This window comes from Acinetobacter sp. SW-226 (genome assembly GCF_055632855.1).
In genome coordinates, this window is the sequence record NZ_CM145752.1 from 2817353 (window position 1) to 2875023 (window position 57671).

Sequence of the window (57671 nt, forward strand, 5' to 3'; positions counted from 1 at the left end):
ACCTGAGCCTGCGCTTGTGCCAAGGCAACTTCAGCCTCAATCATGTATGACACCAACGCGCGATCACTGAAAATTTCAGTCACCTCGTTTTGGTAAAATAAGCTGGCATATAACTGGCTCATGATCGCTATCCTTAAATCTGCTTTAAACGCGCTGAATAATCATTGCAATGCCTTGACCGACACCAATACACATCGAACACAAGGCATAGGTTCCACCCGTTTGTTCTAACTGGTTTAAAGCTGTGGTGACTAAACGTGCACCCGATGCACCGAGTGGATGGCCGATGGCAATTGCACCACCGTTTGGATTCACTTGAGTGGTGTCATCCTCTAAACCAAGATCACGCGTGACCGCCAGTGCTTGTGCTGCAAAGGCTTCATTTAGTTCAATCACATCCATCTGTTCTAATGTCAGATTGGCTTGTTTGAGTAATTTTTTGATGGCAGGCGCAGGTGCAAAGCCCATGATGCGTGGTTCTACCCCCACAGCCGTAGATGCAATAATCTTGGCACGTGGTTTAAGTTGGTACTGCTCAACCGCTTGTTCCGAAGCAATCAGTACAGCAGCCGCACCGTCATTGATGCCTGAAGCATTCCCCGCAGTGACGGTGCCTTCTGCTGTGACGACTGGCTTGAGTTTAGCCAAACCTTCGAGTGTGGTCGAGGCACGTGGATGTTCATCCGTGTCGACCACAATTGGATCACCCTTACGCTGTGCAATATTTACAGGGATGATCTCATGTTTAAAAAAGCCTTGAGCTTGCGCGGTTGCGGTGCGCTGTTGACTCGTCAAGGCAAACTGGTCTTGATCTGCACGATCAATATTAAATTGTTGTGCCACGTTCTCCGCGGTCTGCGGCATGGTGTCTACACCATACATCGCTTTCAGCTTAGGATTGATAAAACGCCAGCCCATAGTAGTGTCTTCAATCTTCTGGCTACGACCATACGCGGTTTCTGATTTACCCATGACAAAGGGTGCACGAGACATACTTTCCACACCACCTGCAATGATCAGGTTGGCTTCGCCTGCTTTAATCGCACGGGCTGCCATCGCAATGGCATCGAGTGATGAACCACATAAGCGATTCACAGTCGTAGCAGGAACTTCAACCGGTAAGCCTGCAAGTAATGCTGACATACGACCCACATTACGGTTGTCTTCACCCGCTTGGTTGGCGCAGCCGTAGATCACGTCATCGACTTGGGTCCAATCTACACTTGGATTGCGTTGTATTAAGGCTTGAATTGGCACTGCACCCAAGTCATCAGCACGGATTGGAGCGAGTCCACCTGCATAACGTCCGAATGGGATACGGATGGCATCAATGATGTAAGCGTTTTTCATTTTTAATCTTGTCCTTTGAAAATCTCCCCTAGCCCCTCTTTATAAAAGAGGGGGAACTTCCCCAAATTAGAAAGATGGAAGTCCCCCTTTATCAAAGGGGGGATTTAGGGGGATTCAAATCATTAATTCTGTTGAGTCGCATCCACTAAAGTTGCACCCGTCATGGCCTGCAATTCTGCAAAGCTTAAACCGTCGACTTTCTCAATCACTTTTAAACCCTCTGCGGTGACATCAATCACACACAGGTCGGTGTAAATACGGTCTACACACTTCAAACCTGTCGCTGGATAGCTCAGTTCAGCCACGATCTTCGGTTCACCTTGTTTGGTCACATGGTCGGTGGTGATAAAGACTTTCTTGGCACCGACAGCTAAGTCCATTGCACCGCCAACCGCAGGAATCGCATCAGGTGCACCGGTATGCCAATTGGCCAAGTCACCATTGGCTGCCACTTGAAAGGCACCGAGGACTGCAATATCTAAGTGACCACCACGCATCATGGCAAAAGAATCCCCATGATGGAAAAAGGCACCGCCTTGCAGCATGGTCACATATTCTTTACCCGCGTTGATCAGTTCAGGGTCTTCTTCACCTTTTTCAGGTGGCGGGCCAAAAGCCAACAGTCCATTTTCAGAATGTAAGAACACGTCTTTGTCTGACGGTAGATAACTGGCAATCTTGGTCGGTAAGCCAATCCCAAGATTCACATAAGCCCCATCGGGAATGTCTTGTGCCACACGTTCTGCAATTTGGTTACGGCTGAGTTTTTGATAGCTCATGATGTTCTCCCGATTACACAGCAACAGGTTCAGGTTGAACCTGCACCACGTGTTGAACAAAAATACCTGCGGTGATGATGTGTTCAGGATCTAAAGCCCCTAAGTCCACCACTTCAGAGACTTGGGCAATGGTCACGCCTGCGGCCATGGCCATAATCGGGCCGAAGTTACGTGCCGATTTGCGGTAAACCAAATTGCCCCAACGGTCGCCTTGTTGGGCTTTAATCAGAGCAAAATCGGCTTTGATTGGATATTCCAGTACATAATCTTTACCGTCGATGTGACGGGTTTCTTTGCCTTCGGCCAATAAGGTACCGTAACCAGTTGGGGTAAACACTGCACCAAGTCCCATGCCTGCGGCTTGGATACGACAGGCCAAGTTACCTTGAGGCACCAGTTCCAATTCGATTTTGCCTGCACGATAGAGTTCATCAAAGACCCAAGAGTCGGACTGACGCGGGAACGAACAAATGACTTTTTTCACAGCACCCGCTTTCAGCAGCTTGGCTAACCCATAGTCGCCATTGCCAGCATTGTTACTGACGATGGTGAGGTCTTTAATGCCGAGTTGAATCAAGCCATCAATCAGTTCAGCAGGTTGTCCTGCTGTGCCAAAACCACCAATCATGATGGTTGAGCCGTCGGTGATTTGGGAGAGCACTTCCGCGAGGGATGCCGCACTTTTATCTATCATTAGATAACTCCATTGTGCATCATGCAAATTTGAAAAGGCGCGGAAAACTAACCTATACTCATGGGCTGCTTTATTTTCGACAAGATTCCCTAGTCTTTTAGTTAGATTTCCTTATCTGCTCATTTTTTATAATTTAGTGATTTTCGACTAGATAGTGAGCACAGGTTTTGTTCGATCATCGAACAATTTATATGTATATCGAACAAAACCTGATTATTTCACTCTGATTTCACGCTATAGTAAAAATAGACAAAGGATAAAAATGGATAGGGATACCGAAATGCATGAAGAAAAAGAACGAATAGAAAAGCGAATACATAATCACAATAATAAGAAAACCATTCGACATGAAGACTTTGTTGCAGGGATCAGTAAAGGTATGGCTATTCTCGACAGCTTTGGTACTGACCGACATCGTTTAAATATCACTATGGCAGCGGAACGTACAGGCATGACCCGTGCCGCAGCACGACGCCATTTACTCACTCTTGAATATTTAGGCTATTTAGAATCTGATGGTCATTATTTTTATTTAACCCCTAAAATTCTCAAATTTTCAGGCGCTTATTTAGGTGGAGCACAACTTCCCAAAATTTCTCAACCTCTACTGAACCTGCTGACCAATCAAACCTCACTCATTTTTTCCGTAATGGTTTTAGACGGCTATGAAGCGATTACTATTGCACGTAGCGCCGCACATCAACAAACAGATCGTGTCAATCCTTATGGCCTACATTTGGGCAATCGTCTACCTGCACATGCCACATCAGCAGGTAAAATTTTATTGGCCTATCTCGACGATCAGGAACAGTGTGAATGGCTGAATCAATATCCGCTACAACGCCTTACCAAATACACCCATACCAATAATGAAACGTTTCTGGCCTTATTGCATGAAATTCGAGAGCAAGGTTGGTGTTATTCATGTGAAGAACATGAATTGGGCGTACATGCACTTGCCGTTCCTATTTATGGGCAACAGTTAAAAGTCGTTGCAGCCTTAAATATTGTTTCCCCTACCATGCGAACAACCAAAGAATATTTGATTCAACACATACTGCCTTTGCTACAAGAAACTGCGCGCGAACTACGTAATATTCTTTGATGCTCAAAAAAATAGCGGCACTTGTCACTCACAGACCTGTGATTCAGTTGAGATGAACTCGAACAGATTTCAGTAAATGACCTCTTTAGCCTTAGCTTACATTTAAGGATTTACGTATAAACTCAAAATCGTTCTATAGGTCTGAGCATTCGGTCGAAACTTTTCAGACTGTTCAGGTGAGGTCATAGTCACAAGGTATTGCCCGACCGCTGGAAAAAGCAAAGTAACCTCACCTGAACCATTGGTCTGCAACTGAGTCACTTTTTCAGCCTCTCCCAATGTGGTGATTTGCTTTTCTAGTGTTACCTGAAAACCTGACGCAGGTTTATTTTCCAAGTTTAATTTTATTGTGAATGGTGTTTTTAATGAAATCTGATTTGGATGACTTGAAAATACCAAACTTAAACCTTGTTGGGTATACTCTTGCTTCAGCTCACTCTGCTGTTGCTTAGAAAAATAACTCAGCAACTGATCAAAACGTTGCACAGTAAACTGCTGGCTTTTCGCTTGTACTTCACTTGGGGTAACAAAATGACGTTCAGTCAGTGGTGATAAACCTTCAGTTTTTGCATCTAATACCCGCAACCAACGTTGGCCAACTTTTGCATATTTAAGCTCACCTGTTCGGAGCCCTGTAACTGTATAAGTTCCTGCTTGATCCGTTTTCACATCAGCCAAACTTAAAACTTTACTATGACTCAATGTTAATTCTTGAGTTTCACCCTTTGGTGTAAGCACTTTAAAATTAAAGCCTTTAATGGCTACTTCCGAGTCAAAAGCTTGCTCTGCAAATCCTGCCAAAACTGCAGTGTTGCCACCTTCTACCACATAACTGCTTGGCGCAACAAAAGGTGCATGTGCCCAACTATTTACGACCAAGATACTCAGTAAGCAAGTCAAACCTATTTTTTTCATCGTTGAATATTCCATTGATGTATCTTTGTCCATCGTCAACCTAATTAGTTTTACCTTTAAGCCACCCATAAATGACTTAAAGGTATGGCTGGTTTATTGGGCTGAGGCTTGCCCTACTTTTTTCGCATACTGTTTAATATCGTTTGCTTGAATGGTGGTTTTACCTTTTGCAATCGCTTTGAATTGCTGTCCAGCAATCTCCTGCATTTGAGTCGTACCCGTCGCTAAATTACGGTCAAAACGCTGCATAAACTCATCGACATATTCTTGTTCAGTCACGATCAAATCTTGATTGCTGTCTGTCTCAAAAAATTGTTTATCGCGTGCGGTTAGATAGTCGCCTAAAGTTACATAATTTTTACCCTGTCCATATTGCGCGATAAACTCAGCCACATTGCTTGGCATCGGCATCGAAATAGGTAACTTGGCACGAAAACCATCATGTGTTCCTATACTTCCTCCTGCCAACTGAGCATCTTCTGCATTAATCAAACCGTCTTGATTCAGATCAAAGCCATCAAAAGTCTTTTCACCAGAGGCTTGGAACTCTTTTAACGTTAACTTTTGATCTTTGCTTTTATCTAAAATACCGTAACGAACATGTGCCTGTTTTAAAGACATTTCACGGCGTTGCTTGAGTACGGGGTCTAAACGTGTCTGTTCAAATTGGGCAAACTGTTCAGCTGTCACCTTTTTATTATTGCTAAAAAGTGCAGCATAATCTTGTATATATTGTTGTGTCACTACGGAAGCATTGGGTTGCTTATTTTCTGGATGATAGAGCGCATGAATAGCATAAGCTTGTTGATATACATCTGTTTGCGCTGTTTTATCTGCTGCTAAAATACTCACTGAAGCGCTGAGCATCGTGATACCCATTACCCATGTAGACATGATTTTCATGATGATTTCATTTCCTGAAAGTTAAGTTTGCTGGATGGAATACCTGTTCTATCTAGCTTTGAAATTTAGTATTTAAATTCAACACTTGCGACAATATTTCGACCTGATTCGGCTGCGCGATCTATTAAACTGGCTTGATTCGTTCCTGTGATGGTGCCAACTGCGGAGTAATCCCAATAGGTCTTATCAAAGATGTTGTTAAAAGCTACATTCACTTTGGTGAACTTATTGATATTCCAGTAAGCAGATAAATCAAAAATGGTGTAGCCAGCAACACGTTGGTACGCAACATCATCTTGATAAGTCGTGACATCTTTGGACGCAATTTTGTCCCCGACTGCTGTTGCAGTTAGACCTAAACCAAAGACTTTATTGGGGTTATCATAAGCAAAAGTTAAACTTCCCTTTTCAGGTTGAACCGAGTTCACACCAGTTTTCAAACCATCTTTATTTTTCGCAGTTCCCTTCGTTTTTCCGGCTACTAATGCCAAACTAAATCCATCTGAGTTTGAAATAAATTGGCCTAGATCTATGCGCGTAGACAGCTCACCACCCCAAATTGAGGCATTGGCTAAGTTTTCTGCACGGTAATAACCATTAGTATACTGTGCTGTATAGCCATAATTATAATAATCAATAAAGTCGCTATACTTCGTATAAAAGCCTGTGATATCAAACTTTATACCGTCAATTGAAGTATTTCTCAGTCCAATTTCAAACGCATCACTGGTTTCTTTATCTAAGTTTGAATTACCAATCACGATATAGCTTGGATTAGCTGCCGTGGTTTGATAAATCCCGCCCATCTCTGTTGGCGAAGGAATACGTGTACCGCGGGTGTATTTAAAATAGCTATAGTTTTCTGGATTAAACTGATAACCTGCTGAAAAACCAGGTGAAACATAACTAAAATCACGATCTTGCACATCACTATATGCAGAAGAGTCCGGGCGATACTCTTGTCGTTCAAGGCGAACTGATGGTGTTAAAGTTAAATCACGCCCTAAGAGGTCTAAACGGATCTCATCAGAGAGGTAAGCAGAATAACGTTTGAGCTCAGAATCAAGTAAATAACCGTTTTGATAGAGTGTTGACAATTTCGCCCCATTACGTAAGTCCACTTTAGTACTCGAATAATCTTTCTGGTCTGCCGCCAATCCATATTTTAGAGTTTGATTGCTCAAACGCTTCAGTGCATCAAACTTAATCCCTGTATTTTTTTCTTTATATGTCGTTGAAAAGTCACGTGCGACTGTCGCACTGTTCATGAATGATGTATCAGTTTCATTATTTGACTCTTAATACCACATTTTACTTTTCAACTGATCAAACAAAGCAAAGTTTGCAGGTTTGTAAATGTGTTCTAAGCTAAATTGGGTACGGTCAATATCTTGCTGTTGGGTGGCATCACTTTTATAGTTGCTAAATAAACTTGCACTAATACCTGTAGTATCGGCAGTTTTGCGGTAAAAGTCCCCAGTCAAATTAAATTGATGCTGATCGGATAACGTCCACAGTACTCGTCCCAATACAGCATCAGACTTCCAATCGGTCGGAAATGCTTTGGTTTTAGAGTTAGGTTTTGTTTCATGCCCATCACGATGTGCATAAGCCACTAAGGCTTTAAGCTCGTCATTACCTACCGCGCCCGTCACAGAGCTTAACCACGCTTCATCCGCAGAGCTATACCCTACTTTGGCAGTCCCCGCGATAGTTTTACCATCCACCAAATAATCTTCTGGAGACTTATTTTTAAATGAGACTCGCCCACCAATACCGTCGGTTGATGCATCTGTTGTTCCTGAAACGATATCTACTGATGTAAACATTTCAGGTTCAATATAGTCACGACCAGCGCCACGTTGACTCATACTATTAGGTGGAATATAAGAGCTAACCGTTGCTTCAGCTATATCTACACCATCAATATCTAAACCAATACGATTGGCATCAATACCACGAATGTTATAACTACTTGTACCAGACCCATCAAAAAAAGTTCCACTGCCTGCAACCGAAAATGGAGAGTGAACGAGAGGCAAGTATTTCACGATACTTGCCATATCGGTTACCCCCGTCTTGTCGAGGTTGTCTCTATTGATTGAGGTTTTTGAAACAGGCGCCTGATCTTCATGTTCAGCATATACTGTGATCTTAGGGAGAGAGGTTGAAACAGAGACATTCTCTTGTGCAAAGCTGTTTGAGCTGAAGCCTGTAGTCATTAAAACAGCTAAACATAGTGATAAATAGCAAGGTCGTAAGTTCAAAATTTTAGCTTCGTCGCCCGAAAATTGCGACTGGTATTGATTCATACTCATGCGGTTAAACCCACTTATTAAATGATATTAATAATCATTACTCTTAATTCAATTTATTTTTCCAGAGCCTCAATGCCTGAGACCTATAAAGATAATTGAGATAGGAAGACTATGTGGATGCGAATAATAATCAATTAGATTATTATTTACAAATAGTATTTGCTTTTATTTTAGGAATGGAGAAGGTTGTTCAAAAAATCGGTTTTTGCTTTTTGTCGTTCAGTGCAGATTTCATCACTACATTCGTGTTGTAAATGTAAAATAAACAACGTTCAGACGATCTAAAGCATTTAAAATCAGAAGGATCACACTATTTTAAAATTGATTGAGAGCAGGCCAACATCCCTCAAGGCTTCAGCTTCTCTAACCCAAAATCATCAAATACAGCCATGAAAAAAGACAGCACATCATTCAATATGTACTGCCTTCAATTGACTCATTCACTCTGTATAAACAACCAGACACCCCTTTAAAAAGGCGATGAATAGTTGCTCAACTCAAACTATCGGTACTTTTAAGTTATCTCCAAGCATACCGAATACTGGTCGTTTATTAATCGTGCCGTACCAGAACCTTAGGGTTAGAATTACCCCACATGGTATAAACATCTGCTAGTAAGGCACCATTGTATTCTTCTAAATCGCTTTGCTTGACACTTTCAACGCCTTGCTGACCAAAGAGCACCACTTCATCATTGGCACGAATATCAGGAAAGTCCGTGACATCTACCATAGTGGTATTCATGGAAGTTCGTCCAACTACAGGCACTTTATGGCCTCGAATCAGTACATAGGCTTTATTACTAAAGGCACGTCGATAACCATCTGAGTAGCCAAGTGGTAAGTTCGCCAACAGCGAATCACGCTTCAAGGTATAGGTTTGGTCATAGCCGACTGTTGTGCCTTTCAAATAGGCATTAACTGTTGCCACTTGGGTTTTAAAGGCCATCAGCTTTTTATATTCGACCCGATCTGGAAGGCTGTCGCCATAAATCACGCCACCCGCACGAACCATATCTAAATGTGACTCTGGAACAGTTAAGGTCGCAAAAGAATTTGCGGTATGTAAAGTCAGCGCTTCACGTTTTAATTTGGCTTTTTTAATCAACCAGTCCGTTTGCTGGTTAAACACCGCCAGATGGTCACGCACATATTGCTCATCCTCTACTGCATAGTGGGTCATAATCCCCACCAGTTTTAGATTGGCTAATTTAGTCATACGTAGCGCTTGCTGTTTGCCCATTTCACTATTCAGCTCTAAACCATTTCGGTCCATACCACCTGCATTTAAACCTAAATGGTATTTAATGGTTAGACCCTGTTGTTTTGCCCACTGCGACATACGTTGTGCTTGCTCATAATTGCCCAACAACTCTTCCATATTTAAAGAAGCCGCATTTTGAATCTCTTGGTCTGTGGCTGCACGTAGTCTTAATAGGCGTCCCTGATAACCAGACTGACGTACCATCGCCGCTTCGGCATTACTGGTAATCCCCACACAAGGTACATTCAGCTTCATAATACTCGGCATCAACAGTTCAATCCCGTGACCATACGCATCAGCTTTCATGACTGCACAAATTTGACTTTTGTCTTGTAATTGCTGCTGCAAAGTCTGAATATTTTGCTCAAAGGCCTGCACATTAATTTCAACCCAAGCATTGGCCTGAGGCGCGGCTGATTGGCTGGCTGAAATATGCGTGGTTAATAAAGGCGCTGCAAAACTGCTATTGATGTTCAACAGCCCTGCACCTAACATACAAGCAAATAATGTCGACTTTTTCAAAATAAAACCCTCTTCATCGTTATAACAAAAGAGAGGGTAAATACCCTCTCTCACTTTTCACTAATTATTTTCTTGCATGTCATCATGCTCAATGCGGCGACCATGGGTCAAAATCCAACTGCGCTCTGCATATTTTTTCGTTTTATAGTAATAAGCAATATCTAAGCCAATAAACCAAAGTGGGGAGAATGCCAATGAAATCATGGTGTCATGATCTAGTGCTAAAATCGCCACCACAAAGATCAAGAATAACAAGGTAAACCATGCCATGAATCGACCACCTGGCATTTTATACGCCGACTGCTCATGTAATTCAGGGTCTTTTTTACGATAAGCCAGATACGACAAAATAATCATGGCAAAAGTAAAAATACATAGAATAGAAGTAAAGGCTGAAATGATAATGAATGCTGTCATGACATTCGGCACAATAAACAGAATCGACGTTCCTACCACTACACAGAACATTGAAAATATAAGGCTCAGCACAGGCACTTTACTTTTCGACAGTTTGGCAAAACTTTTCGGTGCATCTTTTTCTACAGCCAAACCAAACAACATACGGCTGGTCGCAAACACACCACTATTCGCAGAAGACATGGCAGAGGTTGCCACCACAAAGTTGACAATACTGGCTGCCGCAGGCAAACCAATTAAGGTAAACATTTCAACAAATGGACTTTTATCTGGAGAAATTTGTGACCAAGAAGTGACTGCAATAATACAAACCAAAGCACCGATGTAGAACAATAAAATACGTAATGGAATCGAGTTAATCGCACGTGGTAAAGCATAATGCGGATCTTTGGTTTCTGCCGCAGTAGTACCCACCAACTCAATGCCGACAAAGGCAAATACTGCAATTTGGAACCCTGCTAAAAAGCCAGTTAAACCGTATGGGAACAAAGACTCTTTCTCAACCACATGAGCTAACGACGCTTTGACACCATCTGGAGAGACAAATCCAATGGTAATGAGATATATACCAACACATAGGAATAAAATAATTGCGATAATCTTGATTAAAGCAAACCAGAACTCAACTTCACCAAATAACTTTACAGCAACGAAATTCAACAAAGTCAAAATGGCAATGGAGGTGAAAGCGGGTATCCATGCGGGGAGATCAGGATACCAAAACTGTGCATAGCCCCCAATAACAATCACATCGGCAATTGCAGTGACAATCCAGCTAAGCCAGTACGACCACCCTAAAAAGAAGCCAGCCCATGGACCCAAATATGCCGTTGCAAAATCAGCAAAAGATTTATAGTTGGTATTGGAAAGCAGTAACTCCCCCATCGCACGCATGACGAAGAAGAAGAAGAAACCAATAATTAAATAGGTCAGAATAATGGATGTACCTGACACAGCCAACGTCTTACCCGATCCCATAAAGAGACCTGTACCAATTGCACCACCAATCGCAATCATCTGAATGTGACGATTGGTTAGTGAGCGTTGCAGTTGTTCTTCCTCAACTGACTCGTAATGATGTCCACCCAATAAATCACCTTCTAAAGGTTCTTTTTGTTGATGGGCTTGTTTTCCATTCATCATATTTTTACTCCAATTTACAGCCCAATGGGTGTAAATATGGGACTTTGTTAAAATAATTTCTTATTTCATTTCAGTCCAAATTAAGCTACATATTATCTTTCAATAACATTAATTTTTACTATTCAGAGCCAGTAGAGTTAATCCTTTATCAGCCACTAAATAATGTTTACACGACTTGCAAAACCTATGCCAAATTCAAATATTTTTTATTAAAAAACAATAACTTAATAAATAATAAACGCAAAAAAATCCACCAACCATAAGTTACCTTATAATCAGTAGATAAAAATATTGAATTAATATTTTTAACAATATCCATATATTCAATTCCATTGAAAATTAATTTAACGACTTAAGTTCGATAAACCACCATCAGCACATTTAGTAAATTGACTAAAATCATCCTGAATAAACCTCAGTTAAGATCAGCCCTGCTCTTAATCCCTTTTTCACTTGAGTATTCGGAAACAAAATCCGAACCTGCTCTGGTGCAATTACATACGGTTTGCCCTGTTGTAAGGCAATAACAGCACCAGTTTCAAACGCAGAAAAATTAGGCGCAGCATCTGCCAAATTCAGTTGGAAGTCTTCTTCAGTTTTGATGATCGAATCAACGACTCGAAAAGTTTGAATTGCTTGTTTTTGGCGCACAGGTAAGGACTGCTCACTCACCACAGCGCGAAGCACATGATTAATTGCAGCGAATGCTGTCAAATCATTTTGTCCAAAGGGTTTTGCATGACCAAGTTCTAGCGTCGAACTGGCCGCTTGAAACTGAGAGCTGCTAAAGTGTGTAAAGGTACGACCTACGGCATTGTGATACACTAAGGCATCCAATTCCGCAGCGTTTAGGCTGTCCAACATCGCAGCATCATAGTCATGGGTTTGATAAGGAAATAAGGCAAAAGTCGGCAACAAAGATGGGCGAATCGCGGTATGCAAATCGTAATGATAGCGTCGTACTTGAGCTGGACTATCATTAAAAAAAGCGGTGACGATCTGTTCTAAGACCGCCACCCGCTGCGCTTCAACTGTGTCGGTAAATTGTTGATAGGCCCCGCAGAACATGCGGTTCATATCATTTTCAACATAGCGTTGCCCCGAGCGAATCGCGATAGGATTCCCTAAAATCAGCAATAACTTAACCTTGAGCTCTAATGCCCCTGCAAACAAATCGTGACTCAGCTGCGCCAACAACTCGATTGGCGCAGTTTCATTGCCATGCACACCCGCGGAAAGCACGACTGCTTTTTCATAAGCCTGTTTCGGCGTAAAAGATAAAACACCTTCAGCCAACCATTCCCAACGAAAATCATGCTGTACGCCATGTGCTACAGTCGGGACACGTTGTTTTAAAACATCACCTAGAAAATCTATCATCTGCTTTCCCTGCACGATTGCTTAACGTTGGAAGTGATACACCGAACCTAAGTTCAAAATTTGCGTCAATTCATCTAACGCAGTACGGCTTTCAATCAGTAATTGCGGGTCAGCCAAATCTTGTTGCGCCAACTGGTCACGGTAGTACTGGTCGACCCACGTGTTTAAACGGGTAAACAAGGCATCATTCATGAACAGGTTTGGGTTGATTGCATTCAGCTCTGCTTCATTCACCGCCACACGTAAACGTAAACATGCAGGGCCACCGCCATTGCGCATACTTTCACGTAGGTCAAACACCTTGATGTCGTCAATCGGCGTACCCATTTGGATCATGTCGTTTAAATAACCCCACACTGCTGGGTTTTGACGTGATTCTTCAGGCACCACAATGCTCATCCCGCCATCGGCACGGGTGAGTAATTGGCTATTGAACAAATACGTATTGACCGCATCTTTCACAGAAACACGCTGATCAGGCACTTCAATGGAGACGAATTCTTGACCCAAGCGCGCCATTTTTTCGCGAATTTCTGACAATGCTTCAGACTGATTCAAAAATGCATGCTGATGGTGGAACAAGACGTTTTGGTTACTCACCGCAATCACGTCGTTGTGGAAGACACCTTGGTCAATCACATCGGGATGCTGCTGTATAAATACCGTTTGTTCCGCTTTGAGCTGGTGTAAACGTGCTACGGCTTCACTCGCCTCTAAGGATTGACGTGCAGGATAGCGTTTCGGGCCAATACCACCACCGAGGAACTGCTGACCATAAACGAACACTTGCACGCTGGCCTGATCATAAGCACCGCCTAAACGGTTATGATTCGCCGCGCCTTCATCACCAAACAATGCCACAGGTGGCAGCGCTTCGTGATGGGCAAAGTGACGTTCATCGTTAAACATCGCTGCCATAACACGCGATGTGGTGTCATGTTCAATCGAACGGTGGAATTTATTGTTTAAATTCGCCGCAGTAAAATGCACACGACCATCTGCACTGTCCGCCGACGGTGAAACCGTTGCCGCATTGGCAGTCCACATACAGGATGCTGAACTTAACGCGGATAATAATGCAGGTGAGGTACGCATCGCTTGTTCAATCACGCTGTGATCATCCCCACGGAAGCCCAATTTGCGCAAAGTCGGGACATGAGGGCGTTCTTGCGGTGCAAATACACCCTGCTTTAAGCCCATGTCGGCCAAAGCTTTCATCTTTAACAGACCTTGCTTGGCAGCCAACTTCGGGTTGGAAAGATTATTTTGGTTTTTGGTAGATGCCTCGTTTCCGAATGACAATCCTGCATAGTGGTGTGTTGGACCGACTAAACCATCAAAATTAATTTCATAGCCTGACATTTCTAAACTCCCTTTTCTGTCGACTTACAGCACAATGCCTGGCGATAATTTTTCAGGTAAACTTACCTGCTGACTTTCCAGTGATGCCATTGGCCATGCGCAGTAATCTGCGGCATAGAAAGCACTGGCACGATGGTTTCCTGATGCACCTACACCACCAAAGGGTGCAGCACTTGATGCGCCTGTTAATGGTTTGTTCCAGTTCACAATGCCTGCACGTGCTTCAATCAATAAACGATCAAACAGCGCACGGTCAGGTGAAACTAGACCCACCGACAATCCAAAACGAGTACCATTTGCTAGTGCCAAAGCCTCATCAAAGTGGTCATAACGATAGATACAGCTCAATGGACCAAAATATTCTTCGTCGGGTACATCACTCACATGGGTCACATCTAAAAGACCTGGACTTAACAAGCTACTGTTGGCATCCGCTTGAGTCACAGGGAGCAGAACTTGCGCTCCTAAATCAATCAGGCGTTGTTGTGCTTGTAAAATTTGCTGTGCAGCATGCAATGAAATCACCCCCCCCATAAACGGTTGTGGCTGAGCATCCCACTGACCCACCACCAAGTTACGGCTGACTTCAGCCAAACGTTGAATGAAGGCATCGCCTACAGCACCATTTTTAATAATTAAACGGCGTGCACAGGTACAACGCTGACCCGCTGAAATAAAGGCAGATTGGACGGTTAAATTCACCACCGCATCAATATCGGTAATCTCGTCGATAATTAATGCGTTATTACCTCCCATTTCTAAAGCGAGAATTTTTTCTGGAGCACCAGCCAATTGTTTATGCAGGTGATAACCTGTATTGGCACTGCCTGTGAATAACAAACCATCAATTTCATGCGACTGCGCAAGTGCCTCACCTGTGCTACGACCACCTTGCACCAAGTTCAACACACCCGCAGGTAAACCCGCTTCTTGCCATAATTTGACCGTTTCTTCCGCAGTCCACGGCGTCAATTCACTTGGTTTAAAGACCAAAGTGTTGCCTGCAATCAGCGCAGGGACGATGTGGCCATTGGGTAAGTGACCTGGGAAGTTATACGGGCCAAATACAGCCAACACACCATGCGGACGGTGACGTAAAGACGCTGCACCATCTGGCATTTCCGTCAGACTTTCACCTGTACGTTCGTGATAAGCACGCACTGAAATCGCCACTTTAGCAATCATCGACTGAACCTCAGTCAACGTTTCCCAAATCGGCTTACTGGTTTCACGACTAATAATCGTTGCAAGCTGTTGTTTGTTTTGTTCTAACAAGCTGGCAAATCGTTGAATAATTTCAAGACGCTCGGCTAAAGGGCGACGTGCCCAAGCAGCAAAGGCAGCACGTGCAGACTGACAAGCTTGTTTAACTTGCTCAGCTGTCGCTTCTGCACCGTGCCAAATTGTTTCTTGCGTAACAGGATCGAGTTTGTCCCATGCCGTACCTTGCGCTGGAGACCATGTCCCGTTTATATATAGATTCCCTTGTGACATTATTTTTGCTCCATCTTATCTAAAGGCAACATACGAATGCTTTGCCCTGCTTGCACACCAAGGGCATGCGCTTGTTCTACCGTTAAACTTAAACTGTCCGACTCAGCCGCGTGCTGAATCAAAATCGCGCGATAGTCTTGATAGCGATCATTTGCCACCAAATAACGCCCTGCATCATCTGGAACGCTATCGACGATTTTCACTGCACAAGTGTGACTGTCTTTGACTGCACGCAGGCTACTGACTTCGGCTTCAAGTGTCGGGCCTGCATCAAAAATATCGACATAACCTTGGTAACACAGCCCTTCTGACTCCAACACACGAGAGGCAGGAACGGTCTGAGGATGTACCTGTGCAATTACTTGTTGCGCAGCCATCGGCAGCAAGTCGATATACACAGGAAAACGTGGCATCAACTCCGCAATAAAGACTTTTTGCCCTATCCCACTGAGGTAATCCGCAGTCGAGAAATCCATATTGAAAAAGTGATGGCCTAAAGCATCCCAAAATGGCGAACGACCATTTTCATCGGAATAACCACGCATTTCCGCAATCAGCTTATTTTGAAAAGCCTGTTTAAAAGCAGCGATAAACAGAAAACGAATCTTCGACAGCAGTTTTCCATTTTGGTCTTTGCGGTACTCTGGGTCTAAAAACAGCGTGCAGAGTTCGCTACAACCGGTATGGTCATTGCTTAAAAACAGCGTGTTTAAGGTTTTATAAACATTCAGAGTTTGTGAGGCATGGACTTGTTTGCCCACATGGTAGTTATAGAAAGGCTCAGTTAAACCCACTGAAACTTCAATTGCACTAACGCCAACCACACGCTGTAACAAGGTATCTTCTAAAACAAATAAATAGCCCTGTTCACTCGGTGTTGCCTGACCCGCTAAGGTCTTTTGCGTGCGTGCAATACGAGCCGATAAGATCTCTTTATTTTGGGGTAAAGAAGTCAGGCCAATGCCAGACTTCCCCGCCAGAATGTAGATATCATCTAAATCTCGATGCTCTGCATGTCTAACAATCATCATAACCAGTGGCCTATCACGCGCCAACAAAGCGCGCGAGCGCACGTTCAAAGCGTTGTAAACCGGCTTCGATATCTGCTTCTGGAATAATTAATGATGGTGTAAAACGAACAACATTTGGACCTGCAACCAGTGCCAATAAGCCTTCTTCGCCCGCCAAAGTCACGATGTCTTTAGCTTTGCCTGCATATTCAGCTTTCAATACACAGCCGATTAATAAACCTTGACCACGAACTTCTTCAAATAAGCCATAGCGTGCATTTAACTGGTTTAAACCGTCGGCAAAAATTTGCGCACGTGTACGTACACCATTCAACACTTCTGGGGTATTGATCAAACCAAATACCGCATTGGCTACGGCAGATGCCAATGGATTACCGCCATAAGTCGTACCATGGTCACCCACCACAAACATGTTGGCATATTTGTCAGTCGTGATCATCGCACCAATTGGGAAACCACCGCCGAGTGCTTTGGCTGTGGTTAAAATGTCTGGGGTCACATCAGTGTTCATATAGGCATATAGAGCACCTGTACGACCCACACCTGTTTGCACTTCATCAAAAATCAGTACAGCACCATGCTGGTCACACAGTTCACGTAAGCCTTTTAAGAATTCAGGATTTGCGGTAATTACACCACCTTCGCCTTGAATCGGCTCAACAATCACTGCACACGTATCTGCATCAATTGCTTCACGTACTGCATCTAAGTCATTGAATGGTAAGTGCTGGATACCTTCTGGAAGCGGTGCAAAGTCTTGTGAATATTTCGGTTGACCACCAGCCGTAACCGTAAATAAAGTACGACCGTGGAAAGCATTTTTGAATGCAATAATTTTATTTTTGCGCGCCGAGCCTGAAAGTAGGCCCACTTTGCGCGCAAGTTTCAAAGCCGCTTCATTGGCTTCTGCACCAGAGTTACAGAAGAACACTTTGTCTGCAAAGGTGTTATCGACCAATTGTTTTGCAAGTGCCAGTACAGGTTCGTTGGTATAACCATTGCCAATGTGCCAGAGCTTTTGACCTTGCTCAACCAAGGCATTAACCGCCACAGGGTGAGCATGCCCAAGTGCATTGACCGCAATACCACCTGCAAAATCAATATATTCTTTACCTTGCTGATCCCACAAACGAGAACCTTCGCCACGCACAGGAATAAACTGAGCGGGTGCAAAAACTGGCACCATATACTGATTAAAATCTTGGCGAGTAGGTTGACTATTCTGGTTCATGGTTTGTTCTTCCTTAATAAATCTGATGTTGTTCTGTCTTGAATGTGCCCCGAAGGGCACGAAACTCCCCCTTAACCTGGGAAAATTCCTCGTTCTTTACGTGCTTTTAAGATACGTTGGCATGCCAAGATGTATGCCGCTGTACGAAGGCTGCACTGCTTTTCGCTCGAAGTGAACCAAACATCTTCAACTGCTGACACCATAAGTTTGTCTAAACGTTGGTTAATTTCTTCTTCTGTCCAGAAGTAGCTCGCCATGTCTTGAACCCACTCGAAGTAACTCACAGTTACACCGCCTGCGTTACACAGTACGTCAGGTACAATCGTGATTTGACGTTCTAACAGAATGTCTTCTGCATCTGGATAGGTTGGACCGTTTGCACCTTCCAAGACCAATTTTGCAGTTAAGTGTTGCGCACGTTCAGCGGTAATCTGACCTTCTAAAGCAGCAGGAATTAAAATATCCATGTCCACTGTCCAGAATGCTTCGTCTTCAATTAAAGTGGCATCAGGGAAACCTGCTACACCTTTATGAATCGCAACATAGTCCTGTAACTGCTTAACATTCATGCCTTCTGCGTTAAAGATCGTACCTGTGTGGTCTTGTACACACACCACTTTCGCATTGGCTTTGTAGAATAAGTATGCAGCTTCACTACCCACGTTACCGAAACCTTGGATCGCTACACGGCTACCTTCAAGTGCAAGATTGATTTTCTTAGCCACTTCTAAACCTGTCACAAACACACCACGGCCCGTCGCACGGACACGACCTAAAGAGCCACCTAAGTGCACAGGCTTACCTGTTACTACACCTGTTACGGTATGACCTTTAATGCTTGAATAGGTGTCCATCATCCAACCCATAATGTCTGCATTGGTGCCTACATCTGGAGCAGGAATATCGGTTTGTGGGCCGATGATTGGGCTAATTTCGCTGGTAAAACGACGAGTCAGACGTTCAAGTTCTCGTGGAGACAACTTACGAGGGTCTACACGGATACCACCTTTAGCACCGCCATACGGTAAGTTTAAAACCGCAGTTTTAATTGTCATCCACGCTGAGAGTGCCATGACTTCGTTGAGTTCAACATCTGGATGGTAACGAATACCGCCTTTACCGGGTCCACGTGACAAGTTGTGCTGTACACGATAGCCTTCAAAGTGCTGAATTGAACCATCGTCCATCACAATTGGCACATCAACAATCAAAGCGCGCTTTGGACGCTTTAAAGTGTTGATGAATGGAATTAAGTCGTCTTCCAGATATGGCGCAACACGGTTAATCTGTGCAAGATAGGTCTGCCAAGCGCCACTATTGTCCATTTCATATGACAAAGACATGATATTTCCCTTTAAAATTTGCTGAATCAAATCCATTAAATAGATATGAGACACCTCCTATAGAACACATCGCCTCAGCTCGATGTAACGCTCACTAGAGTGCTTCTCAATACGCATAGTATGAAAAATCAAATTGCGCCAAAAAAGTTGTAAATTTGATTAAAATGAAATAAATTTCATCAAATTGATAACAGGAAAAATCAAAATGAACGATACGGACAGTCAAATCCTCGGCTTACTACAAGACAATGCCCGTATCTCGATTACCGAGATTGCGAACAAGCTCCATATCTCTCGAAATACCGTACAAAAGCGTATTGAATATCTGGAAACCAGTGGTGTGATTACAGGCTATACCGTACGGATTAAACCGGGTGCTGAGAAAAATAGTATCCGTGCTTGGATGAATATTATGGTGGAAGGCACCAAGACCAGTGCAGTGGTCAAAGAGCTCAGAATCGACCCTGCTGTGCATACCTTACATAGCACCAATGGTAAGTGGGATCTGTTGGTCGAATTGAAGTCTGATAGCTTAGAAAATTTTGATCGAATTTTAGAACGAATCCGAAATATTTCAGGAATTTATAACACTGAAACCAGTATTTTACTGTCTACCTATAAAGTTTAAAGTCACTTATATGTTTGGACAGATTAAAGAAAAGAAGACACGTTATATAAAGGTGTAGTGAACTTTATTGATTTGGCTTTTTAAGTTGCTTCACTAGGTACTATTTTAAAATAAATCGACTCTCCCCTTATATGCCCATAAAAAAAATCAGCCTTGAATGGGCAAGGCTGATTTTTTAACTGATGGTTGCTAGACGTACTTAAACAGAGATATCCACGCACAAATATTTCATTTCGAGATATTCGTCGATACCGAATTTAGAGCCTTCACGCCCTAAGCCAGACTGCTTCACACCACCAAATGGAGCCACTTCATTTGAAATCGCACCCGTGTTGATGCCCACCATACCGTACTCAAGCGCCTCACCAACACGCCACTGACGTGCTGTATTTTGGGTAAATAGGTAGGTTGCCAGACCAAATTCTGTGTCATTCGCCATTTGAATCGCTTCTTCTTCCGTTTTAAAACGGAACAGCGGTGCCAATGGGCCAAAGGTTTCTTCTTTCGAGACTTTCATCTCTTGTGTCACTTCTGTTAAAAGTGTCGGTTCAAAGAAAGTACCACCTAAGCTTGAACGTTGACCACCGGTTTTAACCTGTGCCCCTTTACTGATGGCATCTGCAATATGTGACTGAACTTTTTCAATCGCTGCTTCATCAATCAAAGGCCCTTGGGTTGAAGTCTCGATACGACCATCACCGACTTTTAAATTCGCAACAGCAACTGTCAACTTTTCAACCAATGCATCATAAATACCATCTTGCACATAGATACGATTGGCACAAACACAGGTCTGTCCGCTATTACGGAACTTGCTGGCCATAATACCTTGTACTGCTTGCTCAAGATTAGCATCGTCAAACACCAGCACAGGTGCATTACCGCCTAACTCTAAAGACAGTTTTTTGATGGTTGGTGCACATTGCTGCATTAAGATACGGCCCACTTGCGTTGAACCCGTGAAGCTTAACTTCTTCACCGTATCGCTTTCACACAATGTTTTACCGACTTCAATCGCGTCACCACTGATATGCAATAACACATCTTGTGGTAAACCCGCGCGCAGTGCCAATACCTCTAAAGCATAAGCTGTCAAAGGTGTTTGCTCTGCTGGTTTCACAAGCATTGAACAACCCGCTGCAATTGCAGGTGCTGCCTTACGTGTGATCATTGCCGCAGGGAAGTTCCACGGTGTAATTGCAGCAGTAACGCCAATGGCTTGTTTGATGACCAACAAACGCTGATTTGGTAGTGTTGGTGCTAAAACATCACCATCTATACGACGAGCTTGCTCTGCAAACCAGCGAATAAATGAAGCCGCATAGCCAATTTCACCACGTGCTTCAGCCAAAGGTTTACCTTGTTCAGCAGTCAAAATCTGAGCCAATGACTCTTTATTTTCCTGCATCAAGTCAAACCAAGCCCAAAGCACATCAGCACGTTGTAGCGCAGTTTGTGCTTTCCACGCGGTTTGCGCCACTTGCGAACGCGCAATCGCTTGTTCAACTGACGCGCGGTCATGGGATTTCACCCATGCCAACGTGTCATGTGTTGCTGCATCTTTCACTTCGATGTAACCGCCATTTTCAGGCATATCAAAACGAATATCTGGATGCTGTAATAAATCTTTATATTGCGCTTGAAGCATAGTCATTACTCTTCAATTATGCTGCAGCAGAAAGTGCAAAACCTTGTTTTAAAATGTTTAAGCCAGCACGGAATTGCTCTGCAGGAATCGTTAAAGGATATAAGAAACGAATCACATTACCATAACGACCACAGGTCAAAATAAGCAAGCCATTTTGCATTGCATAGTTTTGAATCGCTTTAGCTTGATCAGCAGTTTCCAATTCAACAGCAACCATTGAGCCTAAAGCACGAATATCTTGAACAATAGAAGAAGATTGTTTGAGTTCGTTTAGAACTTCAACCAACTCTGCACCCAATACATTTGCACGTTCACAAAGACCTTCTTCTTCAATTACGTCAAGTACCGCATGTGCAGAAGCAACTGCGACAGGGTTACCTGCATAAGTACCACCTAGACCACCTGGGTTTGGTGCATCCATCACTTCAGCACGGCCTACTACGCCAGAGATTGGGAAGCCACCACCAAGGCTTTTCGCCATTGTGATTAAATCTGCTTTAGTCTCATAGTAGTCCATCGCAAACAATTTACCAGTACGCGCAAAACCTGACTGTACTTCATCTGCAATAATTAAAATACCATGTTGGTCACACAAAGCACGTAAACGCTTTAAGAATTCTGCTGGAACAACATTGAAACCGCCTTCACCTTGAACTGGTTCAAGCACAATCGCAGCAACATCATGTGCTGCAATATCTTCTGCAAAAATGTCTTCAATGCTTTGAATTGCATCATCTACAGTAATGCCTTTTGACTCTACTGGATAGCGTGCATGGAAAACACCTGCTGGCATCACACCAAAATCACGCTTGTACGGTGCAGTTTTACCAGTCATTGCCATGGTCATAAATGAGCGACCGTGGAAACCATTACCAAAAGTCACAATACCGTGACGACCCGTATGTGAACGTGCAATTTTTACTGCATTTTCTACAGCTTCAGCACCTGTAGAGAAGAATGTTGTTTTTGCATCACCTGCAATCGGCGCACGTGCATTGATACGCTCAGCCAATGACACATAAATTTCATACGGCACAACTTGATACGCCGTATGGGTAAATTTAGTTAATTGTTCAGTAACAGCAGCAATAATTTTAGGATGACGGTGACCTGTATTTAGTACAGCAATACCACCAGCGAAGTCGATGTATTGATTACCTTCAGCATCCCAAATCGTGGAATTTTCTGCTTTCTCCGCATACCATTGACACATGACACCAACGCCACGAGGTGTCGCTTGTAGTTTACGTGCGTTCAGTGCAGAGTGTTTACTGTCCATTTTGCATCCTCATTCTTGATTCATACATTTATAAAATTTCAGTGTCCATATCATGCTTTTGCTGATATACAAAGGACCTGTTGTTGATTTCATTCTGCGCTTTTATTGGTACTAAACGAGAGCCACTTTCTATCAGATGAAGAGAGCCAATTTACCAGTATGCTGCATCATTATTTTCCAAATATTTTTTTATTTATTAAAAATAAACAGCTTACAAAATAAAAAACAGGCACCTTTTAAAAAGGTGCCATTACAACATCAACCTACGTGTAGAGCCATTGCAACTCAACATAGCAACCGATAGAAACACTTCGTATTGACATGATGAGCATTGCTCTGAACTTCTCACATTTTAGCCAGGGTAAATGCCGCGCTCTTTACGTGCCATTAAAATTCGCTCACACGCCAAAATATAAGCTGCTGTACGTAAAGAACACTGAGCAACACTCGCTTTTAACCAAACATCCGATACAGCATTTTTCATAATCGCATCCATACGCTGATTAATCTCTTCTTCTGTCCAGAAATAACTTGCAAGATCCTGCACCCATTCAAAATAGCTCACGGTTACCCCACCAGCATTACAAATCACGTCAGGAACAACAGTAATTTGACGTTCAGCTAAGATTTCATCCGCTTCCGTTAATGTCGGGCCATTGGCACCTTCTAAAATCATTTTGGTTTGAATGCTTTGTGCCACAGCAGCATCAATTACCCCTTCAAGCGCAGCAGGAATAAAAATTTCAGCCTGAATTTGCCAAAAGTTCGCGGTATGAATTTCATCTTGCTCTGCAAAACCTTTAATTTTCCCGTGTGCTTTTGAGTATTGCATCAACTTTTGAACATCAATCCCCTGCTCTTGATAGAGGGTCGCTGAGTGGTCCTGTACACAAATCACTTTGCTACCATTTTCTTGGAATAGCAGGGCAGCTTCACTACCAACATTACCAAAGCCTTGAACACAGATTCGAGCACCCGCCAAATCTAGACCAATTTGTTGTGCGACTTCACGCCCTGAAATATACACACCACGGCCTGTCGCTTTGACACGACCCAAAGAACCACCTAAATGCACAGGTTTTCCAGTCACGACACCTGTTACTGTTGAACCTGCATTCATGGAAAATGTGTCCATCATCCATGCCATTGTTTGCGGGTTAGTCCCGACATCAGGGGCAGGAATATCTTTTTGAGGGCCAATAATTAAATTAATTTCGGTGGTATAACGGCGCGTTAAGCGTTCAAGCTCACGTGGAGAGAGTTCAGTTGGATCAACACGAACACCTCCTTTAGCGCCCCCAAAAGGCAAATTCAATGCCGCACACTTGATGGTCATCCATGCAGACAGTGCCATCACCTCATCTAAGTTCACATCTGGATGGAAGCGCACGCCACCTTTCCCTGGCCCACGAGTCAGGTTATGTTGAACACGATACCCCTCAAAGTGCTTAACCGAGCCATCATCCATAATCACTGGGATATCAACAATAAGACTACGCTTCGGACGACGAAGCATATCTAAACGCTCACTCAATTCACCCAAATAAGGCGCTACTTTGTCCAGTTGTTTTAAATAATTGTTCCAAGCGGTTTCACCCTGTCCCGAATATGTGAGACCTTTGACCATGGTATTCATTTTTAAATCCTATCTATAATGCAAGCGCCGACATGCTTGCTCAAAATCAATGTCTATAAACCTGTAGGCATTTCTCAATGTGTACGTTTAAACAACCCTGCTTGTATTTTGAAATCGTCTAAAAAAACTTTTGCTTTGGACGCGAGTTGTGTATATTTCCAGCCCCCTAAGTCGCGGGCTTTTGCGCCAAATGTATACAAGCAAGATGCTTTACAACTGCTGCCTGACGAGATAATTTTGCACTTGCGGTTATTGCTCTCACGAGAGCCATTTTGATTTTGTAGGAGAGAGCCAATTGCGTAGCTTGCTTGGAGATTATTTGCTGCAACGATTACAGCAAGATACCGACGGAACCCTACAATTGCGATTATTTCGCTGTTTACGCAACGCCATTATTGATAGCGTACTCGCACCTAAAACCCGCCTACCTGCATCGCGTGATTTGGCCAAAGAAATTAAAGTGTCGCGCAATACGGTCCTAAGTGCCTATGAGCAATTACAGGCTCAAGGTTATGTTGAGGCAAGGACTGGTCAAGGCACATGGGTCGCAGAAAAACTGCCTGAGTCTTTCTTAGTCAAAGCTGAAAACACCCAAAATCAGGCCCAAGAAAAAAAGATCCAGCAAAATTACAGCTTGTCACAACGGGGTTCCTATCTGATTGGTTATTCAGCTGCATCGCCTTACCAATGGGGAGCTTTCGTACCCGGCGCACCTGACGTTACCGAATTTCCACATCATATTTTTAGTCGAATTCAAATGCGCCTTAGCCGTGAACCTGAAATTAATCGACTGATTTATAGCAATGCGGGAGGATGTTTAGAACTGCGTCAGGAACTGGCTGAATACCTCAAAATTGCTCGCTCAGTGCAATGTGATGCAGACCAAATCATTATTACCGAAGGAACACATCAAGCCATTGATCTGGTTTCACGCACATTAAGCGACCCTGGAGATGAGGTCTGGATTGAGGATCCTGCCTATTGGGGAGCACGAAATATATTGCGTATTAATGGGGTAAATTTGCGCTCACTGCCCGTCGATCAAGAAGGGATTATTCCTGATCTAGAGCCCAAACGCCCGCCCAAACTGATTTTTGTGACCCCATCACATCAGTATCCGTTGGGTTCACACTTAAGTTTAGAACGTCGTAAACAACTGATTTCAATTGCACGCCAACATAAAAGTTGGATTGTGGAAGATGACTATGACAGTGAGTTTCGTTTTTCAGGACAACCCTTTCCCTCATTGCAAGGTTTGGAGCCAGATGCGCCAGTGATTTATATGGGAACCTTCAGCAAAACCATATACCCTGCTTTGCGGATTGGTTATTTGGTCGTACCTAAAAAGCTGTTTTCTCCCTTGCGCATTGTGGCATCAGAGCTGTATCGCGGTGGACATTTGCTTGATCAGAAAGTGCTAGCTGAGTTTATTCGTGAAGGGCATTATGAAGCACATATTCGCCGTATGCGCTTGCTGTATAGTAAGCGCCATGCTTTTCTCATTGATCTAATTACACGCCATCTCGGTGCAGATTTCCTACATGAATATAATACCGCAGCAGGTTTACATCTGATTTTAAAACTGCCAAGTGCTATAGATGATGTGGTGATTGCTAGCAATGCGCTTGATCAAGGGGTGAAAGTTCGCGCACTATCGCAATACTATACCAAGCATTATTCAACGCGACAAAAAGGGCTGTTATTGGGCTTTGCTTGTGTCAGTGAGCAAGAAATATTGGTGGCTTTTGGCGTATTACTCAAGTGTCTACGCAATGCAGGCATTCGTACACTTAACTAATATTTTTATTATAAATTATAAAGTTAAACTAACAAGTCGCTTAATCCATCTACGACTAAAGCAGCAGTGACAAGACCCAACTCTGCTGCTTCATTCTATAAATTCTTCCCTCTAGAGTAAAGATTGGTTCTGCGACTTTTCACATATTCTATGTAATTGGCTCCTTTCAAATGCTAAAAAATGGCTCTCGTTTCCTTAGAACAAAAAAGAGAAATTAAGTGCATACATAAACAACATGTAACCGTTTTGTAACCAAAGTGTGATTTTTCGCGCATTGCTAGAAACATCAGGTTTATCAATTTTTACCTTAATATTGATAAAGCCTTTGAGAATTCGGTTACAGTTTTACAGGATGAGTAGTGCGAAAAAGGCTTCGCCCCATTTTGAAACTACATCCTTAAAATTAAGGAAAATTATATGGAAGCACCTCAACATACCTCTGTGCCGGATGCATCTCAGGGCTTAAAAAATGGACTTAAGTCACGCCATCTCACAATGATCTCGATTGCTGGTGTAATTGGTGGTTCACTCTTCATTGGCTCGGGTAATGTCATTTACTCAGCAGGTCCTGCTGCAGTTCTGGCTTATGCTTTTGGCGGATTACTCATCCTATTAATCATGCGCATGCTGGGTGAAATGGCTGTTCTCAATCCAGATAGTGGCTCATTTTCTACTTATGCTGATCGTGCAATTGGTCGTTGGGCTGGTTTTACCATTGGCTGGCTGTATTGGTGCTCTTGGGCACTACTCATGGGTTGGGAAGCTTATGTCGCAGGCAAAATTCTCAACAGTTGGTTCCCCTTTATGCCAATCTGGGGCTACATGCTCTTAGTGATTGTGTCTTTGGTCTTAGTGAACTTACAAAACGTTAAAAACTACGGTGAATTTGAGTTCTGGTTTGCACTGATTAAAGTTATCGCGATTGTTATTTTCTTGGTCATTGGTAGCTTAGCAATCATGCATTTATGGCCTTGGAGTCAAAGTGGTGCAGCAGGTATGACGCATTTAACAGCAGAAGGTTTCATGCCAAATGGCTTTTCTGCGGTTATTACTGCCTTGCTTGGGGTAATGTTTGCCTATATTGGGGCTGAAATTGTCACTGTCGCTGCGGCAGAGTCACAAAATCCTGCTCAAGAAATCCGTAAAGCATCTAACTCGGTCGTATGGCGTATTATGCTGTTCTATGTGGGTTCAATGTTCATTACCGTTTGCCTGATTCCACATAACAACCCGCTGTTAAAAGATCCAACTTGGGGAACATATAGCGTAACGTTGTCAGCACTTGGTATTCCTGAAGCGAAACACATTGTAAATTTCGTGGTACTCACTTCAGTATGTAGCTGTTTTAACTCTGCACTTTATACCTGTTCACGTATGCTGTTTTCACTGTCTAAACGTGGTGATGCACCGAAAAGCTTTGGTTCAATCAACCGTAATGGTAGTCCGTGGATGGGCGTTTTGATCTCATCAATATTCGCTTTAGTAGCCACTTACCTCACTGCAACTGAAAGCATGAATGTCTATGATATTTTCATGCTAGCAACAGGTACAGCAGCACTATACGTGTATCTCACCATTGCTTTCTCTCAGCTACGTATGCGTAAGAAATTAGAAGCTGAAGGAAAAGTGATTGACTTCAAAATGTGGTTATTCCCTTGGCTCACGTATCTTGCAATCTTCTTTATTATTGGCGCACTTATTACCATGTTGGTTGAAGGCACTTATTTCAAAGAAGTAACCTATACCAGTTTACTTGCATTGTTTATTGTTGGATTAGGCATCTGTGCACAGAAGTTTAACTGGGGAAAGCATGCTCAAGATAAATCTGATAACACTCAGGCGGACTTGACCAACAATCTGTAATGTTAAACTAATGTCAGATTGAGCAAAATTCAACATACACTAAAACCAATGGCCTCCCAGTGAAAGCCATTGGTTTTTTAGGCTAAACTCAGCAATAAGTTCAATTTTCACTCAAATGTTAGCCACCGTTTTTATCTATCTTTTTGTATTCATATTCTAGAAAACTGTCAGCCTGTTTGATATTACAGAGCCCTTTCAGAAAAGAATTTTGTATAGATTGCCGCCTCACTTTTAAGTGCTTTCACTATTCCCTTTATTCTAATAATTTTTATATAACACTTGAATAAAAAGCAAACGATTATCATTTACAGATTTCGCTAGTCAGCTTATCATTTCACAAACTTACAAATTCTCCATATTTTCTTCATATTTCACCTATACATCATTTTAAGGATCTCTTGTGTCACTCCCTCATTTCAAAAAATCAGTCCTCACACTCTGCTTATTTCCCTCCATACTTTATGCAGCCGATACAGACCCTACTGTGACGCTTAACCCGATAACTGTGCAAGCCGAAGGCAACTGGTTAGATGAAGCCAATGCACAGAAAGTACTAAATCATGCTGGAGCGCGTACAGTCATTCAGCGTGATGAGTTGATTAACCGAGGCGTAACTTCTGTCAAAGAGGCTTTACGCACTGTGCCTGGTATTCAAGCTCCTGAAAATGCAGGAACAGCTGGGAGTGATGCATCGTTAAGCATCGGTGTCCGTGGTTTAACGTCACGGTTTTCACCACGCTCACAGGTACTCGTGGACGGTGTTCCACTTTCGTTTGCCCCTTATGGTCAATCACAACTCTCCTTAGCACCCACTAGTTTAGGCAATATTGAAAGTATCGACGTGGTGCGTGGCGCGGGCTCTGTTCGCTTTGGGCCACAAAATGTAGGCGGGATTATTAACTTTAACTCGCGTACAATTCCTGAAACCTTTGCTGGAACGGTAGACCTCACTACAGAAATTGCAGAAAACGGTCATGTAAAATTTAACCCCAACTTATTTGTGGGGGGAACATTAGACAACGGTTTAGGCTTAGCGCTGTTATATTCTGGCGTTAATGGAGAGGGTTTTCGCGATAAAAATGATGACTCTGACATCAACGATATTCGCTTAAAAGCAGCTTATGCAATAGATGAATATGCAAAAATTGAAGCCAATCTACACCGCTACGATGCAGATGTAGATATGCCTGGAGGTTTAACCCCTGCTCAATTTGCTGAAAATCCATATCAGTCCTTGCGCAATCATGATTATATGAAAGGGCATCGTACTGACGGTTCAGTTAAATACAGCTATAAAAAAGATGACAATGCCTTTGAGCTTTTGGCCTATCACACTGACACCTTCCGTGATGCAGGAATGGAACGTAGTGGATCAAAACTGTACCAAACGGCGCCACGTAATTATAAAGTGACGGCAATCGAGCCACGGTATTCGCATGCGTACCAATTTGGGACTACTGAAAATGAAGTTTCTGTGGGCTATCGCTATCTACATGAAACCAGTGAAGAAGCGGTTAATCGTGCAAGCTATAACACGGTCACAGGCCCTACAAATGAATATGCTTGGACCAAAGCAGACGGGAAAACAGATGCACATGCATTGTTCATCGACAACCGCACAGATGTGGGTGCATGGTCTCTGATTCCTGGTGTTCGTTTTGAGAAAATCAAAACCACCGAAAATATGTACAAATTAAATAAAGATGCATCGGTACTCAACGGAGTACATGCTGAAAAATCCTATGATGCAGTATTACCAAGCTTTTCAGTCATGTATAAAGCCAATGATTTGTGGAATATTTTTGCAAACTACGGTAAATCTTTTGCACCACTACAATATAGCCAAATGGCCAATACCAATGCGTCAGGTGCCTATCTGACCATGCAAGGCTTACAACCTGAAAAAGCCAATAATTATGAAATTGGTACACACTATTTAGACCCATATCTATCCCTAGAATTCACCCTGTTTTATATTGATTTTTCTGATGAATTAAAACGAGATGATGCAACTCAAACTTATTCAAATCTAGGTGCCACTGAACACAAAGGAGCCGAGTTCGGATTTAAATATAATCTCGGTGCAATCAGTGACGAACTCAGCGGTATTTCGCTGTATGCCAATACCACTTACACCAAAGCAACCGCATCTGCTGGGGAAAACAAAGGACAAGATCTCGACTTTTATTCACAATGGGTAGGTAATGCTGGAATAGACTATAAAGTTGATCAATGGACACTAAACACTAATTTCTACGGTCAATCTGGTCAAACCGCATCGGGCACCCATGATGCTACTGGACGCTATGGCAACATTCCTGGTTATGGTTTAGTGGGTGTTCGGGCATCCTATGATTTTTCCAACACACAACTCAATGGTCTCAAAGTGGGCTTCGGTGTGAAGAACCTATTTGACCGTGAATACTACACACGTTCAGCGGATCAAGTCGGTGGAATGTATGTAGGCGCGCCACAAACGTATTATCTACAAACCTCATTTGATTTCTAAACATTCAATTCTAGAAAAGCAAATATTCAGGCAGGGACACCTCTCATTCATCTTTGCAAAAATGATGTCCTCGCCTGAAACAACTTTCCCTTTATTTCTAGACAGCACCGAAAGCTGAAATGGATACTCTGTCTGATAAATGTCAGCCCCTCGGCATAAGCTGCTCAGCTCAACCTACAACCTTCAAATCTAATAAAAGATACTAGAATCCCTTAAAATAAACCGATAAAAGGTTATGCCCTACTTTTTACTAAACCTTAGATTCAATATAAAAATTAAGTATTTAAATAATAAATATGTTTTCAAAAATGACTGCGAAAATTTAGCCCACTCATCTCTTTAACTTACAATCAGTTAAATTTAACAATACAGAGCAGCATAAAACCAAACTAGTCTCCTTAAATTTTTCACGATAAGATGATAATTTAGTCTAGGGAATAGAATATGAATAATAAGCCTACAATTATATTTGTACATGGATTTTGGGGCGGTGCAGCCCATTGGTCTAAAGTTATTACCGATTTATCTCACCGCGGTTATACCGCATTGAAAGCCGTTGAACTTCCGCTTACGTCTTTAGCAGACGATGTCGAACGAACTCGTAAAATGATTGCACAAGTGCAAGGTGATGTTCTTCTGGTCGGTCACTCCTACGGCGGAGCTGTCATAACTGAAGTAGGCAATCAGCCGAATGTCGTCGGCTTAGTGTATATTGCAGCATTTGCTCCAGATACAGGAGAAAGTCCAGGTGGGATTACCCAACTGCATTTGCCCGTAGGAGCACCCAATTTAGAACCTGATAGTGACGGCTATCTTTGGGTAAAAGCAGATAAATATCATGAAAGCTTTTGTCAAGACTTAACAAATGATGAAGGCTTAGTGATGGGAATCACTCAGAAAGCCCCTGTTGCCAGTACTTTTGGCGATACAATTTCAAATCCAGCATGGAAAATCAAACCATCGTGGTATCAAATCTCAACCGAAGACCGCATGATCCACCCTGAAAACCAAGCGATGATGTCTTCACGTCTTAATGCGCAAAAAGTTATTTCGTTAAATGCAAGTCATGCTTCGCTTGCCTCTCAACCCAAAGAAGTATCTGATCTAATTGATGAAGCAGCAAACTTTCTGGCACATTAAACACCTCAAGTGTGAGGGAGTTTCGACTCCCTCTTTTCAGATCGCACCTTATTCTGCTCACAATCCTTATATTAGATAAAAACAACTTCAAACCAATGCTAAAGTCGCGTAACAAAATGACTTTCTATAGGGATCTTAATATGCTCGTTTCACACCAAGCCAAATAATGCTAAGACACGCGATACAAACTTTGAATAACATTTTTTAACTGACTGCCTGCCAGAACTTTCTGTATATTTTTAAATAAGGAATAAAAATAAACTGATCAAAAAAGAGTTCGAAAAATATAACAAGAACTTGCGATGAATCCATTTTGTTATATTTTTATCTACGATTCTTGTACCTACTTCTACATTACATTCTCATGCAAGATTTGGATGAATATTCTAAGTAGGTAGTTTTTCATGAAACGATCTATGCTTTTTGATCACTCTTATCTAGACAGCGATGAAGTATCTCCATGCAGATACTCTCGCCAAGCATGGAGAATGCTATGAGTCTTGGATTAACTGCACTTGAGTTGGCAAGAATTCAATTTGCCTTTACTGTTTCTTTTCATATTATTTTTCCTGCTACATCCATTGGTTTGGCATGCTTTCTCGCCATGCTGGAATGGAAATGGCTACGCACTCAAAATCCAATTTACAAAGATTTATTTAAATATTGGATTAAGATTTTTGCTGTTGCATTCGCCATGGGCGTCGTTTCTGGGGTCGTCATGGCCTATCAGTTCGGTACCAATTGGAGTGAATTCTCTCGCATCGCTGGAAGTGTCACAGGCCCTCTCCTTACCTATGAGGTTTTAAGTGCATTCTTTTTGGAAGCAGGTTTCTTGGGGATTATGCTCTTTGGTTGGGGGCGTGTCGGTCCCAAAGCCCACTTCTTTGCCACCTTAATGGTTGCTATCGGCACCTGTATTTCCATGTTCTGGATTTTGTCTTCCAACAGTTGGATGCAAACCCCTCAGGGCTTTGCCATCGAAAACGGCATTATTGTCCCGACAGACTGGTGGGCGATTGTATTTAACCCCTCCTTCCCCTATCGCTTTGCACATATGGCAACGGCAGCATTCCTTGTGTCTGGCTTGCTGGTTGTGGGCACCGCAGCATGGCATTTGTTCAAAGGCCGTCGCGATGAGTTGGTGAAAAAGTCCTTTTCCATGGGCTTATGGATGGTACTGATCACATCTTGTCTGCAAGTTGTGATTGGTGATCATCACGGTTTAAATACTTTAAAGCACCAACCTGCAAAGTTGGCAGCCATTGAAGGGCATTGGGAAACCAACCGTGACCATGCTATGCCTTTACTACTCTTCGCTTTACCAAATATGGAAACAGAGTCGAATGATCTTGAAATTGGAATTCCTTATGTAGGCAGTTTGATTCTTACCCATTCACTAGAAGGTCAAGTCACAGGCTTAAAAGATTTTGCACCCGAAGACCGTCCAAATGCCTTAATTGTATTTTGGAGCTTTCGTGTCATGGTTGGCTTGGGCATGTTGATGGTTCTACTCTCGCTCACAGCACTGTGGCTACGTAAAAAAGGCGCCTTATATGAAAGCAGTTGGTTTCATAAGTTTGCCATTATTATGGGACCTACAGGTTATATCGCGCTCCTAGCAGGTTGGGTCACCACCGAGGTCGGCCGCCAACCTTGGGTAGTGTATGGGGTAATTCGTACCAAAGAGGGCTTGTCGCATACAGTTACAGCAGATCAGGTCGGATTAAGTCTCATCATCTTTGTCTTGGTTTATACCGTGGTATTTGGTGCAGGTATTTACTATATGTTGCGCTTAATCAAGCTCGGGCCTTCATTTTCCACTCCCTTAGATGCTGTTCAAGAAGTAGGTCCAGGTCATTTTAAAACCCCTTTACGTCCGCTAAGCGCTGTAGATGAATCACTTGATTCAACAAATCGCTCTACTCCAGATAGCAAGGAGAAACCGCATGATTGATCTCGTTATGGTGTGGGTCGGAATTATCGGACTCGGTGTGCTCATCTATGTGGTTATGGATGGCTTTGACTTAGGGATTGGCATCCTGTTCCCGTTCATTCACGGTAGTCAAGAGCGTGATGTGATGATGAACACGGTCGCGCCTGTTTGGGATGGCAATGAAACATGGATGGTACTGGGTGGTGCTGGGTTATTCGCTGCATTTCCTTTGGTCTATTCAACCGTTTTATCGGCACTGTATTTACCCATTATCTTTATGGTAGTGGCCTTGATTTTCCGAGGTGTCGCCTTTGAATTTCGCTTCAAAGCCACTCGAACCAAATACCTTTGGGATCTCGCATTTATTTGGGGTTCTATCTTATCGAGCTTTTTCCAAGGTGTGATCTTAGGCGCCTATATCCAAGGTATACAGACCAGCAACGGTATTTATAGTGGCGGCGTATTGGACTGGTTGACTCCATTTAGCGTATTTACAGGCATTGGGGTCGTGGTGATGTACGCCACTTTAGGCTGCGGCTGGCTTATTTGGAAAACAGAGAAAGACTTACAACAGCGTATGTATCATCTAATGCCACGCTTGATCATAGCTTTGCTCATTATTTTTGGTGCGGTCAGTTTATATACGCCCCTGACTCATCCTGAAATTGCACAGCGCTGGTTCTCTTTACCGAACTTATTTTATTTTAGCCCCGTGCCCATTTTGGTCTTGTTATTCGTTGGATTAATTTTATCTGCATGTAAAAAGCAACATGACCTCAAGCCCTTTATTTATACCTTAGCTTTGGTGTTTTTAGCCTTTACAGGCTTCGTGATTAGTTTATGGCCGAATATTATTCCGCCATCGGTCAATATTTGGCAAGCGGCTGCGCCTGAGTCGAGTTTAAAATTCACTTTGGTCGGTGCTGCCATTTTAATCCCCATCATCCTAGCCTATACGTTCTTGTCTTATTGGGTATTCCGTGACAAAGTCCGTATTGGAGATCAGGGCTATCATTAATAGAGGAGATAAACATGAAAAAATTTGTGGATCGACTCAGCCCACAATTATGGTTTATTTTATTATGGTGCTTTGGCGTGATCTCTCTCGCACTTATTGCGGGTTTCTTCAAGCTCATGCTGAGTTTTGCATACTAAATTAATCATTTTTATGAATCGAGCATGGGACCTTAGATATCGGTCCTGTGCTTTTTAATTGTAGCGACCGCCATATGTATAAATCAGAAAAACTTGCGCTCAGCCTAAAACATTTGATTGAGAGTGGTTTTTGGAAACCGAACGACAAGTTACCTTCTCTGCGCCAGCAAGCGGAAACATCAGGCTTCAGTCTCATGACCGTGATGAATGCCTATCAGGAACTCGAAGCGCAGGGGCTGATTTATTCACAAGAAAAACTCGGTTACTTTGTCACTGGTGATGCTCAGTCAGAGCATAATGCCAATAGTGTTGTCCTCAATGAAAAAATTGAAATCAACTCTAAAATTTTCAGATACTTAAAATCCATTCAATCTGAAAAGATGATTCCCTTTGGCATCGCTTTTCCCAACAGCCAACTCTTGTACTCAGCCAAGCTAATGCAAACCTTAGGACAACGTGCCAAGCACCGTCTTAGTTATGAACAAATGCCGAGTTTACCCCCAGGTAACTTTGAGTTACGGAAACTGATTGCCCAACGCTACTGCATGCAAGGGATTCCGACGGATCCATCCGATATTGTGATTACCTCAGGCGGGTTGGATGCTTTAAATCTTTCTTTACAGGCTATGACCCAACCGGGTGATTATATTTTGCTTCAAAAAACAATATTTTACGGTGCTTGGCAAGCTGCGGAACATTTGGGTCTTAAAGTTATTAGTATTCCTGAACATGACGAGCATGGTATTGACCTCGAAGCTTTTAAAGATGCGATTGAGCGCTATCCAATTAAAGTCTGCCTGCTCATGCTCAATAGCCATAATCCGATTGGTTTTACGGTCAGTGATGAAATCAAATATCAATTGGCAAAACTGTTGCATGAACGTGATATTTATCTGATTGAAGACGATGTTTATGAAGAGCTTTATTTTGATCATAAAAAACCGCTCTCGATGAAATACTTTGATCAGAAAAATTTGGTTCTACACTGCTCTTCTTTTTCAAAAACTTTGGGTGCGGGTTTTCGAATTGGTTGGGTCTATGCGGGTAAGTTTTCAGAGCATATTCAGCATTTACAGCTCATGAGCACACTTTCCGTCAACTCATTTATTCAAAATGCCTTGGTCGATTATTTATCGCATCGACATTATGAAAAACACTTAAAAACCTTACGTAACACCTTAAAACGTCTAAAAAATCAGTATTACACTTATTTATCTGAACATTTGTCTGAAGATTATCAAATTCATTATTATCCATCGGGCTATTTTTTATGGATTACCCTGCCCGAGCAAGTGAATGGTAATGTAATTTATGAGCAACTCTTAGAGAAAAATATCAGTATTGCACCGGGTTCTTTATTTTATCAAACTGATCATGTGCCACATCATATTCGCATCAATTGTTCCTTTGAAATCAATGACAGTATCCAAAATGCCTTAGATACGTTGATCGAATGTATTTATCCAAATGCTTTCAATTCAAATAATATTGTTTAAGTGGCTACTCATTGGGAGCATTTTTTATTCATTAGAATCATAAGCCCCTGTAAAAAGTAATATGACATGATCACTTCTGAACATGTCATCCAACGTTAGTACAGACTTATTTTTAAACTGAATATATTGAGTGTTTAATGCGAAGCGTTTGAATTTAAAGTCGCTTAATCTTCTCATCTTTAGTAAATATTAACTTTCAACCGAAAGGTTAGGCAGTCCTTCTTCTGCGGTGAAGTGAATATCAAAGGGTTTATTGGTGATAAAGAGCATTAAGGCATCATTATCGCTTCGCGCACCATGAAACATTACAGAACCCTCAGGAAACCACACAAAATTTCCTGGCCCAAACTCACCCTGACTGGTGACCAAATGTCCCTCTAATACATACATGCCATGCGCACAATGATGCCAATGCTCCACTGTCCTAAATCCAGCTGGATAACGTAACTTCCAAATCATCATGCCAGTATCTGGATCTTGCAAGCAGGTCTTAACAGGTAATTCACTGTTTAAAAAAGGAATGGGAATAAATTCCCATGGCATGGTATTGGTGTTTAGCACAAAAGGTTGATCCACCATTGTTCTGTTCCCTGAATTTATTTTTGATAACTTTTTAAAAGGAATGACCTGATCACATCAATATGATCAGGTCATTAAACATCAGCCGATTTTAATAATAGGCTTTAGCGTAACTCCTTTATGACTGTCTATCGCGGCTTGATTGATGTCATCAAAGGCATAGAACTTTACTAGTTGATCAAACGGAAATTTACCTTGTTGATACAGCGTGACTAACTCAGGAATAAATTTCTTCGGTGCGCCACTGCCTTCAACCACACCCAAAATGGTTTTTCCACCCAACAATAAATCATTCACATCAAACTGAGCGGCAGTGCCTAAAGGTGGCGCACCAACCACTGCAATTTTGCCTAAAATCCCGAGTGCATCTATGCCCTGTTTTAAGATTTCAGGTCGCCCAGTAGACTCAAGCGCGAAGTTGATTCCACCGCCTGTAATCTCTTTGATCACCTCCACAGGATCTTGCGTTTTGCTATTAATCACATGGGTTGCACCCAATTGTTTAGCCAGCTCCAAACGTGATTCGACAATGTCGACAGCAATAATCGTTGCAGCACCACAGACTTTTGCTGCAAGCAAAGCACTTAGACCTACTGCACCGGCGCCCCATGTCACAAAGCTACTCGCAGGTGTTACTTTGAGGGCATTGATACATGCGCCCGCACCTGTTTGGATACCACAGCCTAAAGGCCCAAGTAGTTCAAGTGGAACCTCTTTGGTCACCTTCACTGCATTATTTTCACGGCTTAACGCATAAGTCGCAAAGGAAGACTGAGCAAAAAAATGATCATGTACGACGGCATGATCATGCGTACAAATTGCACTGTGTCCGTCTAGGTCAGCACCACTGAAGTTGCGATCAAAGAACTCTGCGCAATAAGCAGGGTTGCCCGTATTACACTGAGTACATTTACCACAATAGCCATAACTCAACACCACATGATCACCCACTTGCAGGTCAGTGACATTCGGGCCAATCGCCTCAATAATCCCTGCGCCCTCATGACCAAGAACAGCAGGCAGTGGTACAGGATAATATTGATCACGGACAATTAAGTCGGTATGGCACATACCTGTAGCCACCACTTTCACCAGTACTTCATCGCCTTGAGGCTGACGGATTTTAAGCGCTTGCAATTCAAAGTCTGCACCTTTACATGCCGTCACTGCGGCAATAATTTCTTTCATTTCGTTCATACGATTACTTCCTGTAATAAATGATTCAACTGATTAAAAAGGATAATGTGGTGCTTGCGTCTGTACAGTCATCCACTGCCATTGGGTAAATTCATCGGCATTGGCAGGACCACCGATACGCGTTCCGTTTCCTGATGAGCCGAAACCACCAAATGGATTGACTGTTTCATCATTCACGGTTTGATCGTTGATGTGTAGTAAACCGACTTTGAGCTGTGCCCCCAGTTGCATCGCACGTCCCACATTTGAGCTAATCACACCGGCTGAAAGCCCGTAGTCTCCATCGTTAGCAAGTTCAATCGCTTGTTCATCTGTAGCTAAAAGGAATCAGCACTGCCACAGGTCCAAAAATTTCTTCACTAAAAATTGAATTATTGGCTGTCACATCCGAAAGCACAGTCGGTTCAAAGAATACGCCATCGGCACATCCGCCTATTTCCAGTGTTGCGCCCTCTGCAACTGCTGCATTAACCAGTTTTTCTACACGTTGTGCTTGTTTGGCATTAATCAGAGGACCAATGGTGACATGCTCCTCACTCGGGTTACCCACCACAAAACTCTTCACTTTTTCAATTACACGCTGTTTGATTTGTGCATAAATGTTTTTGTGAATCAAAATTTTGCCTGAAGTCATACAGATTTGACCTGAGTGCAAAAATGCACCCCATGCGATATTTTCAGCAGCCAACTCAATATCGGCATCATCCAAAATAATCAGCGAGTTTTTACCGCCTAACTCTAATGAGACTTTTTTCAAGGTTTTTGCAGCATTGGCGCCGACTATACGCCCAACATTTGTTGAACCCGTAAACTGAATACTGGCAATATTTTTATCCAGTGTCAGTGCTTCTCCGACTTCAGCTCCACCCGGTAAGACATGCAACAGACCTTTCGGGAGTCCAGCAAGTTCAAAAATACGCGCAATCGCATAACCACTACACACGGCTGTGCGCTCATCTGGTTTAAGTACCACTGCATTACCCAGTGCTAATGCAGGTGCAACCGCACGTAATGCTAAATAGAGTGGAAAATTAAAAGGTGAAATCACCCCAACCACACCAAGCGGTAAGCGTTTTGCAATGCTGAGTTTCCCATTTTGGGTTGGCAGGACTGTGCCCTGATCCGCAGCAGGTAAACCGATACAATGCTTGAGCACTTGAATAGAAATACTGACTTCAAAACCTGCTTTAAGCGGTAAAGAACCACTTTCTTTCACCAACAATTCAATTACATCTGCTTGGTGTTCCGTGAGTAAAATGGCTGCCCGCTCAAATACCGCTTGGCGTTCTTGATAACTCAGTGCCCACCATGCCTGCTGTGCAGTTTTTGCCTGTTGTGCTGCCTCTACTACATCTTGAGAGGAAGCATAGCCAATTTCGCCTAATTCTTGACCTGTCGCCACTTCAACCACGCTATACGTCTGTTGGGCTGGTTGCCATGAACCGTTGAATAGTTTTTTATCCCAAATCTCTTTTGCTAATATCGACATAATCACCTCTTGAAAATTGACCTAAACAATCCACACATCCATCCATTTTCATCGTTGCAGAACTGAAGCAATGGATGTGTTGTCATCGCACATGCTTTGAATTAAAAAATGTAAAAAAGTCGAAAGTTTAGTCCAAACTCTTTCTTCAACCCACTTTCGACCTGCGTGTCTGAAACCAACTGTGCACTCAATTGCGTTTTGGCATTCATCATGTGCTGGAACTCAAATCGAGCCTGTTGCTTTTCCATGTTTTGATTGAGCTGAATGCCATCCAAAGATTGTTCACCGCCATAGTTGGCTGCATATCCCAAGGCAAATCGCTGCTTGGCATTTAAGTCATAACGTAAATTGACCTGTGTTTGATAACTGGTGTCTTGAGACAGGGTCTGATTGCCACTGCCTGCTTTATCATTGTCTCCATACCAAATTGCATCTTGATAAAACTCAAAACCCCATTTGCCATAAAGCGGTTGTACCCAAGCCAACTGCACATCATATTTAAAACGGTTTTCACCTAGGTTCACGGCATCATTTTTATCGTATTGTCCAAGCGGTAAATAAATAAACGGAGTTACCGCGAGATAGCGACCCGAAGCCCCTTGTTCAGGTTGATTAATCAACCAAAAAGCAGAGGCTATAATCGGATCTGCAAAACCCGATGCATTATTCAAATCTGCATCACCAATTTGAGTATTTCGCACCGATCCAAAAGGAATGACCACTTGCGGCGTTGCACGTAAACCTGCGATGTCGGTGTAATGAATGAAACGTGCAATACCAATATCTGAGCGAGAATCAGCATGGGTTTTATCACCCTTTTGATAGTAACCATCCATTTCACTATGTTGATAATAAAAAACCCCAAGATTGGTTCCGCTCGGGAGGGTTGTATAATCCCCAACATTCACATCAATGGCATGACTCTGTGATGTGCACAAAACACCAAGTATGAGTAATCCCGCATTTTTATTCCCAAAATGCATAACATGTTCCCTTTTATCCAAATTATCCTTAATGGCTCATCTCTTTTCTTGAGCTTGTTTTAATGACCTTTAAATGCATTGATCATTTGTCAAAAATCATCAAGCGTCCTGCTTGACCGAGTATGAGTTGTAGAGTTATTGCAGAATGCATGCCATAAATTTAATAAATAAATATCAACAACTTGAGTGTTTTTAAAAATTACTCATGTCCATAAAGTAGACATACTAAAAAAGGACTGTCCAGTTACTGGACAGTCCTGCTGTAAATTAAGATTTAAAAAAATCTCTTGAGGTAAATTGGTACTCTGTATACGAAACTTAGACCCAAAGTCCGAAACAGTATTGCGTTTAAATAACAGTAAAAGCTAAAGATATGGGCTAGATAACCTCAAAGCTAAATTATGTAATAACACCTAACTGCTGATGTATTTATACACCGTTGTTCTTGAAATATTTAAACGCTTGGCCGTGCGTGCAATATTGCCATTTTCTTCATCTAATACCTGCATGACCATCTGTTTGGTCATCGCATTTAGGTTTGGGTTTTCCACTGCTAGCATAGACTGATTCACCGTTTGAACACCATCCGAGGACTCAGGCAAATAAAGCTGTGTCAAAACATCGCCCTCATTAAACGCAGCCGATAACCTTACAATGTGAATAAGCTCACGGATATTCCCCGCCCATGTATAGGTCTGAAACTGCTGCTCGACTTGAGCTGACCATTGCGAGATGCCAAACTGATGTAAAATACGATGGAAAATCGCTTGCTTATCTTGTCGTAAACGTAAAGGTTCCAGATGCACTTGAAAACCACAGATCCGATAATATAAATCGCTACGGAATGTCTGCTGTTCAATTTTCATTTTCAAGTCTTGATGGGTTGCACATAATAACTTAAATGCTGATTTAATCGGCTTTCGTCCCCCAACCCGATAAAACCGTTGGTCTTGCAAGACGCGTAAAATTTTGACTTGCAAATGTAAGGGCAAATCACCAATTTCATCGAGAAACAAAATACCTTGATCCGCCAGTTCAATCAGTCCTTTTTCACCTTGCCTTTTTGCTCCCGTAAATGCCCCGCCTTCATAACCAAACAGCTCTGCTTCTAATAAATGGTCAGGAATCGCGCCACAGTTAATGGAAATAAAAGGTAGGTCAGCATCCAGCTTTTGATGTAACTGCTGTGCAAAGTGGTCTTTACCCGTACCCGTTTCTCCTGTAATCAGCACTGGAATATCTGCTTTTAAAGCTCTTAGGGCCTGATCAAGCACCTGCTGCATAGCGATTTGTTTGGTCTGTCTTTTTTCAGCTCTATGCAAGGCATACCACTTTGCATAGAAAAATGCGTGATCGTGACTTTGGATAAAAAATGAACCAGTTGTCTCAAGCTGACTCAATGTCTTTGTTAAAAAGAAATCGTAAATACAGCGACCTAATAACAGTTCAATCGAACAGTTGAGTAATTTCAATGCCATTTGATTGGCTTTCACAACTTGCCCATAATTATCCAGCACGATCATGCCTGTATAAGCATTTTCAATTAAGTCTTTTGAATGTTGGAAATAAAGTACACGTTGGTTTGGTTTGAGTTCTGCAAGAATCAGTTTATTTTCTAAAATATAACTTTGATACAGCAAATGCCGAAGCCAATTACTGGCCAAAAGCCCTTGCGGTGAGGTGATATCTAAAGCGCCTAAAACTGCTCCTGCTCCATTAAAAATAGGCACAGACGCACAAGAATAATTGGCAAATTCATCCAAATAATGCTGATGTCCCGTCATGATCATAGGCTGTTTTGACAAAACACTACATGTCGGTGCAATTGCTCCAAATATAGAAGGATCAATCACTCGACCTGTCCGTAAAAAGTGATACTGCTCGTCTAAGTCTGGATTATGGCGTTCGGCAATAATTTTAAGCTGTTGATTAATTAAAAAAACACTAACATCCTGCTGTCCAAATAACTGCCAAATATCGTTTAAAACGACTTCAGCAAGTGCAGCAAATCTGACATCCTCACAAGACAGATGATCGACAGGAAAATCATGTAACGAGGTCAGTTTAGAAAAAGGACTTAAACCCGCTTTTTTCGATCTTTCCCATGCTTGTAAAATTGGTGAATCTCGCTCCACAATCTCTGGAAGCACACCAGTCGTATAAAAATTGTCTCTGTACACGACAAATTTCACAGAACCCTTATCCTATCAGGATTCTGCCTTCTTAAAATTGCCAAAATTTCCTTAAACTCTTCTTTTTTCCCAAAACCAATTAAACGCTGAATCGCCATTTGAACATAGTCTAAACCATAGCGAAATAAACTCATTGAGAGTCGTCCATGCTTCTTTATTTTTATCGCTTTTTTTTGATCATGTTGCCATTCACCTGTTAAATAGCACCAACAGAAACCGATAGCTAGCACTGCTATCAATTTCTTGACTCGTCCAGGGTCTGTTAAACGAGTATTTTCAAGATTGAATCCACGTCCTTTGAGACAACTAAATAAGGTTTCGATTTCCCAGCGTAATGCATAATCACGAATAGCAGAAGCATTAAACATAGGAGAAACAACAAGTAAAAGTTCCCCATCTTCTAATCGTAGCGCACTAATATACAGTTTCACTCGACCAACCCAAATACGTCGTTTACGACATTCAGTTTGACCAACTTGAAGATGACGAAATAAATCACTAATTTTATGATTCCTGGCTAAGTGATTGGTCACAATAAAGTTTTTTTAACACGTATACAGAAGTTGATGTCATTTTCAATTAACCATGTAAACCATTTCTCACCGATAAATTCTCTGTCTGCGAACACATTCACAATACGGTCTTTACCAAAAATAGAGATAAAGCGTTGAATCAAAGCAATACGCTCTTTTGTATCTGAATTTCCACGTTTATTGAGCAATGTCCAAACAATAGGTATCGCTATTCCACGATAGACGATGGCTAACATCAAGATATTGATATCTCGTTTTCCCCATTTCCAATTGGTTCTATCTAAAGTCAGTTGCACTTTGTCGAATGAAAACATATTGAAAATCAACTGAGAAATTTGACGATAATCAAAATACTGACCTGCAAAGAAGCGTTGTATACGTCGATAAAATGATTGTGGTAAGCACTTGATGGGTAAGGCTTTAGATGCAGAAGAAAGATTACAGGTCTGTTTTACAATTAATGCAATCATAATCAGTGTAAAACATTTTACATGTGACTTGTTCCACTTTAGATATTTGTTTAAGATGAGATGTAACTCATTGAAATGTGTCATCATATTCGTCGTCAGAAAACAAGTATTATGCCATTATTTCAATGAGTTATCTATTTTTGTCGTGTACAGAGAAAAATTGTATTTAATATTCTGCCAAGAAAATTCAGATAAACCATCCATGAGCATATCCCAAATTAAACCGTTTCTTTAAATCATACATGTGCTGATTTGAACGTATTTTTATGTACATCTACTACTCATTTTGATGTTTGAGAAGCAAGCCTATTCCGTACCGTAAAATACATTCAATTTAAACACGAATACCGCGCTATAGTTTTAATCACTTTCAATCAACACTAAACCAATTTTCCTGCACCAGAAGTGATGAAAAAAACTTCAGCTACTCCATCACCATAAAGCTATGTATAGGATTTCTCAATACCCATATTTTGAAAATAGGTGCGATAGACATAAACACAGCCGAGTGAAAAACTCGCCATCAGACAGGAGGCAATAGGTAAAGCCATCACGCTGTCTTGAGGAAAGACAAAAACCAAAAATGGAAAGGCATATACCGCAGGAATGCGCATATCAAAGAGCTTGAGTAAAAGAAACATCAAGGGCATATATATAAGGGTGAGTATTATCCCATCTTGAATCCAAAACTGCATAAGCACGGCCATTGAAATCGACAGTGTCAACACAGCAACCTGCTTAAGGCACATTTTCAACGAATACATTATCATATTTAATGATTCATACACGACCACTGTAATCGGTGGAATCAGTGCCATCGCTTCAACCCTGAAAATAGCAGCGAGTGCAAAACCGATTAAAGTAATACTGGCATACACACCTATTTTTCGTCGATCAAAATTGCCTTTCCGCTCTATGCCCTGATTCAGTTTAAAGAGCACAACACCCAACATCAGCATAAAACTGGTGACAAAAATCGAAATCAAAAACGATAGTTCATAAGCTTGGGTCACAATCGGCAAGAAACCCGTGGCTAGTGCGGGCGGTAATATATAGTTAAACATCCGCATCACGAGTAACATGGCACATAGAACCAAAACCAGTTTGAATAGATATGAAATCGGCATCAAATTAATACAGAACCCGATTACAGCAGTCAGACTCGGTAAAATAAAAATTTTATCTGGCTGATTCAGCCACTGTTTATCTCGATAAACCCACAATCCAACGGCCATCGCTGCCATTTCGGGCAGAATGATTTCACGATCATTCAGTCCATAAGCCGCTACCACCATGAGCAAAATAAAGAGAAAAGCCATAACATAGCTTTGGGAGCTTAACGTTGTCTTTGCCTGTGACATCGGATTCATCTACGGTTCCTTATTTTGATTTAAAACGCTATAGCGCCAAGGATGTATCTCGTCAGTACGATCACGCTAGGAGCAAAAAGCACCATGATTATTCCTGAAATAATCATGGAAAGGCTGGCAATGACGCCTTCTAATTCATGGCGCTGTCTTGCCCGAGCAATACCCATAGCATGTGCAGCATTACCCAGTGCAGTACCCGAAGCAATTCTGTTCTTGCACCGCATCCATAACAACAGCACATCTCCCAACAACATACCAACCAAACCTGTAATCACAGTAAAGAGTGGAATCAGGCTGATGGATCCCCCCACTTTTTCGGTGAGCACCAAAGCAAATGGAATCGAAATGGAACGCGCCAACAAGCTATTTTTAACGATGTCATCAAAGTCCAATAGACTCGCCAAAAACCAACTGCTGAAAATACCCACCAACATGGCGAGGCTGGAGCTGAACAGCAACACTTTAAAATGTTGCTGAACCATACGGCGATAACGAAAAACAGGAATAGCAAAAGCCACCGTAATTGGACCAAGCATCGCCACCAAGTACTGGGTATAGTGGTAATAGTCTTGGAACTGGTGCTGAAATATTAGAATCAGTACGATGCTCAAGATGGGCACAACAATAATCGGGGACAAATAGATTTTTTGGGTTCGTACAAAGAGCCTCTTTGCCATGACATAGCACAGCACGGTCCAAGCCAAGTAAAAAACACCCCAAAACTCAGTCATCCTGATTTTCCTGCATCGTCTGTTCTGGTTTTGAGTCGTCTTGCTTTAAGCACATAGCGACGGTATATACCGAAACCAGCATGACCAAAGCGGTACTGATCAAAATCACCAGTAGAATTTTCCAACCACTGGCGATCAATAAATCCTGATACTGAATCACACCGACCACAGGTGGAATGAAAAATAGCAACAGTTCAGCCAATAATAGATCTGCACCGCGTTCAATGTGGGCTAATTTCAACCACTTCATTTCGAGTAAGAACAACAGTAGAAAGAAGCCCAACACACCCGACGCAACAGGCAGATTCAACAGCTTTTGCAAGACATAAGCACCGCTCCAAACGGCCAAAATAGCCATGATTTGGTAGCTCGCGGTTTTTAGCGTCTTCAACTGAGTTTGGACATCCAACATCATCCGATGTCCGCATAAGCCCGTTGTTTAAATGGCTGAATGGAGACACGTTTATAAGTTTCCAAAAAGGATTCTTGCTCCAAACGCAAATCCAAATAAGTATTTAAAATTTCTTCGAGCACATCTGGAATATCTTCTGCGGGAAATGAAGGGCCTAAAATATCACCAATGGATGCATCATGATCTGAGTTACCCCCTAAGCTAATTTGGTAATATTCAGCGCCTTTTTTATCGACACCCAAAATACCAATATTGCCAACATGGTGATGCCCACATGCATTCATACAGCCTGAAATATTTAAATCAACTTTACCTAAATGATATAAAGCATCCAAATCATCAAAACGGCGAGCAATCGCTTCATACACTGGAATAGATTTGGCATTTGCCAATGAGCAAAAGTCGCCACCCGGACAGCAAATCATGTCGGTCAGGAAGCCAATATGTGCACGAGCCAAATTGCCACGATCCAAGACTTGCCACAGTTCAAACAGATCCTTTTGGCGTACGTCAGTTAAGGCAATATTTTGCTCATGCGTGGTTCGCAGCTCACCAAAAGTATATTGGTCAGCCAAATCTGCAATTAAGCGCATTTCATCGGAAGTCATATCCCCCGGCGCCACACCTGCCCGTTTCAAGCTGATCGTAACAATGCGGTAGCCCGCGACTTTATGTGCATGGGTATTGATATTGAACCAGTGTTTAAACTTCGGATACTGCTGGAACAAAGCCTCAAAATCGTATTGTTCTAAAGCTTCATAGGTAAATGGCTGAAACACCGCATCCATTTTCGCCAAGACACTGGGCTGAACCTTGAGTAGTGTTTGAGTATGTGCAAACTCGGCTTCAACTTTTTCAGCAAAACCTGCTGGGGTCAGGGCTTTCACTAAAATTTTAATACGTGCTTTGTATTTATTATCACGGCGGCCATGCAGGTTATAGACACGCATGATAGCATCTAAATAAGCAATTAAATCTTCACGGGCTAAAAATGGCTTAATCACATGTCCCGCTAAAGGTGTACGCCCAAGCCCGCCACCGACTTTAATTTGATAGCCCAACTCCCCTGCTTCATTTTCCACCACATAGACTCCCACATCATGAAAGGTCGTAGCAGCACGGTCTTGCTCAGGGTGTGCACAAACCGCAATTTTAAATTTACGCGGAAGGAATGAAAACTCAGGATGGAAAGTACTCCACTGGCGAATCAATTCGCAGGTCGGGCGCGGATCTGTGAGCTCTCCTTCAACAACACCTGCATATTGGTCTGTTGTGGTATTTCGAATACAGTTACCACTGGTCTGAATAGAATGCATGTGTACCGTAGCAAGTTCCTGCAAAATATCAGGCACATCTTCAAGCTGCGGCCAATTCAGTTGAATATTTTGACGCGTTGAAATATGTGCATAGCCACGATCATACTTCTGTGCAACCTCGGCCACCTTCCGCAGTTGTGCGGAGTTCATTAAGCCATAAGGCACTGCCAAACGTAGCATGGGGGCATAACGCTGAACATATAAACCATTTTGTAAACGTAATGGGCGGTATTCTTCTTCGGTCAGTTTCCCCGCTAAATAACGCTGGGTTTGATCACGAAATTGCGCGACACGTTCATTTAATAAATTTTGATCAAAGTCTGTATATAAAAACATCTGAGTGACCTATGTCTATGCATAAAGATGAAAAGGAGCAGTGTTCGAGGGCGTATCAAAACTATCAATTAGGCTAAAAAAGTTGCCTGATTGCGTGACACACCATGTTGTAAACAGGTCTGCATATACTCGGCATAGACCGATAATTTTTCATAGATATGCTCGGCATAAAACATATCTTCGATCAATTGAGTCGCTTGCTGTAGGCTATAACTGCCGTAGCTCAACAATAATTCTGCATTCAGCGTGGCAAATTTTTCACATAAAGCAACATACTGTTCATCTTTGTTTTTAAAGAATAATTTACGCATATTCCAGTCACGACTGTCGATAATACTATCTTGCGGATGGATGCGAATATAGTAAATTTTTACTTTAAAAAACTGCTCAAGTTCCGCTATTTTTTGCGTATTGAGTGCCAGTGCAGTCACCAAGAAAATCTGTGAAACATCGGTTCGACAGAGTGCTTTGATCAATGAACTATAGAAAAAATCGACATCGTCTAAACTGGTATCACTTAAATCTAAATAAAGATTCAGTGCCTCAAGCACATCATCTATTTTTAAGTTTTGTCTTTGCTCAGCTTGATAGTAACGGTTGAGGATATTAAGAACAGATGGTGTGGCTGGGCTGTTATAAATCACAGGGTGATTTAGATTCGCCAAGATAAAAGGTGCAAATAAAAACGCTGCGCTAGCTTGTTCTGCTTGAATAGCGGACTGCACAATATACTGAACTTTTGAACTTGCAAAATCACGTAAAACTTTGGCACGTAGCAATGTTGCTTCTAAGTTTAGATATTGCTGAGCCAGCACATGCTGTAGTTTTTCTGAAAATCCCTGTCCTTCAATCAGTTCAGACATTGTATTCAGTTGCTGTGTTACAAACATTAGGCCACCATCAAGATTGTGATTCTTTCTTGAAACAAATTTTCATCCGATTTGATGGAAGTAAGTAGCTACAGTAAGGCGGTAAAAAACTATAACAGAATTTTATTGATGTCTTTTTCTGGTTTTATTCTTCAGTTTCCAAACGCACCATAAAAACAATTCAGTTTAGAATCCCTCTGATGATGCGGTTTAATTTTAACGACTCTTTTATCTAAATATAGTCTACTACAGTGTGTGCACATCCAAATCAAGGCGCTTGGTCGTATGAATCCAAAATTTAGCAGTTATACACTGTTACAGTGTCTTGCTCTTGCAGATGATTAAGGCTTGAGTAGCCATTCAACAGAACGATCAAATAGCTTTAAACCATCATTAGACAACAGAGTAAATGTATCATTATGCAGGAAAAACATGAGTCTTTTGGCTGGCGCTAAAGATTCATAATCCATGGTTGCGCCTTTTTCATAGCCCCAAATAGCAACTTTTTCAGGTTCACCATAAACGGTTGCAATAATCGTTGCACCTAAACCAGGTTTCCCCCAATTCATGCTTTCTTGTTTGCTATATACATTTGCTGTACCTGCGGGGAGTTGAGCAGATAACTCATGTGGTGCATTGACCAACCATAAATAGCGTGTTTTTTCTACCTCACCAAAATCCGTTCCTGTTCTCTTCCCAGTCATTGCAAGGTCATCAACATAATCACTTTCCCATGTCATCAAGGGTATAGACAGATATCGCCAACCAGATTTTAAATTTTTTGAACCTACAGTTGAGGATAAAATCACTAAATCTGTATTTTTAATTTGTTTAGGATCTTGGCTCTGATCAAGAATCTGTACTTGATAACCCTCTGCTTGTAAGTGCGACTGAATTGCTAAATCGGTTTTATAAGAAGGTCCATTCACTTGAGAAATGAGTGTGATATGCAGTGCATTGGGCTTTGCTTGCGTACACAAGGATATCAGCAAACATACTGCACCAATAACTGATGCACACATGAAACGTACTTTTTGCATTTTAGAACCTAAAAAATAGAAAAGAATGATCTAGAAAGACACATCAAATTAAATAGCCCTACAACGTTGATAGTAGACAATTGATTTCTTGTTAGATCACGTCGCAATTTGCGATTTAGAAGATAGCATATATTTTTGAAATTAAGCTGCTATGGGGTAAATGAGCTGACACGACCCGATTACTATACCCATATGTAAAGTACATTTAAGCTGTATTCGTCATATAGATGAGACACTTCTTCCTATCCTACTTATTGTTTTGAACGCCTAAAAAATAAAAAATAACGTCATCTCCCAACACATTCTAGTCCAATCATCTATATGTTTGAATCAGGAAGGAACATCGAAATGAAATCAAAGCACCATAAAATTGTCTTATCCATCAGTATATTGGCAATCGCCATTGCCACCAGCTTCAGCAATGCAGCAGAGACCAGCTATAAAGCCAGCAGCGTGAACCAGCCCATTAAAATCGTGAATATCGCGTCTTTAGAAGCACAAGCCAAAGCGCAAATGCAATCAGGTGCTTTTGGTTATATTCGTGGCGGTGCAGAAGATGAAAATAACTTACGAAGTAACACTTCTGCTTTTGACAAAAAATATATCATGCCACGTATTATGCAAGGCATTGAACTAAAAGATATTAACCTCAATACCAAGTTCTTGGGCATTGACTTAAAAACCCCGATTATTCAAGCTCCTATGGCTGCTCAGGGTTTAGCCAATGTCGATGGTGAGCTTTCAACTGCCAAAGGTATGGCAAAAGCAGGTTCTATTTTTTCACTCAGCACCTATGGCAATAAAACCATTGAAGAAGTGGCTCAAGTTTCAGGAAAAAACCCTTTCTTCTTTCAGCTTTACATGAGTAAAAATGACAAGTTCAACGAGTTTACCTTGAAGCGTGCCAAAGAGCATGGCGCTAAAGCCATCATTTTAACAGTGGACTCACCTGTCGGTGGCTACCGTGAGGATGACATTAAAAACAACTTCCAGTTTCCCTTGGGCTTTGCAAATTTAGAACTGTTTGCTCAACAAAATAAAGATGGCTCGAAGACAGGTAAAGGGGCTGGTATTAGCGAAATTTACGCCCAAGCCAAACAAGCTTTCACCCCGTCGGACATTCAATATGTAAAGAAATTGACTGGTCTGCCTGTGATTGTCAAAGGGATTCAATCGCCTGAGGATGCCGAAATGGCCATTCGTGCGGGTGCCGATGCCATTTGGGTATCTAACCACGGCGGTCGTCAGTTAGATAGTGGTCCATCCTCTTTTGATGTGTTGCCGGGCATTGCCAAAGTCGTCAATAAGCGTGTTCCTATTGTTTTTGACAGTGGTGTCCGTCGTGGTTCACACGTATTTAAAGCCTTAGCCAGCGGTGCTGATGTGGTTGCCATTGGTCGCCCAATTCTCTACGGTCTACAACTGGGAGGTGCCGAAGGCGTCAACTCAGTGATGGAACAGTTCAATAAAGAACTCCGTATTAACATGATGCTCGGTGGTGCCAAAGACATTGAAGCGGTGAAAAAAACCAAGCTCTATACAGACAAAGATTTTGAATAAACACTGACGGTTTTATACCCAAGTGTTGGCAACCCTGCTGACTGCTTGGGTAAATGCTTATGTGATAAGTCTTGAAATAAACGATTTCACTCAATTTCGAGTTAAACAATGAATGGACATCAACGCCTAGTAGCCGTACATGCCTTAGCAACTCAAGAAATTCGTCGATTTCTGCGAATATGGCCACAAAGCTTATTCGCTCCTGCACTGACGCTGACTTTATATTTATTCATTTTTCATAATTTGGCCATACCACTCGCCAATAGCGCAGATCAAGCTAACTCTCTGCACTTTATTGTGCCGGGGTTAATCCTAATGGGGGTCATCACCAGTAGTTATGACAATGTCAGCCTTAGCTTCTTTAGTGCTAAATTTAGGAAAACCTTAGAAGAACTACTAACCAGCCCCATGTCTAATCATCTGATTGTACATGGTTATTTGATGGGCAGTTTAATGCGGGCTTTTATGGTTGCAATGATAGGTAGTCTCATGGCATGGGCGCTTACCGATCTAAGCCTAATGCATCCCATAGTCCTATTTATGATCCTTTTCATTACCGCAGTATTCTTTTCACTGTGTGGCTTAATCAGTACCTTTCTGATTGATGACTTTGACCAACTGGCAGTCATTCCCAACTTTATCCTCTTGCCTTTACTTTTCTCATCGGGGATTTTTTATGATATTGATGCGCTGTCTCCCCATTGGCAGATGATCCATGCGTTCAATCCAATAACGTATCTGGTTGATTGCATTCGTTATAGCTTCATTGCGGGTGTCAGGCCCAATATTCCTTTAATTATGTCGGCTTATGGGGTCAGTATCATGGCTTTATATCGGCTCGCCGATTCTTTATTGACTAAAATGCGGGATGTATAAAACACTGATCTGATTAATGTCTTGATCAGTGGTCTATTTTTTAGAGACAGCATCAAATATTTGCAGGCTCAAAAACATTCAATAAAATCTGACTCAGCCAACTTTGGGATGAAGTCGTTTGATGCGAGGCCAAAGTATAAAGATTAACAGTATAATCGGGGACCTTAATAGGCAAGTCAAAAACATCAATCTCATGTATCGTTCTGAATTGTTCAACAGCTTTACTAGGTAAGGTCATGATGAGATTGCTAGACTCCAAAATATAAGGTGCAACCATCATATTTGGTAGTTCCAGCGCAATTTGTCGTGTAATACCCATGGTTTTTAAGACCCGATCGACAATTCCATGATGTTCCCCCCATGCACTCACTCGAATATGCTTTGCCTCCACATAGTCCTCAAGTCGCATCGTGCTGTACAATCGCTTAGGTACAACAACAACATAACGATCTGAAAAACAGAGCTGCTCTACTATTGCCGAATGATTCATTTCACCCTGCTCGGAATAGCCAATAACTGCATCCACATGCCCTAAGACTAAACTTTGAAACAGTGCCTCTTGTTGTTCAAACATAATTCTTATTTTGATATTGGGAGCAATCACACTCAGTCTTTTCATGAGAGAAGGCAGAACACAAAAAGCCGTATAGTCTGTTGTGCCAATCACAAATTCCATCGTACTTGAAAGGGGATCAAATGGTTCGACTTGAAATAATTGCTGAGAGATGAGCGCTAAGCTTTCAAAAATGGAGGGCGCTATTTCCTCTGCTTTTTTGGTTGGCAACATTTCCCCTTTCATGCGAACAAACAAAGGATCCTCCATCACATCTCGCAATCTATTCAGTGCATGGCTAAAGGCAGAAGCACTGATATAAATAGACTCAGCGGCCTTAGCTACACTTTTATGCTGATACAAAGCGCGAAAAACCAAGAGTAAATTGAGATCAAAAGCATGAGGTATAGAGTGCATATTATTCATTTTTCAATGTAATAAAATGCAGTATATACACTTAATTTATGCTTTAGAATATTTTCAAAATTATCCGAGTTTCTCTTATGCAAGAAATTATTCGTTCTGTTCAACTCACTGATGTTGCACGTTGTTTCGAAATTGAGTCTGCAGCATATTCAGCAGATGAGGCGGCAAGCCAAGCAAAAATTCAAATTCGAGCCGAACAATATCCCGAAGGTTTCATTGTTTTAGAAGTGGAACGTCATGTTATCGGTTTCATTAATAGTGGCTGTGCAGATAAAGTCGTAATGTCTGATGAACACTTTAAAGAATTAAAAGGCCATACACCCTCTGGCACGAACCTTGTCATCATGTCTGTCGTTGTTGACCCTGTATTTCAAGGACGAGGTTATTCGGCAAAACTCATGACCGCTTTTATTGAGAAAGCAAAAAGCCTGAACAAAGCTGCAATCTATTTGATGTGTAAAGAACAGTATCTCAAACTGTATGAGAAATTTGGTTTTCAACTCCTGCAAAAATCAGATTCGACTCATGGAGGAATGCAATGGTATGAGATGAAGTTAGAGCTTGCTTGACATGAACCCAGTTCGGTTCATTCGTCTTGCCAACATCTTGATTAGCGTGCTGGTTTTTGTTGTCATTTTTACACCAAACGTCAAATCATATTTGTGGGGGGCCATTGTATTGACTCTATGTCTGATCTGCGTTTCCTACCAACGTTCAGCAGAAGGTCTATGGGTAGGAATCGGCTTGTTATTAATTGCGATCAGCTTTTATTAGGTGAATGCTAGATCAAGCAATATATTTAAATAAGATAAAACTGATGCTTTTGTGTGATACAGCGCTGTCCTTCATTTAAGACTGAAAAGGCACGTCTAATGTCGCTTTGATACGCTCTAACACAACAGTGGTTTTAAACCACTGTACATTCGCATTTTGATGAAAAAGCTGATCACATAAGGCTTGAAAGCGACTCATACTCGGCACCAAAAGTACCAACATAAAGTCCGCCTCACCTGTTACGTAATAACACTGCTGTACTTCTGGTATTGAAAAACTCGCTTTTAACACGTCAAGATCTGTCACATGAGTTTGGTTAACACGAACCTCGACAAAAATCGTAACCACCTGCCCCAGTTTGTCTGGATCCAGTACTGCGTTATTACCAATAATATAACCACTGTCTCTTAATTTTTGAATGCGACGCTGTACTGAGGCGGTTGATAAATGCACCAAGTCTGCCAATTCGCGTAGCGGCGTGAGGCAATCTTTTTGCAGATGCTGCAATAAAGCGAAGTCAAATTTATCCAATTGCATCAAGCGCATTCCACGAGAAAATTTCTCATTTAAGCTAAACAATATAAGCCAATTTATCAATAAGACTGCAATAAAATATCACTTATTCATGCGTTTTAAGACCCGTTTTATGCCTCAGCATCCCAATACAACACTTGGCATTAGTTTAAATGTCACGGCCTCAGTGCTATTTGCATTAATGTTTGCCTATACTTCACTATTGGGCTCTTTGTCAGGCACAGAAATTTACGGCTGGCGCATTGTATTGAGCATTCCCTGTTTGACACTTTTTATATGGCTAAAAGGCAATTGGTCTCAGGTGATTGTGATTTATCGCCGTTTCTACCAAGAGCGCTTTTTCTTTTTAACGCGCGTGTTATCTTCGTTTTTAATTGGGATTCAGTTGTGGCTGTTTATGTGGGCACCCAGTCATGGCTATGGACTGGATGTTTCACTCGGTTATTTTATGATGCCAATTAGCATGGTGATTGTGGGTCGGATTGCGTTTAAAGAGCGAATGTCTCGTTTTCAACAACTGTCCTGTGTTTTTGCAGTACTGGGGATATTGAATCTCTTAGCCATTTCTCAAACCCTGACTTGGCCCACTCTGCTGATTTGCTTGGGTTATCCGATCTATTTTTGGCTCAGACAAAAAACGGAGACAAATAATATAGGCGGACTTTGGTTTGACATGATGCTGAGTGTTCCTGTCTGTCTATACTTTATTATGCACGGTTCTATCGTCACAGAAAGCCTATCTGCAAGTTCACATACACTGTGGCTTATTTCAGGACTTGGATTAATCAGTGCACTGGCTTTGGCATTTCAGTCCTTGTCTGCCCCGCATTTAAACTTAAGTCTGTTTGGACTGTTGGTTTATGTCGAACCCGTATTGTTAGTGGCCGTTTCAATCGCCTTAGGTGAAAGTATTACTTTGGCAGAATGGCCAACCTATATCGCCATTTGGCTCGCAGTATGTGTGCTTATGTTAGAAGGGTTACAGCAGTTAAAACGAAACCGAAAGTTAATGGCCTAAATCATTTATTCCATTGTTGTCCTAAACAGCTTTAATTTAGCTGTTTAGAGGACAATGGGACTACAACTAAATTGAACTGATCACCCTGATATAAAATACTTTTAACTCGATGGATTATGTACTGACAACTCAGACTCAAGCAAGATACATGGAATCAAAGTGAAGCATTTAAAAGGTGATGTTGTCTCACAATACTATTCAATAAGCTGGAAAAGTTGATTGCAGGTTGGCTATGCAGATCTGCTTTAAACGCAATACCGAGTCCAATGGTTGCGGTTTTATTTTTTAGATATTTATATTTAATCCCTTCAATTTTGAGCTGTTGGGTGGACTCAGGCACCAAAGAAATCCCTAAGTTCGCCGCAACCAACGATAAAATTGAAACAATCTGAGGCGCTTGCTGTCCAACTTTTGGGGTAAAACCATGCTGTTGGCAAGTATTTAGAATCGCAGCATACAGCCCAGCACTCACCTCAGGAGGAGAAACAATAAAACATTCATGTGCAAATTCTGCAAAATCCACCATCTCTTCATCTGCGGGATAATGTAAAGGCAAAGCAGCAATCAACTTTTCATCAATCAAGTTACGAATCGTAATAGCTTTCGGGTACTGTGCAGGTGGCCGAACAATCGCAATGTCTAATTCATTATTCAGTAAACTTTCAATTAAAATCAAAGAATTGGCTTCTTTTAACACCAAATTAACCTGCGGATATCGCTGCTGGAATGCTTGGATGGCGGTCGGAATTAAAGAATTTAAAATTGAGGTGCCTGTAAAGCCGAGCCTTAGTTCTCCCCATTCACCATTTGCCGTACTTTGGGTCAATTTCACTGCATTTTTCAGTTGATTCTGAATGGGCAAGACCATTTTAAGAAAAGTTTCCCCTGCTGGTGTCAGTGCAACGCCATGAGAATAACGATAAAAAAGTTCAACGCCGATTTCATTTTCCAACTTTTTAATTTGCATACTCAACGGTGGCTGACTTATACCAAGACGCAAGGCTGCTTTAGAGAAACTTTGCTCTTCCGCGATAGCAATAAAGTACTGAATATTGCGCAGTTCCATATATAAAAGCTATACCATTATTGAGTTATATATATTATACATATACACATGCACTTCTTAAAATAAAAGCTCTTCTCCATATTAAGTCAGTTAAGTCATGAAACTGAGCTCTTCGATAGAAGCAGACTGGTCTACCTTTCAGCAATCCATTCCACAAACGATCAACAAAGGTACACGGGAATATAAAAAAGCGGGTATGGCGTTGTTCCTATTAGGCTTTGCCAGTTTTTCGCTAATCTATTGCGTACAGCCCTTGCTACCCAATTTAAGTCAAAGTTTCCATATTGCGCCCAGTGCAAGTGCGCTTGCATTGTCTTTAACCACAGGCTTTTTAGCCATGTCGATCGTGCTATCCAGTGCTTTTTCACAAACATTGGGCAGAAAAGGGCTGATGTTTTTCTCGATGCTTTTGGCTTCAATACTTAATGTCGTGTGCGCAGTTTCACCGAGCTGGCATGTACTCATGCTTTCAAGAAGCTTAGAAGGTTTTGTTTTGGGTGGAGTTCCTGCTGTTGCTATGGCTTGGATTGCAGAAGAAATTAGCCCGAAAGATTTAGCTAAAACCATGGGGCTATATATTGCAGGCACAGCATTTGGCGGCATGATGGGACGTGTTGGCATGGGTATTTTGACCGAGTTTTTCTCATGGCGTATTTCCATGGCGATTCTCGGCGGCATCTGTCTGTTCTGTGCATTAGGTTTTTTGAAACTCTTACCTAATTCGCGAAATTTCACTGCCCAGCAAGGTCTCTCTTTTAAGTTCCATCTACATGCATGGTATGCACACTTAAATCATACACGGCTGTTAAAAATTTATGTCATCGGTTTTTTGCTCACCAGTATCTTTGTCACTTTGTTTAATTATGTGACTTTCAGACTGTTTGCAGCACCCTATCATTTAAGCCAAACGCAGATCAGCCTCATCTTTTTATCTTATAGTTTGGGTATTATTTCCTCTTCTATCGCAGGCAATATCGCAGACCGAGTAGGCAAAAAGCAGGTGATGATTTTG

Annotated in this window: 48 protein-coding genes and 1 pseudogene (2 of these 49 running past the window's edge); 15 read left to right on the plus strand and 34 right to left on the minus strand. The window is 41.9% G+C overall.

The window, feature by feature from the left end; all coding sequences use genetic code 11:
- The 4 genes from pcaB to ACZ8ZH_RS13455 all read right to left on the minus strand — a co-directional run.
- Positions 1–122, minus strand: partial view of a 3-carboxy-cis,cis-muconate cycloisomerase gene (gene pcaB, locus ACZ8ZH_RS13440; protein ID WP_086208648.1) — the 5' portion only. 1234 nt of this gene lie to the left of the window's left edge; only the first 122 of its 1356 coding nucleotides appear in the window; it begins with the start codon at positions 120–122; the stop codon falls past the left edge of the window.
- Positions 123–144: 22 nt separating this feature from the next.
- A complete protein-coding gene (gene pcaF, locus ACZ8ZH_RS13445; protein ID WP_119064213.1) occupies positions 145–1350 on the minus strand; it encodes a 3-oxoadipyl-CoA thiolase in 1206 nt (401 codons plus the stop codon).
- A 122-nt stretch (positions 1351–1472) separates the two neighbouring features.
- The gene (locus ACZ8ZH_RS13450) at positions 1473–2129 is read right to left on the minus strand and encodes a 3-oxoacid CoA-transferase subunit B (protein WP_470247757.1); all 657 of its coding nucleotides are present in this window, start codon (positions 2127–2129) and stop codon (positions 1473–1475) included.
- Positions 2130–2142: 13 nt separating this feature from the next.
- Positions 2143–2823 carry a 3-oxoacid CoA-transferase subunit A gene (locus tag ACZ8ZH_RS13455; RefSeq protein WP_119063792.1) on the minus strand — a complete coding sequence of 227 codons (681 nt, stop codon included), beginning with the start codon at positions 2821–2823 and terminating at the stop codon, positions 2143–2145.
- A 280-nt stretch (positions 2824–3103) separates the two neighbouring features.
- On the opposite strand from ACZ8ZH_RS13455, the gene pcaU reads away from it, so the two are divergent.
- Positions 3104–3928 carry an IclR family transcriptional regulator PcaU gene (pcaU, locus tag ACZ8ZH_RS13460; protein ID WP_086208652.1) on the plus strand — a complete coding sequence of 275 codons (825 nt, stop codon included), beginning with the start codon at positions 3104–3106 and terminating at the stop codon, positions 3926–3928.
- Between the two features lie 102 nt (positions 3929–4030).
- On the opposite strand, the gene ACZ8ZH_RS13465 is transcribed toward pcaU, so the two are convergent.
- From ACZ8ZH_RS13465 to ACZ8ZH_RS13520, 12 genes are all read right to left on the minus strand, one after another.
- Positions 4031–4843 carry a DUF4198 domain-containing protein gene (locus ACZ8ZH_RS13465; protein WP_162900271.1) on the minus strand — a complete coding sequence of 271 codons (813 nt, stop codon included), beginning with the start codon at positions 4841–4843 and terminating at the stop codon, positions 4031–4033.
- Between the two features lie 93 nt (positions 4844–4936).
- Complete coding sequence (locus tag ACZ8ZH_RS13470; RefSeq protein WP_110973772.1) at positions 4937–5746, minus strand: hypothetical protein; 810 nt, start codon at positions 5744–5746, stop codon at positions 4937–4939.
- Positions 5747–5811: 65 nt separating this feature from the next.
- The gene (locus ACZ8ZH_RS13475) at positions 5812–7014 is read right to left on the minus strand and encodes a TonB-dependent receptor domain-containing protein (protein ID WP_228199434.1); all 1203 of its coding nucleotides are present in this window, start codon (positions 7012–7014) and stop codon (positions 5812–5814) included.
- 30 nt (positions 7015–7044) lie between these two features.
- Positions 7045–8064, minus strand: a complete 1020-nt coding sequence (locus ACZ8ZH_RS13480) for a TonB-dependent receptor plug domain-containing protein (protein ID WP_228199433.1) — start codon at positions 8062–8064, stop codon at positions 7045–7047.
- Between the two features lie 552 nt (positions 8065–8616).
- Positions 8617–9849 (minus strand): alanine racemase, encoded by a 1233-nt coding sequence (alr, locus tag ACZ8ZH_RS13485; protein ID WP_119063801.1) that lies wholly within the window; start codon positions 9847–9849, stop codon positions 8617–8619.
- Between the two features lie 60 nt (positions 9850–9909).
- The gene (locus tag ACZ8ZH_RS13490) at positions 9910–11409 is read right to left on the minus strand and encodes an amino acid permease (RefSeq protein WP_470247758.1); all 1500 of its coding nucleotides are present in this window, start codon (positions 11407–11409) and stop codon (positions 9910–9912) included.
- A 399-nt stretch (positions 11410–11808) separates the two neighbouring features.
- Positions 11809–12789: a succinylglutamate desuccinylase gene (gene astE / locus ACZ8ZH_RS13495; RefSeq protein WP_119063790.1), complete on the minus strand. Its 981-nt coding sequence runs from the start codon at positions 12787–12789 to the stop codon at positions 11809–11811.
- A gap of 21 nt (positions 12790–12810) precedes the next feature.
- A complete protein-coding gene (astB, locus tag ACZ8ZH_RS13500) occupies positions 12811–14151 on the minus strand; it encodes an N-succinylarginine dihydrolase (protein ID WP_119063789.1) in 1341 nt (446 codons plus the stop codon).
- 24 nt (positions 14152–14175) lie between these two features.
- Positions 14176–15645, minus strand: coding sequence for a succinylglutamate-semialdehyde dehydrogenase (astD, locus tag ACZ8ZH_RS13505; protein ID WP_119063788.1), 1470 nt, complete (start codon positions 15643–15645; stop codon positions 14176–14178).
- Positions 15645–16676 (minus strand): arginine N-succinyltransferase, encoded by a 1032-nt coding sequence (astA, locus tag ACZ8ZH_RS13510; RefSeq protein WP_034171394.1) that lies wholly within the window; start codon positions 16674–16676, stop codon positions 15645–15647. The genes astD and astA overlap by 1 nt, the downstream gene beginning before the upstream one ends.
- A gap of 13 nt (positions 16677–16689) precedes the next feature.
- Positions 16690–17907: an aspartate aminotransferase family protein gene (locus ACZ8ZH_RS13515; protein WP_086208660.1), complete on the minus strand. Its 1218-nt coding sequence runs from the start codon at positions 17905–17907 to the stop codon at positions 16690–16692.
- A gap of 71 nt (positions 17908–17978) precedes the next feature.
- On the minus strand, positions 17979–19253 hold the full coding sequence (locus ACZ8ZH_RS13520; protein ID WP_171248480.1) for a Glu/Leu/Phe/Val family dehydrogenase: 1275 nt from the start codon (positions 19251–19253) through the stop codon (positions 17979–17981).
- 202 nt (positions 19254–19455) lie between these two features.
- Here ACZ8ZH_RS13520 and ACZ8ZH_RS13525 point away from each other — a divergent pair, with 202 nt between their 5' ends.
- On the plus strand, positions 19456–19878 hold the full coding sequence (locus ACZ8ZH_RS13525) for an Lrp/AsnC family transcriptional regulator (RefSeq protein ID WP_086208661.1): 423 nt from the start codon (positions 19456–19458) through the stop codon (positions 19876–19878).
- A 199-nt stretch (positions 19879–20077) separates the two neighbouring features.
- Here the strand turns inward: ACZ8ZH_RS13525 and ACZ8ZH_RS13530 are convergent, their stop codons facing one another.
- The 3 genes from ACZ8ZH_RS13530 to ACZ8ZH_RS13540 all read right to left on the minus strand — a co-directional run bounded on the left by ACZ8ZH_RS13530 (position 20078) and on the right by ACZ8ZH_RS13540 (position 24441).
- Positions 20078–21526: an NAD-dependent succinate-semialdehyde dehydrogenase gene (locus tag ACZ8ZH_RS13530; protein WP_119063800.1), complete on the minus strand. Its 1449-nt coding sequence runs from the start codon at positions 21524–21526 to the stop codon at positions 20078–20080.
- A gap of 16 nt (positions 21527–21542) precedes the next feature.
- The gene (gene gabT / locus ACZ8ZH_RS13535) at positions 21543–22805 is read right to left on the minus strand and encodes a 4-aminobutyrate--2-oxoglutarate transaminase (RefSeq protein ID WP_086208662.1); all 1263 of its coding nucleotides are present in this window, start codon (positions 22803–22805) and stop codon (positions 21543–21545) included.
- 352 nt (positions 22806–23157) lie between these two features.
- Positions 23158–24441 carry a Glu/Leu/Phe/Val family dehydrogenase gene (locus tag ACZ8ZH_RS13540; RefSeq protein WP_086208663.1) on the minus strand — a complete coding sequence of 428 codons (1284 nt, stop codon included), beginning with the start codon at positions 24439–24441 and terminating at the stop codon, positions 23158–23160.
- 295 nt (positions 24442–24736) lie between these two features.
- Between ACZ8ZH_RS13540 and pdxR the strand changes: the two genes are divergently transcribed.
- The 8 genes from pdxR (at position 24737) to ACZ8ZH_RS13580 (ending at position 36335) form a co-directional block, all read left to right on the plus strand.
- The gene (pdxR, locus tag ACZ8ZH_RS13545; protein ID WP_086208664.1) at positions 24737–26239 is read left to right on the plus strand and encodes a MocR-like pyridoxine biosynthesis transcription factor PdxR; all 1503 of its coding nucleotides are present in this window, start codon (positions 24737–24739) and stop codon (positions 26237–26239) included.
- Positions 26240–26656: 417 nt separating this feature from the next.
- Positions 26657–28102 (plus strand): amino acid permease, encoded by a 1446-nt coding sequence (locus tag ACZ8ZH_RS13550; RefSeq protein WP_086208665.1) that lies wholly within the window; start codon positions 26657–26659, stop codon positions 28100–28102.
- A gap of 400 nt (positions 28103–28502) precedes the next feature.
- On the plus strand, positions 28503–30611 hold the full coding sequence (locus ACZ8ZH_RS13555) for a TonB-dependent receptor family protein (protein WP_119063787.1): 2109 nt from the start codon (positions 28503–28505) through the stop codon (positions 30609–30611).
- 444 nt (positions 30612–31055) lie between these two features.
- Entirely contained in the window at positions 31056–31751 is a 696-nt protein-coding gene (locus ACZ8ZH_RS13560) for an alpha/beta hydrolase (protein ID WP_119063786.1), read from the plus strand.
- A gap of 493 nt (positions 31752–32244) precedes the next feature.
- Positions 32245–33705: a cytochrome ubiquinol oxidase subunit I gene (locus ACZ8ZH_RS13565; protein WP_119063785.1), complete on the plus strand. Its 1461-nt coding sequence runs from the start codon at positions 32245–32247 to the stop codon at positions 33703–33705.
- Positions 33698–34702, plus strand: coding sequence for a cytochrome d ubiquinol oxidase subunit II (gene cydB / locus ACZ8ZH_RS13570; RefSeq protein WP_086208669.1), 1005 nt, complete (start codon positions 33698–33700; stop codon positions 34700–34702). The genes ACZ8ZH_RS13565 and cydB overlap by 8 nt, the downstream gene beginning before the upstream one ends.
- 14 nt (positions 34703–34716) lie before the next feature.
- Positions 34717–34839 (plus strand): DUF2474 family protein, encoded by a 123-nt coding sequence (locus tag ACZ8ZH_RS13575; protein WP_086208670.1) that lies wholly within the window; start codon positions 34717–34719, stop codon positions 34837–34839.
- Positions 34840–34913: 74 nt separating this feature from the next.
- Positions 34914–36335 (plus strand): aminotransferase-like domain-containing protein, encoded by a 1422-nt coding sequence (locus tag ACZ8ZH_RS13580; protein ID WP_119063784.1) that lies wholly within the window; start codon positions 34914–34916, stop codon positions 36333–36335.
- A gap of 189 nt (positions 36336–36524) precedes the next feature.
- On the opposite strand, the gene ACZ8ZH_RS13585 is transcribed toward ACZ8ZH_RS13580, so the two are convergent.
- From ACZ8ZH_RS13585 to ACZ8ZH_RS13640, 12 genes and pseudogenes are all read right to left on the minus strand, one after another.
- Positions 36525–36914, minus strand: a complete 390-nt coding sequence (locus ACZ8ZH_RS13585; protein WP_151706497.1) for a cupin domain-containing protein — start codon at positions 36912–36914, stop codon at positions 36525–36527.
- Positions 36915–36995: 81 nt separating this feature from the next.
- Positions 36996–38111, minus strand: a complete 1116-nt coding sequence (locus ACZ8ZH_RS13590; RefSeq protein WP_119063782.1) for an NAD(P)-dependent alcohol dehydrogenase — start codon at positions 38109–38111, stop codon at positions 36996–36998.
- Between the two features lie 33 nt (positions 38112–38144).
- Positions 38145–39600: pseudogene (locus tag ACZ8ZH_RS13595) on the minus strand (benzaldehyde dehydrogenase).
- Positions 39601–39701: 101 nt separating this feature from the next.
- Positions 39702–40583 (minus strand): transporter, encoded by an 882-nt coding sequence (locus tag ACZ8ZH_RS13600; RefSeq protein ID WP_119063780.1) that lies wholly within the window; start codon positions 40581–40583, stop codon positions 39702–39704.
- 413 nt (positions 40584–40996) lie between these two features.
- On the minus strand, positions 40997–42775 hold the full coding sequence (locus tag ACZ8ZH_RS13605) for a sigma-54-dependent Fis family transcriptional regulator (protein ID WP_470247759.1): 1779 nt from the start codon (positions 42773–42775) through the stop codon (positions 40997–40999).
- Positions 42772–43862, minus strand: a protein-coding gene (locus ACZ8ZH_RS13610; protein ID WP_470247926.1) for an IS4 family transposase whose coding sequence is annotated in 2 segments (ribosomal slippage) — positions 42772–43322 and positions 43322–43862 — 1092 coding nt in all. Because the reading frame shifts where the segments join, the coding sequence is not laid out codon by codon here. The genes ACZ8ZH_RS13605 and ACZ8ZH_RS13610 overlap by 4 nt, the downstream gene beginning before the upstream one ends.
- Positions 43863–44221: 359 nt before the next feature.
- Positions 44222–45148 (minus strand): HPP family protein, encoded by a 927-nt coding sequence (locus ACZ8ZH_RS13615; protein WP_119063778.1) that lies wholly within the window; start codon positions 45146–45148, stop codon positions 44222–44224.
- A 20-nt stretch (positions 45149–45168) separates the two neighbouring features.
- On the minus strand, positions 45169–45879 hold the full coding sequence (locus ACZ8ZH_RS13620) for an LrgB family protein (protein WP_119063777.1): 711 nt from the start codon (positions 45877–45879) through the stop codon (positions 45169–45171).
- Positions 45872–46291 carry a CidA/LrgA family protein gene (locus ACZ8ZH_RS13625; protein WP_087528196.1) on the minus strand — a complete coding sequence of 140 codons (420 nt, stop codon included), beginning with the start codon at positions 46289–46291 and terminating at the stop codon, positions 45872–45874. Before ACZ8ZH_RS13625 ends, ACZ8ZH_RS13620 begins: the two co-directional genes overlap by 8 nt.
- Entirely contained in the window at positions 46291–47943 is a 1653-nt protein-coding gene (locus tag ACZ8ZH_RS13630; RefSeq protein WP_119063776.1) for a nitrite/sulfite reductase, read from the minus strand. The genes ACZ8ZH_RS13625 and ACZ8ZH_RS13630 overlap by 1 nt, the downstream gene beginning before the upstream one ends.
- 68 nt (positions 47944–48011) lie before the next feature.
- The gene (locus tag ACZ8ZH_RS13635) at positions 48012–48833 is read right to left on the minus strand and encodes a hypothetical protein (protein WP_110973792.1); all 822 of its coding nucleotides are present in this window, start codon (positions 48831–48833) and stop codon (positions 48012–48014) included.
- A gap of 320 nt (positions 48834–49153) precedes the next feature.
- Positions 49154–49852, minus strand: a complete 699-nt coding sequence (locus ACZ8ZH_RS13640) for a hypothetical protein (protein ID WP_119063775.1) — start codon at positions 49850–49852, stop codon at positions 49154–49156.
- Between the two features lie 348 nt (positions 49853–50200).
- On the opposite strand from ACZ8ZH_RS13640, the gene ACZ8ZH_RS13645 reads away from it, so the two are divergent.
- Both ACZ8ZH_RS13645 and ACZ8ZH_RS13650 read left to right on the plus strand, forming a co-directional pair.
- Positions 50201–51412 carry a lactate oxidase gene (locus ACZ8ZH_RS13645; protein ID WP_119063774.1) on the plus strand — a complete coding sequence of 404 codons (1212 nt, stop codon included), beginning with the start codon at positions 50201–50203 and terminating at the stop codon, positions 51410–51412.
- A gap of 108 nt (positions 51413–51520) precedes the next feature.
- The gene (locus ACZ8ZH_RS13650; RefSeq protein WP_119063773.1) at positions 51521–52288 is read left to right on the plus strand and encodes an ABC transporter permease; all 768 of its coding nucleotides are present in this window, start codon (positions 51521–51523) and stop codon (positions 52286–52288) included.
- A 52-nt stretch (positions 52289–52340) separates the two neighbouring features.
- Here ACZ8ZH_RS13650 and ACZ8ZH_RS13655 read toward each other — a convergent pair whose 3' ends face one another.
- Positions 52341–53267: a LysR family transcriptional regulator gene (locus ACZ8ZH_RS13655; RefSeq protein ID WP_171405798.1), complete on the minus strand. Its 927-nt coding sequence runs from the start codon at positions 53265–53267 to the stop codon at positions 52341–52343.
- A 77-nt stretch (positions 53268–53344) separates the two neighbouring features.
- On the opposite strand from ACZ8ZH_RS13655, the gene ACZ8ZH_RS13660 reads away from it, so the two are divergent.
- Entirely contained in the window at positions 53345–53836 is a 492-nt protein-coding gene (locus ACZ8ZH_RS13660; protein WP_110973797.1) for a GNAT family N-acetyltransferase, read from the plus strand.
- Positions 53837–54116: 280 nt separating this feature from the next.
- Here ACZ8ZH_RS13660 and ACZ8ZH_RS13665 read toward each other — a convergent pair whose 3' ends face one another.
- Positions 54117–54578 carry an Lrp/AsnC family transcriptional regulator gene (locus tag ACZ8ZH_RS13665; protein WP_086208898.1) on the minus strand — a complete coding sequence of 154 codons (462 nt, stop codon included), beginning with the start codon at positions 54576–54578 and terminating at the stop codon, positions 54117–54119.
- Positions 54579–54687: 109 nt separating this feature from the next.
- Here ACZ8ZH_RS13665 and rarD point away from each other — a divergent pair, with 109 nt between their 5' ends.
- The gene (gene rarD / locus ACZ8ZH_RS13670; protein WP_119063799.1) at positions 54688–55593 is read left to right on the plus strand and encodes an EamA family transporter RarD; all 906 of its coding nucleotides are present in this window, start codon (positions 54688–54690) and stop codon (positions 55591–55593) included.
- A gap of 154 nt (positions 55594–55747) precedes the next feature.
- Here the strand turns inward: rarD and ACZ8ZH_RS13675 are convergent, their stop codons facing one another.
- On the minus strand, positions 55748–56659 hold the full coding sequence (locus tag ACZ8ZH_RS13675; protein ID WP_119063771.1) for a LysR substrate-binding domain-containing protein: 912 nt from the start codon (positions 56657–56659) through the stop codon (positions 55748–55750).
- A 97-nt stretch (positions 56660–56756) separates the two neighbouring features.
- Here ACZ8ZH_RS13675 and ACZ8ZH_RS13680 point away from each other — a divergent pair, with 97 nt between their 5' ends.
- On the plus strand, positions 56757–57671 hold the 5' portion of the coding sequence (locus ACZ8ZH_RS13680; protein WP_119063770.1) for an MFS transporter. Its footprint extends 339 nt past the window's final position; 915 of the gene's 1254 nt are visible here — the first part of the coding sequence; the start codon lies at positions 56757–56759; the stop codon falls past the right edge of the window.

Excerpts from the sequence above, each read along its gene's own strand:
- pcaF (WP_119064213.1), bottom strand. The coding sequence starts at position 1,350 with ATGAAAAACGCTTACATCATTGATGCCATCCGTATCCCATTCGGACGT.
- ACZ8ZH_RS13450 (WP_470247757.1), bottom strand. The coding sequence starts at position 2,129 with ATGAGCTATCAAAAACTCAGCCGTAACCAAATTGCAGAACGTGTGGCA.
- ACZ8ZH_RS13455 (WP_119063792.1), bottom strand. The coding sequence starts at position 2,823 with ATGATAGATAAAAGTGCGGCATCCCTCGCGGAAGTGCTCTCCCAAATC.
- pcaU (WP_086208652.1), top strand. The coding sequence starts at position 3,104 with ATGCATGAAGAAAAAGAACGAATAGAAAAGCGAATACATAATCACAAT.
- ACZ8ZH_RS13465 (WP_162900271.1), bottom strand. The coding sequence starts at position 4,843 with ATGAAAAAAATAGGTTTGACTTGCTTACTGAGTATCTTGGTCGTAAAT.
- ACZ8ZH_RS13470 (WP_110973772.1), bottom strand. The coding sequence starts at position 5,746 with ATGAAAATCATGTCTACATGGGTAATGGGTATCACGATGCTCAGCGCT.
- ACZ8ZH_RS13475 (WP_228199434.1), bottom strand. The coding sequence starts at position 7,014 with ATGAACAGTGCGACAGTCGCACGTGACTTTTCAACGACATATAAAGAA.
- ACZ8ZH_RS13480 (WP_228199433.1), bottom strand. The coding sequence starts at position 8,064 with ATGAGTATGAATCAATACCAGTCGCAATTTTCGGGCGACGAAGCTAAA.
- ACZ8ZH_RS13490 (WP_470247758.1), bottom strand. The coding sequence starts at position 11,409 with ATGATGAATGGAAAACAAGCCCATCAACAAAAAGAACCTTTAGAAGGT.
- astE (WP_119063790.1), bottom strand. The coding sequence starts at position 12,789 with ATGATAGATTTTCTAGGTGATGTTTTAAAACAACGTGTCCCGACTGTA.
- astB (WP_119063789.1), bottom strand. The coding sequence starts at position 14,151 with ATGTCAGGCTATGAAATTAATTTTGATGGTTTAGTCGGTCCAACACAC.
- astD (WP_119063788.1), bottom strand. The coding sequence starts at position 15,645 with ATGTCACAAGGGAATCTATATATAAACGGGACATGGTCTCCAGCGCAA.
- astA (WP_034171394.1), bottom strand. The coding sequence starts at position 16,676 with ATGATGATTGTTAGACATGCAGAGCATCGAGATTTAGATGATATCTAC.
- ACZ8ZH_RS13515 (WP_086208660.1), bottom strand. The coding sequence starts at position 17,907 with ATGAACCAGAATAGTCAACCTACTCGCCAAGATTTTAATCAGTATATG.
- ACZ8ZH_RS13525 (WP_086208661.1), top strand. The coding sequence starts at position 19,456 with ATGAACGATACGGACAGTCAAATCCTCGGCTTACTACAAGACAATGCC.
- ACZ8ZH_RS13530 (WP_119063800.1), bottom strand. The coding sequence starts at position 21,526 with ATGCTTCAAGCGCAATATAAAGATTTATTACAGCATCCAGATATTCGT.
- gabT (WP_086208662.1), bottom strand. The coding sequence starts at position 22,805 with ATGGACAGTAAACACTCTGCACTGAACGCACGTAAACTACAAGCGACA.
- ACZ8ZH_RS13540 (WP_086208663.1), bottom strand. The coding sequence starts at position 24,441 with ATGAATACCATGGTCAAAGGTCTCACATATTCGGGACAGGGTGAAACC.
- ACZ8ZH_RS13550 (WP_086208665.1), top strand. The coding sequence starts at position 26,657 with ATGGAAGCACCTCAACATACCTCTGTGCCGGATGCATCTCAGGGCTTA.
- ACZ8ZH_RS13560 (WP_119063786.1), top strand. The coding sequence starts at position 31,056 with ATGAATAATAAGCCTACAATTATATTTGTACATGGATTTTGGGGCGGT.
- ACZ8ZH_RS13565 (WP_119063785.1), top strand. The coding sequence starts at position 32,245 with ATGAGTCTTGGATTAACTGCACTTGAGTTGGCAAGAATTCAATTTGCC.
- cydB (WP_086208669.1), top strand. The coding sequence starts at position 33,698 with ATGATTGATCTCGTTATGGTGTGGGTCGGAATTATCGGACTCGGTGTG.
- ACZ8ZH_RS13575 (WP_086208670.1), top strand. The coding sequence starts at position 34,717 with ATGAAAAAATTTGTGGATCGACTCAGCCCACAATTATGGTTTATTTTA.
- ACZ8ZH_RS13580 (WP_119063784.1), top strand. The coding sequence starts at position 34,914 with ATGTATAAATCAGAAAAACTTGCGCTCAGCCTAAAACATTTGATTGAG.
- ACZ8ZH_RS13585 (WP_151706497.1), bottom strand. The coding sequence starts at position 36,914 with ATGGTGGATCAACCTTTTGTGCTAAACACCAATACCATGCCATGGGAA.
- ACZ8ZH_RS13590 (WP_119063782.1), bottom strand. The coding sequence starts at position 38,111 with ATGAACGAAATGAAAGAAATTATTGCCGCAGTGACGGCATGTAAAGGT.
- ACZ8ZH_RS13600 (WP_119063780.1), bottom strand. The coding sequence starts at position 40,583 with ATGCATTTTGGGAATAAAAATGCGGGATTACTCATACTTGGTGTTTTG.
- ACZ8ZH_RS13615 (WP_119063778.1), bottom strand. The coding sequence starts at position 45,148 with ATGAATCCGATGTCACAGGCAAAGACAACGTTAAGCTCCCAAAGCTAT.
- ACZ8ZH_RS13620 (WP_119063777.1), bottom strand. The coding sequence starts at position 45,879 with ATGACTGAGTTTTGGGGTGTTTTTTACTTGGCTTGGACCGTGCTGTGC.
- ACZ8ZH_RS13625 (WP_087528196.1), bottom strand. The coding sequence starts at position 46,291 with ATGTTGGATGTCCAAACTCAGTTGAAGACGCTAAAAACCGCGAGCTAC.
- ACZ8ZH_RS13630 (WP_119063776.1), bottom strand. The coding sequence starts at position 47,943 with ATGTTTTTATATACAGACTTTGATCAAAATTTATTAAATGAACGTGTC.
- ACZ8ZH_RS13635 (WP_110973792.1), bottom strand. The coding sequence starts at position 48,833 with ATGTTTGTAACACAGCAACTGAATACAATGTCTGAACTGATTGAAGGA.
- ACZ8ZH_RS13640 (WP_119063775.1), bottom strand. The coding sequence starts at position 49,852 with ATGCAAAAAGTACGTTTCATGTGTGCATCAGTTATTGGTGCAGTATGT.
- ACZ8ZH_RS13645 (WP_119063774.1), top strand. The coding sequence starts at position 50,201 with ATGAAATCAAAGCACCATAAAATTGTCTTATCCATCAGTATATTGGCA.
- ACZ8ZH_RS13650 (WP_119063773.1), top strand. The coding sequence starts at position 51,521 with ATGAATGGACATCAACGCCTAGTAGCCGTACATGCCTTAGCAACTCAA.
- ACZ8ZH_RS13655 (WP_171405798.1), bottom strand. The coding sequence starts at position 53,267 with ATGAATAATATGCACTCTATACCTCATGCTTTTGATCTCAATTTACTC.
- ACZ8ZH_RS13660 (WP_110973797.1), top strand. The coding sequence starts at position 53,345 with ATGCAAGAAATTATTCGTTCTGTTCAACTCACTGATGTTGCACGTTGT.
- ACZ8ZH_RS13665 (WP_086208898.1), bottom strand. The coding sequence starts at position 54,578 with ATGCAATTGGATAAATTTGACTTCGCTTTATTGCAGCATCTGCAAAAA.
- rarD (WP_119063799.1), top strand. The coding sequence starts at position 54,688 with ATGCCTCAGCATCCCAATACAACACTTGGCATTAGTTTAAATGTCACG.
- ACZ8ZH_RS13675 (WP_119063771.1), bottom strand. The coding sequence starts at position 56,659 with ATGGAACTGCGCAATATTCAGTACTTTATTGCTATCGCGGAAGAGCAA.